52 protein-coding genes (1 of these 52 only partly in view) are annotated in these 57671 nt (G+C 34.3%); 25 read left to right on the forward strand and 27 right to left on the reverse strand.

Annotated features, from left to right (window positions below):
• From ACQUQZ_RS06575 to ACQUQZ_RS06590, 4 genes are all read right to left on the reverse strand, one after another.
• The gene (locus tag ACQUQZ_RS06575) at positions 1-867 is read right to left on the reverse strand and encodes an alpha/beta hydrolase (protein ID WP_435354013.1); all 867 of its coding nucleotides are present in this window, start codon (positions 865-867) and stop codon (positions 1-3) included.
• 38 nt (positions 868-905) lie between these two features.
• Positions 906-1937, reverse strand: a complete 1032-nt coding sequence (locus ACQUQZ_RS06580) for an alpha/beta hydrolase (RefSeq protein WP_435354015.1) — start codon at positions 1935-1937, stop codon at positions 906-908.
• Between the two features lie 67 nt (positions 1938-2004).
• Complete coding sequence (locus tag ACQUQZ_RS06585; protein WP_435354016.1) at positions 2005-3525, reverse strand: carboxylesterase/lipase family protein; 1521 nt, start codon at positions 3523-3525, stop codon at positions 2005-2007.
• 88 nt (positions 3526-3613) lie between these two features.
• Positions 3614-5245, reverse strand: coding sequence for a carboxylesterase/lipase family protein (locus ACQUQZ_RS06590; RefSeq protein WP_435354017.1), 1632 nt, complete (start codon positions 5243-5245; stop codon positions 3614-3616).
• A 130-nt stretch (positions 5246-5375) separates the two neighbouring features.
• Between ACQUQZ_RS06590 and ACQUQZ_RS06595 the strand changes: the two genes are divergently transcribed.
• From ACQUQZ_RS06595 to dcm, 3 genes are read left to right on the forward strand one after another with little or no spacing between them, the layout of a single operon-like run.
• Positions 5376-5690, forward strand: coding sequence for a helix-turn-helix domain-containing protein (locus tag ACQUQZ_RS06595; protein ID WP_435354018.1), 315 nt, complete (start codon positions 5376-5378; stop codon positions 5688-5690).
• Positions 5687-7654, forward strand: coding sequence for an Eco57I restriction-modification methylase domain-containing protein (locus ACQUQZ_RS06600; protein WP_435354019.1), 1968 nt, complete (start codon positions 5687-5689; stop codon positions 7652-7654). The genes ACQUQZ_RS06595 and ACQUQZ_RS06600 overlap by 4 nt, the downstream gene beginning before the upstream one ends.
• A 2-nt stretch (positions 7655-7656) precedes the next feature.
• On the forward strand, positions 7657-8838 hold the full coding sequence (dcm, locus tag ACQUQZ_RS06605) for a DNA (cytosine-5-)-methyltransferase (RefSeq protein ID WP_435354020.1): 1182 nt from the start codon (positions 7657-7659) through the stop codon (positions 8836-8838).
• On the opposite strand, the gene ACQUQZ_RS06610 is transcribed toward dcm, so the two are convergent.
• Entirely contained in the window at positions 8818-10203 is a 1386-nt protein-coding gene (locus ACQUQZ_RS06610; protein WP_435354022.1) for a hypothetical protein, read from the reverse strand. The genes dcm and ACQUQZ_RS06610 overlap by 21 nt on opposite strands.
• Before the next feature lie 22 nt (positions 10204-10225).
• Positions 10226-10450, reverse strand: coding sequence for a helix-turn-helix domain-containing protein (locus ACQUQZ_RS06615; protein ID WP_435354023.1), 225 nt, complete (start codon positions 10448-10450; stop codon positions 10226-10228).
• A 113-nt stretch (positions 10451-10563) separates the two neighbouring features.
• Here ACQUQZ_RS06615 and ACQUQZ_RS06620 point away from each other — a divergent pair, with 113 nt between their 5' ends.
• The gene (locus tag ACQUQZ_RS06620) at positions 10564-11256 is read left to right on the forward strand and encodes an NUDIX hydrolase (protein ID WP_435354025.1); all 693 of its coding nucleotides are present in this window, start codon (positions 10564-10566) and stop codon (positions 11254-11256) included.
• 87 nt (positions 11257-11343) lie between these two features.
• Here the strand turns inward: ACQUQZ_RS06620 and rodA are convergent, their stop codons facing one another.
• Together rodA and ACQUQZ_RS06630 are read right to left on the reverse strand one after the other, a co-directional pair.
• Complete coding sequence (gene rodA, locus ACQUQZ_RS06625; RefSeq protein WP_435354027.1) at positions 11344-12621, reverse strand: rod shape-determining protein RodA; 1278 nt, start codon at positions 12619-12621, stop codon at positions 11344-11346.
• Position 12622: 1 nt separating this feature from the next.
• Positions 12623-14554, reverse strand: a complete 1932-nt coding sequence (locus tag ACQUQZ_RS06630) for a penicillin-binding transpeptidase domain-containing protein (RefSeq protein WP_435354029.1) — start codon at positions 14552-14554, stop codon at positions 12623-12625.
• A 356-nt stretch (positions 14555-14910) separates the two neighbouring features.
• Here ACQUQZ_RS06630 and tsaE point away from each other — a divergent pair, with 356 nt between their 5' ends.
• The 3 genes from tsaE (at position 14911) to ACQUQZ_RS06645 (ending at position 17081) form a co-directional block, all read left to right on the forward strand.
• Positions 14911-15321, forward strand: coding sequence for a tRNA (adenosine(37)-N6)-threonylcarbamoyltransferase complex ATPase subunit type 1 TsaE (gene tsaE / locus ACQUQZ_RS06635; protein ID WP_435354031.1), 411 nt, complete (start codon positions 14911-14913; stop codon positions 15319-15321).
• Positions 15322-15373: 52 nt separating this feature from the next.
• Positions 15374-16591 (forward strand): alanine dehydrogenase, encoded by a 1218-nt coding sequence (locus ACQUQZ_RS06640; RefSeq protein WP_435354032.1) that lies wholly within the window; start codon positions 15374-15376, stop codon positions 16589-16591.
• Between the two features lie 85 nt (positions 16592-16676).
• On the forward strand, positions 16677-17081 hold the full coding sequence (locus ACQUQZ_RS06645) for a hypothetical protein (protein ID WP_435354034.1): 405 nt from the start codon (positions 16677-16679) through the stop codon (positions 17079-17081).
• Positions 17082-17175: 94 nt separating this feature from the next.
• Here the strand turns inward: ACQUQZ_RS06645 and ACQUQZ_RS06650 are convergent, their stop codons facing one another.
• The 4 genes from ACQUQZ_RS06650 to ispF form a co-directional block, all read right to left on the reverse strand.
• A complete protein-coding gene (locus tag ACQUQZ_RS06650; RefSeq protein WP_435354036.1) occupies positions 17176-18786 on the reverse strand; it encodes an amidohydrolase in 1611 nt (536 codons plus the stop codon).
• A 102-nt stretch (positions 18787-18888) separates the two neighbouring features.
• On the reverse strand, positions 18889-20031 hold the full coding sequence (locus ACQUQZ_RS06655; protein WP_435354038.1) for an amidohydrolase family protein: 1143 nt from the start codon (positions 20029-20031) through the stop codon (positions 18889-18891).
• Positions 20032-20255: 224 nt separating this feature from the next.
• A complete protein-coding gene (locus ACQUQZ_RS06660) occupies positions 20256-21071 on the reverse strand; it encodes a sialate O-acetylesterase (RefSeq protein WP_435354040.1) in 816 nt (271 codons plus the stop codon).
• 38 nt (positions 21072-21109) lie between these two features.
• Entirely contained in the window at positions 21110-21589 is a 480-nt protein-coding gene (gene ispF / locus ACQUQZ_RS06665; RefSeq protein ID WP_435354042.1) for a 2-C-methyl-D-erythritol 2,4-cyclodiphosphate synthase, read from the reverse strand.
• Between the two features lie 157 nt (positions 21590-21746).
• Between ispF and ACQUQZ_RS06670 the strand changes: the two genes are divergently transcribed.
• Complete coding sequence (locus tag ACQUQZ_RS06670; protein WP_435354044.1) at positions 21747-23018, forward strand: M16 family metallopeptidase; 1272 nt, start codon at positions 21747-21749, stop codon at positions 23016-23018.
• Between the two features lie 80 nt (positions 23019-23098).
• Here ACQUQZ_RS06670 and ACQUQZ_RS06675 read toward each other — a convergent pair whose 3' ends face one another.
• Complete coding sequence (locus ACQUQZ_RS06675; RefSeq protein WP_435354046.1) at positions 23099-24982, reverse strand: M1 family metallopeptidase; 1884 nt, start codon at positions 24980-24982, stop codon at positions 23099-23101.
• A 146-nt stretch (positions 24983-25128) separates the two neighbouring features.
• Here ACQUQZ_RS06675 and ACQUQZ_RS06680 point away from each other — a divergent pair, with 146 nt between their 5' ends.
• The 4 genes from ACQUQZ_RS06680 to ACQUQZ_RS06695 all read left to right on the forward strand — a co-directional run bounded on the left by ACQUQZ_RS06680 (position 25129) and on the right by ACQUQZ_RS06695 (position 31847).
• Positions 25129-25752 (forward strand): polysaccharide deacetylase family protein, encoded by a 624-nt coding sequence (locus tag ACQUQZ_RS06680; RefSeq protein WP_435354048.1) that lies wholly within the window; start codon positions 25129-25131, stop codon positions 25750-25752.
• Between the two features lie 75 nt (positions 25753-25827).
• Positions 25828-27981 carry a DPP IV N-terminal domain-containing protein gene (locus ACQUQZ_RS06685; RefSeq protein WP_435354050.1) on the forward strand — a complete coding sequence of 718 codons (2154 nt, stop codon included), beginning with the start codon at positions 25828-25830 and terminating at the stop codon, positions 27979-27981.
• 96 nt (positions 27982-28077) lie between these two features.
• Entirely contained in the window at positions 28078-31089 is a 3012-nt protein-coding gene (locus tag ACQUQZ_RS06690) for a two-component regulator propeller domain-containing protein (protein WP_435354052.1), read from the forward strand.
• Complete coding sequence (locus tag ACQUQZ_RS06695) at positions 31086-31847, forward strand: LytR/AlgR family response regulator transcription factor (protein WP_435354054.1); 762 nt, start codon at positions 31086-31088, stop codon at positions 31845-31847. Before ACQUQZ_RS06690 ends, ACQUQZ_RS06695 begins: the two co-directional genes overlap by 4 nt.
• Positions 31848-32085: 238 nt before the next feature.
• On the opposite strand, the gene ACQUQZ_RS06700 is transcribed toward ACQUQZ_RS06695, so the two are convergent.
• Positions 32086-33747, reverse strand: coding sequence for an AMP-binding protein (locus tag ACQUQZ_RS06700; RefSeq protein ID WP_435354056.1), 1662 nt, complete (start codon positions 33745-33747; stop codon positions 32086-32088).
• A gap of 240 nt (positions 33748-33987) precedes the next feature.
• Between ACQUQZ_RS06700 and ACQUQZ_RS06705 the strand changes: the two genes are divergently transcribed.
• From ACQUQZ_RS06705 to ACQUQZ_RS06715, 3 genes are all read left to right on the forward strand, one after another.
• Entirely contained in the window at positions 33988-34935 is a 948-nt protein-coding gene (locus tag ACQUQZ_RS06705) for an alpha/beta fold hydrolase (RefSeq protein ID WP_435354058.1), read from the forward strand.
• Positions 34936-35080: 145 nt separating this feature from the next.
• Complete coding sequence (locus tag ACQUQZ_RS06710) at positions 35081-37717, forward strand: VPS10 domain-containing protein (protein WP_435354059.1); 2637 nt, start codon at positions 35081-35083, stop codon at positions 37715-37717.
• A 131-nt stretch (positions 37718-37848) separates the two neighbouring features.
• Positions 37849-38034: a hypothetical protein gene (locus ACQUQZ_RS06715; RefSeq protein WP_435354061.1), complete on the forward strand. Its 186-nt coding sequence runs from the start codon at positions 37849-37851 to the stop codon at positions 38032-38034.
• Here ACQUQZ_RS06715 and ACQUQZ_RS06720 read toward each other — a convergent pair.
• The 3 genes from ACQUQZ_RS06720 to ACQUQZ_RS06730 form a co-directional block, all read right to left on the reverse strand.
• Positions 38006-38716: a lysoplasmalogenase family protein gene (locus ACQUQZ_RS06720; protein WP_435354062.1), complete on the reverse strand. Its 711-nt coding sequence runs from the start codon at positions 38714-38716 to the stop codon at positions 38006-38008. The two genes, ACQUQZ_RS06715 and ACQUQZ_RS06720, sit on opposite strands and share 29 nt — an antisense overlap.
• 123 nt (positions 38717-38839) lie before the next feature.
• Positions 38840-39328: a YcxB family protein gene (locus tag ACQUQZ_RS06725; RefSeq protein ID WP_435354063.1), complete on the reverse strand. Its 489-nt coding sequence runs from the start codon at positions 39326-39328 to the stop codon at positions 38840-38842.
• A 274-nt stretch (positions 39329-39602) separates the two neighbouring features.
• Positions 39603-40031, reverse strand: coding sequence for a DUF4783 domain-containing protein (locus ACQUQZ_RS06730; RefSeq protein ID WP_435354065.1), 429 nt, complete (start codon positions 40029-40031; stop codon positions 39603-39605).
• 379 nt (positions 40032-40410) lie between these two features.
• On the opposite strand from ACQUQZ_RS06730, the gene ACQUQZ_RS06735 reads away from it, so the two are divergent.
• A complete protein-coding gene (locus ACQUQZ_RS06735; RefSeq protein ID WP_435354066.1) occupies positions 40411-40911 on the forward strand; it encodes a phosphoribosyltransferase family protein in 501 nt (166 codons plus the stop codon).
• 49 nt (positions 40912-40960) lie between these two features.
• Positions 40961-41560 (forward strand): gliding motility lipoprotein GldD, encoded by a 600-nt coding sequence (gene gldD, locus ACQUQZ_RS06740; RefSeq protein WP_435354068.1) that lies wholly within the window; start codon positions 40961-40963, stop codon positions 41558-41560.
• Between the two features lie 3 nt (positions 41561-41563).
• On the opposite strand, the gene ACQUQZ_RS06745 is transcribed toward gldD, so the two are convergent.
• The 5 genes from ACQUQZ_RS06745 to ACQUQZ_RS06765 form a co-directional block, all read right to left on the reverse strand.
• Complete coding sequence (locus ACQUQZ_RS06745) at positions 41564-42112, reverse strand: YceI family protein (RefSeq protein WP_435354070.1); 549 nt, start codon at positions 42110-42112, stop codon at positions 41564-41566.
• 45 nt (positions 42113-42157) lie between these two features.
• Complete coding sequence (locus tag ACQUQZ_RS06750) at positions 42158-42793, reverse strand: hypothetical protein (protein WP_435354071.1); 636 nt, start codon at positions 42791-42793, stop codon at positions 42158-42160.
• Between the two features lie 177 nt (positions 42794-42970).
• Positions 42971-43480, reverse strand: a complete 510-nt coding sequence (locus ACQUQZ_RS06755; protein ID WP_435354072.1) for a ubiquinol-cytochrome c reductase iron-sulfur subunit — start codon at positions 43478-43480, stop codon at positions 42971-42973.
• A gap of 93 nt (positions 43481-43573) precedes the next feature.
• Positions 43574-44686 carry a tetratricopeptide repeat protein gene (locus tag ACQUQZ_RS06760; protein ID WP_435354073.1) on the reverse strand — a complete coding sequence of 371 codons (1113 nt, stop codon included), beginning with the start codon at positions 44684-44686 and terminating at the stop codon, positions 43574-43576.
• A 103-nt stretch (positions 44687-44789) separates the two neighbouring features.
• The gene (locus ACQUQZ_RS06765) at positions 44790-45416 is read right to left on the reverse strand and encodes a hypothetical protein (protein WP_435354074.1); all 627 of its coding nucleotides are present in this window, start codon (positions 45414-45416) and stop codon (positions 44790-44792) included.
• A gap of 235 nt (positions 45417-45651) precedes the next feature.
• Here ACQUQZ_RS06765 and ACQUQZ_RS06770 point away from each other — a divergent pair, with 235 nt between their 5' ends.
• From ACQUQZ_RS06770 to ACQUQZ_RS06785, 4 genes are all read left to right on the forward strand, one after another.
• Positions 45652-46125 (forward strand): hypothetical protein, encoded by a 474-nt coding sequence (locus tag ACQUQZ_RS06770; RefSeq protein WP_435354075.1) that lies wholly within the window; start codon positions 45652-45654, stop codon positions 46123-46125.
• A 41-nt stretch (positions 46126-46166) separates the two neighbouring features.
• Positions 46167-47414, forward strand: coding sequence for a peptidase T (pepT, locus tag ACQUQZ_RS06775; protein ID WP_435354076.1), 1248 nt, complete (start codon positions 46167-46169; stop codon positions 47412-47414).
• 67 nt (positions 47415-47481) lie between these two features.
• Positions 47482-48147 (forward strand): YggS family pyridoxal phosphate-dependent enzyme, encoded by a 666-nt coding sequence (locus ACQUQZ_RS06780; protein ID WP_435354077.1) that lies wholly within the window; start codon positions 47482-47484, stop codon positions 48145-48147.
• Between the two features lie 258 nt (positions 48148-48405).
• The gene (locus tag ACQUQZ_RS06785; RefSeq protein WP_435354078.1) at positions 48406-48660 is read left to right on the forward strand and encodes a hypothetical protein; all 255 of its coding nucleotides are present in this window, start codon (positions 48406-48408) and stop codon (positions 48658-48660) included.
• Between the two features lie 131 nt (positions 48661-48791).
• On the opposite strand, the gene ygiD is transcribed toward ACQUQZ_RS06785, so the two are convergent.
• Complete coding sequence (gene ygiD, locus ACQUQZ_RS06790; protein ID WP_435354080.1) at positions 48792-49673, reverse strand: 4,5-DOPA dioxygenase extradiol; 882 nt, start codon at positions 49671-49673, stop codon at positions 48792-48794.
• A gap of 87 nt (positions 49674-49760) precedes the next feature.
• Positions 49761-50642 (reverse strand): pirin family protein, encoded by an 882-nt coding sequence (locus ACQUQZ_RS06795; protein WP_435354081.1) that lies wholly within the window; start codon positions 50640-50642, stop codon positions 49761-49763.
• 143 nt (positions 50643-50785) lie between these two features.
• On the opposite strand from ACQUQZ_RS06795, the gene ACQUQZ_RS06800 reads away from it, so the two are divergent.
• The gene (locus ACQUQZ_RS06800) at positions 50786-52087 is read left to right on the forward strand and encodes a DUF3472 domain-containing protein (protein WP_435354082.1); all 1302 of its coding nucleotides are present in this window, start codon (positions 50786-50788) and stop codon (positions 52085-52087) included.
• Between the two features lie 77 nt (positions 52088-52164).
• Entirely contained in the window at positions 52165-52536 is a 372-nt protein-coding gene (locus ACQUQZ_RS06805) for a DUF423 domain-containing protein (RefSeq protein WP_435354083.1), read from the forward strand.
• A gap of 151 nt (positions 52537-52687) precedes the next feature.
• Here ACQUQZ_RS06805 and ACQUQZ_RS06810 read toward each other — a convergent pair whose 3' ends face one another.
• Positions 52688-53710 (reverse strand): hypothetical protein, encoded by a 1023-nt coding sequence (locus ACQUQZ_RS06810; RefSeq protein ID WP_435354084.1) that lies wholly within the window; start codon positions 53708-53710, stop codon positions 52688-52690.
• A 252-nt stretch (positions 53711-53962) separates the two neighbouring features.
• On the opposite strand from ACQUQZ_RS06810, the gene ACQUQZ_RS06815 reads away from it, so the two are divergent.
• Positions 53963-54916: a hypothetical protein gene (locus ACQUQZ_RS06815; protein ID WP_435354086.1), complete on the forward strand. Its 954-nt coding sequence runs from the start codon at positions 53963-53965 to the stop codon at positions 54914-54916.
• Between the two features lie 87 nt (positions 54917-55003).
• Here the strand turns inward: ACQUQZ_RS06815 and ACQUQZ_RS06820 are convergent, their stop codons facing one another.
• Entirely contained in the window at positions 55004-56464 is a 1461-nt protein-coding gene (locus ACQUQZ_RS06820; protein WP_435354087.1) for a S41 family peptidase, read from the reverse strand.
• An 84-nt stretch (positions 56465-56548) separates the two neighbouring features.
• Positions 56549-57415 carry a bestrophin family protein gene (locus ACQUQZ_RS06825; RefSeq protein ID WP_435354088.1) on the reverse strand — a complete coding sequence of 289 codons (867 nt, stop codon included), beginning with the start codon at positions 57413-57415 and terminating at the stop codon, positions 56549-56551.
• Between the two features lie 168 nt (positions 57416-57583).
• Between ACQUQZ_RS06825 and arsN2 the strand changes: the two genes are divergently transcribed.
• Positions 57584-57671: the beginning of an arsenic resistance N-acetyltransferase ArsN2 gene (arsN2, locus tag ACQUQZ_RS06830; protein WP_435354089.1), read on the forward strand. 350 nt of this gene lie beyond the right edge of the window; only the first 88 of its 438 coding nucleotides appear in the window; it begins with the start codon at positions 57584-57586; its stop codon lies off the right edge, out of view.

Genomic DNA, 57671 nt, shown 5'->3' on the forward strand with positions numbered 1-57671 from the left:
TTATTCCACTGTTACTCCATTTTTTTTCAAAATATTATGAAAGAAAAGTACATGATAGGGTAGGGAGTTTTCCCAATATGGCCACGTATGAGCTCCTGGATGCTCAGTGTAATCATGTGCAACGCCCGCATAAAGCAATCGACTATGCAATTCTCGGTTGGCTTCAATCAGGAAATCATCAACACCACAATCAATAATGATTGGCATGGCATTTTTCTTAATTAAATCAACCATATTGACAATTGAATTTTTTAGAAAAACTTCATTGGATACATCAGAAGTGCCTAAAAGCTTTTCAAAACGCTCTTTGAGGGATTTCGAGAAATCGGCATTGACCTTAAATTTTGTATAATTCATATCCATTGCTCCGCTCATTGTTCCTGCTGCACCAAATAAATCAGGATGGCGAGTAGAAAGATACATCGCTCCGTGTCCGCCCATCGAAAGTCCAGTAATTACTCTGCCTTTATTGCTTTTTACTGTCCTGTAAGTAGCATCAATTTTCTGAATTACTTCTTTTGTAATGTAAGTTTCAAACTTATTGTTTGGATCGAATGGACTATCCAAATACCAACCAAAAGTTTCACCTTCAGGCATTACGATGATTAAATTGTATTTGTCAGCAAGGTTTTTTACAAGATTTTTGTCTGGTGTTTGTGTAAGCCAGTCACGGAAATGCCCACCACCACCATGAAGCAAGTATAAAACAGGGTAAGATGCTTGATTTTTGGCGTAAGAAGCAGGCAGAACAACTGCTGCTTTATAAGCTTTGTTCATTATTGCACTTGGAACATCGAGGCTATCAACCGTTGATGCTTTTGCAGAAAAAGTAAAAATAATGAGGGCTAAAAAGATGAAATTACGCATGATATAAAAAGGTTAAGATTTGTTATCAGAGAGGATGTTTAAAATTTTAAATAATCATTAAAAAATGGCAACAAATCATTTAAAACACGGCCATCGTTTGTCCATATTTTATTACCATGGTCACCGATGTATTCTTCTGCAAAATGATTGATACCAAGATTTTCTAAACGCTGACTGAGCATACCTATTTGTACAGGAAAACGTGGAGAATCATTTCGTCCCCAATCTAATTTGATGGCTGTCATTTTGCGGAGATTATCAGCATACTTGTCAACCATATAAACAGGCATATTTGCTTCCCATTTTTCTAAGATTGTTTGATTGACAATCATTTTATCACCTTCATAGCTAAACGGAAAATCGCAGAAAAACGGTGGTTTATTAGGATTTGGAGACCAAGCACGACCCACAGCAACCAAAACTTTTGGATAATAAGTCTTTTTCAAGTCTTCTTGGGTTTTTACATTTTGAACTTCTTTAAAAGAATTGCTATTAGGACCAAATTCTTTTACCATTGCCAATAAACCTGGACTCAAAGCATAAATACTGCTAAAAACCTCAGGATGTAACATGCCGATTTTGAAAGCTCCATAACCACCCATCGAATGTCCCGCAATACCTCTGCTTTCACGAGTAGCAAGTGTTCGGTAGTTTTTATCTATATATTCTACCAATTCTTTCGACTCAAATTCGTCCCAATTGCCTGTCAATGTTGAATTTGAGTAAAAACTTCCTTCAAAAAGTGTATAATGATCTGCTTGAACGAAGATAAATGGGCGAATTTTTTGCTTGCTGATTCCCGCATCTAAAATGTTCTTCATATTCTCAAAAATATTATCCTTTCCCATGAAACCATGTAGATAATAAATGACAGGATAACGCTGATCGGTAGCATCATAATTGGGTGGAAGATACACCGAAACTTTGCGATTTGGATTTTCGCCACCTGTATTTTGTAGAGCTTTTGAGTTGATGACAAAACTTTCTACTTTTCCTGTTTGGGCGAAAGTAAAACACCATAATCCACAAAAAAGAATGACTAAACTAAGTACTTTTAGGTATTTTTTCACTTATTTAATTTTGTTTTGAAATGTAAAATGAATAATATGAAAAACTTTGTAAATATTTGATTATGAATTATTTACTAAAATATTTCTCCCAAAATGCCATTTGTTTGGTAGTTGGCAATGGCTTTGATTCTATCACTTTATCAATAATGATTACTTGTTCATTATTAATGCTATAAGTTTCCCATTTTGGTAAACCATTGCCATTAGGATTGCCAGTTTTTGCAAAATTTACCCAATAAGAAGACATGGTATCAGCGATTTTATAATCAATCGCTTCCCAAGGACGCTTCACTGTATGTAAGTTATTATAGGCATAAGGTACTTCACCTGTATGAAATGCTCCAAACTGAGTTTCGGGTGTATATGCAGGAAGTTTGCGGTTGAAATTATAAATAAAAGTCTTAGATTTTCCTGTTTTTGTTTGGATTTTAGCCCATGTATAATCTTGAATACCAAAGGTTTCGTCCCGTCCTAATGCCATTTGAGATTGAGTAGCTTGTTCTTCTGTTTCAGCAGGATAAACTTTGAAGAAATCATTAGCTGTACTTTCAAATCGTTTTTTCATTTGCTCTTTGAAAGTTTCGGCTTTTACTGGCGGGCCAGCCACTCGGTCATCTTCATTCCAACCTACAATCGTTGGAATATCATTTTGTTTACCTTTTGAGAAAATTTCTATAATACTTTCGGGCATTACGTAACCATCTACAATTGGAGAAGCAAGTCCACCTTGTGATTTTTGAATTTCTTCGGCTGATTTTGCTCTCAATTCTGCTAAACTATTGCAATTAAGCGATTTAGCGTATTTTACACCCATTTCTTCTGCTCCTTTCATATCTACATTTGGTCGAAGTGGGTTTCTGTGAAAGCTTCCACCACTTTCAGCAATAGCTCGATGGATCAAGCCTTTGGTAAGCGGAGATGCTACCAAATAATTCACACCAAAAGCACCTGCTGATTGCCCCGCAATCGTGACATTGCTGGCATCTCCACCAAATGCTTCGATATTTTTCTGAATCCATTTTAATGCCGCAATCATATCCATTAAAGCATAGTTTCCTGAAGCACTTTTACCCGATTCTTTTGAAAGTTCTGGGTGTGCCAAGAAGCCAAAAACACCAACACGGTAATTGATGCTTACGAAAATAACTCCTTTTTTTGCGATGGCTTCTCCATCATATATGGGGCAAGCCGCACCACCGCTTCTAAAACCCCCGCCGTAGATATAGACCAATACAGGGCGTTTTTCTTTACTTGATTTTGCACCTGACCAAACATTTAAATACAAACAATCTTCCGAAATAGGCTCTTTTGGAATCAAAAATTCTTCTGACCAGCACATAAATGGAGCTGGACTCGCTTGCATCGGGCTTGCACTGTAATTGATACATTTCTTTACCCCTTCCCAAGATTTTACGGGCTGGGGTGCTTTCCAACGCAGTTCACCAACGGGTGGTGCGGCAAATGGAATTCCCTTGAAAATTCTTAAACCTTGATTTTCGTAGCCTTCAACTTTTCCGCTCTCTGTTTTTATGATTGTTTGAGCGAATGAAGAAAATGTTAGAAGAATAAAAAAAAGTATTTTTCTCATTTGATTAGGGGAGGGGAGTTCTAATATTAGCAAGGTTTTAAACCTTGCCAACATTAGAAGTTTGAACACTATTATTAGTTTGAATACATCATTTATTCTTATAAGCCTTATCCAAAAACTCATAGCGAGCATCGTTTGCAGCTTTTTCAGTACGAGATTCTACATCAATAATCATCACAGGAGGAGTGGCGTCTCCACTTTTAGCAACTATCCACTCAGGTAATTTAGAACCATTCGGATTGCCAGTTTTAATAAAATTCGCAAAGTAATTAGACATTGTTTCAGATACTTTATAATCGTCGGCTGTCCAAGCATAATCTTTTATTAAGTGAAGATTACCCATACAATACTCAATTTCACAAGCGTGCGGAGCACCAACAGCCTTTGGTCTTGGAGCATTTGCATCGGCTTTTACAGTTCCACCTGCCAAGCCAGAACCCAAAGTTTTATCAACCAATTCAGGGCGAAGTTTACTATATAAATAACGATAAACAGGCTGTGAAGAATTATTACGATGTAAATCAAACCATTTCCAAGTTGAATAAGATATAAATCTATCAGAAGCCAAAGCAGTTGCCGATAATTCAACTTCTTTTTCGTTGGCATGAGGATACAATTTTAAAACCTCATCTGCATTATCAGGATATTCCTTTTTTACTCTTGTGATAAAGTTTTCGGTAGTATTAGGCATTCCAAACATAAATGCTCCTGCAGGAATTTCAGCAGAGTTCCAACCCAACAATAGAGGCACTTGTGCTTGTTCTTTGGCAGCAAAAATTTGAGGAATAGTTTTTGGAAGAAAATAATTGTCAATTACAATCGAAAATCCAAACATTTTTGATTCATCAAAAATCTCATAAATATCTCTTGCCGATAAAGCACGAAGTTGTTTGATGCTTGAAACACCTGCTTTTTTTACAAATTCAGTGCCTGTTTTTTCAGCTTCTACCAAAGTAACAGGAGCCATTGTTGGTGTAATTCCTGCACCACTTTCACCAATCGCACCAGCAATCAAATTTCTACCCAAAGGTGATGACATTTGCATACTTACACCAATCGAACCGGCCGACTCACCAGCGATTGTTACTTTTTTAGGATCACCGCCAAATGCGGCAATATTTTTATTTACCCATTTCATAGCTGCCACTTGATCGAGCATACCATAATTTCCAGAGGCTTTATAGGGAGCTTCTGCACTCAACTCTGGGTGGGCTAAAAAGCCAAAAACATTTAAACGATAGTTACAAGTAATCACAACGATGCCTTTTTTTGCCATCGTTTCGCCATCATAACGTGGTTCTGAAGCATCACCTGCTGAGTTACCACCACCATAAAAGTAGAGTAACACAGGTAAATCTTTGGTATTTCGCTTAGCAGGAGTCCAAACATTGAGGTAAAGACAATCTTCACTCAAACCAGATGAGCGAGAGTCCATATCGCCAAAAATAATTTTTTGCATGGGTCTGGCACTAAATTTCTTGGTTTCTTTTACACCTTTCCAATTTTCAAGGGCTTGTGGAGCTTTCCAACGCAAATCTCCAACGGGTGGTTTGGCAAAAGGAATACCAAAATATTTCTGAATACCTGTTTTGGTGTCATAATTACCCTCGATTACACCATTTTCGATAGTTGTTTGTACCGCAAAGGTATTGATACTTTGTGCATTAACTGAAAAATTAGCAAGCACGATTAGAGAGAAAAGATAGATGATTTTTTTCATTTTTTTAGATTAAATTACTTATTGTCGCAAATTACGACAATAGTAGCAATTTTTTTTTTTTGAAAAAAGATTTGTAGTTAAAATTAATAAGATATATTTTTGACAAAAAATGTCTTGACTTTTTATGCCTATGAAAAATTTAGATACAATTGGAACTCAAATTAGGCAATTGAGAGAAGAAAATGAAATGCCTCTAAGAAAACTTGCTGCATTACTTGATATTGACCAATCAACTTTAAGTAAGATTGAGAGAGATGAACGTAAACCAAATGCTCAAATAATTGAGCAGATAGCAAAAATATTTATGAAAGATAAAGAAATGCTACTTGTCGCTTTTTACAGTGATATTGTTGCTTATGAAATACAAGAGGAAAACTTATTTTCTGAAATACTACAAGTAGCAGAGGCTAAAATTCAGTATCAACGAAACAAAAAAATGAAATGAAAAATTATATCAATTATTTTCTGGTAAAAGAAGAGCAATTGATAGCTCTTAAAATTAACAAAGATTTTCTTTCACAGACGAATGAAATTTCTCCTGTTTCACAAGATGAAGTTAATTTGATAAATGCTAATTTACTTTTAACTGATGACAGAAATGTTGCATACAAAGTTCACAAACAACTAATTAATTCTTTAATAAGTTTATTTATCAATGCAAAGTTTAGCAACTATTTAGAAGAGTTAAAATTGATTTTTTACTTTGAAAATATACTAAGTCTTGAAAATATTCTTGAAAAAAATATTGATGAAATCCCAGATTTGATAGAAGAACTACATATTACATTTTTAAATTCAGAATTTATACTTGGAAATGGTAAACTTATAAGAAAAAAATCAAAGCATCATTTAAAAGAAACTGGAGCGGTTTATACACTCAAGCAAGTAACTAATGAAATAGTAGATAATACAATCAAAAATGCAATTCAAGAAAATACAATTGTAGATACAATTACTTGCCTTGATTTCGCTTGTGGCACAGGTCGATTTTATTTTGAAGCTTTCCAAATTCTTAAAGATAAATACGGTTTATCTCTTCAAAATATAGTCTGTAATAATTTGTTTGCGGTTGATGTTGATGATACTGCACTTAATGTTCTGAGGTGTAAAATAATTTCAAAATTTCAAAATCTTAATACCCAAATCATTAATACTTTATCAACTAATATTTTAAATAGAAATGCCTTAATACCAAAGGCAACTTTCTTTGATGTAAATGAAAAAAGTATAGACCTTGCCAATGATTTTAATAAGGTATTTGAAAATGGCGGGTTTGATGCTGTCTTTTCAAATCCACCTTATTACTTATTAAAAGTGAATAAAAAAGAAGATGAACAAAAGTTAAACGGATACTATATAAATCTTCAAAGTAAAATTCAGAATGAAATTAGTTTTTTCAGGACATCAGGAATATATCAATACTCTATTGAAGGAATGTTGAATTATTACCAACTTTCAATCGAAATGATAATTCGTTTGACAAAACCAAAAGGACAGATAGGAATTATTTGCCCATCTTCTTTATTTGCTGATTTAACTTCGTCAAAACTTCGTAAACACTTGTTAGGTTCGCATAAACTTCATTTTATAAGATATTATTCAGAAGCATCAAAATTATTCGAGAACGTTTCTCAATCAACTGTTATATTTTATTTAGAGAAAAATTCTAAAACTGATAAAATAGGAATTGAGATTGCTGACAATACATTTGAGATTGATTTTACATCGATAAAATCAATTTTTCCTTCCAATTTTGAAATTCCATTGATTGATAAAATCGGTTGGTCAATCCTCACAAAAATTTCAAAACAAAAAAAAATAAAGGAATATTCTTTTATCAGGAATAAAAGAGGAGAATTAGATTTAACGCTTTTCAAATCTTTTATTACTACAAATAATACTGGATGGAGATTAGTTAGAGGTAATATGGTTTCTTATAATTGTGTGATTGACAAAAATGGAGAATATGTTGAAATTGAAGGCTTCCTCAATAAAAAATCTGAGGATTTTAGGGTTCATGATTACAATAAAGAAAGATTAATTTGCCCACAGATTTCAAATGTTGATTTGCTGAAAAGATTGAAATTTGTTTTTTCAGAAAAAACAGACATTCTGGGGAATTCCTGCAACTATATAGTATCGTCAAGAAAACAATCCGATTTAAAGAAACTCTATTATATCTTGAATAGTGATTTATTGAACTGGCGTTTCAAAATCACAAGTAGCAATAATCATATCAACAATTATGAATTGGACGAGTTGCCAATTATTGACTTGGATAGTATTAGTTTAAGTGAATTCTCTGACGATGAAATCAAAAACAATGAAATTATTTGTTACCTATATGGCTTAACAAAGACGGAAACCAATTACTTATTAAGTACAAATAAAAAATCAGAAACTATTTGAATATGAGTAAGAAACTGTATAACCACATTGCCCCTGGATTAAGTAAATTAGAATGGGAAATGGTGAAACATATTCCTGCAGGTGGTAATTGGCAGAACATTCCTGATACAATTCCTTCTCAAAGACTTGAACAAATTAGGCGTTCAGGAGGAAGAACAACATACTACGGTCGTTTAGAATTTAACAAACCAAGTTATACAATTACGACTTATTTTAATCGCTTGGGTAATGGTTGCAATTTACATCCATCACAAGACAGAATCATTTCTACACGAGAAGGAGCAAGATTGCAATCATTCAAAGATAATTTTGTGTTTTATGGCAGTAAGACCTCACAATACAAACAGATAGGCAACGCAGTGCCAACATTACTTGCTCGAGCAATTGCTGAAACACTAAAAGACCATTTAGAAAATCTAACGTTTGTTGATTTATTTGCAGGTGCGGGTGGAATGTCCGAGGGGTTTTTATCGGAAGGTTTTAGGTTAATCGCAGCTAATGAAATTGAGAAAAATTATTTTGAAACTTATAAGCAAAATCATTCAGAATATGACAAGGGTGACAATTTAATTTTAGGCGATATTACTTTGACTGAGATAAAGGCTCAAATTATTAATGTTTCAAAAAAACAAAATAAAATTGGCGTTGTGATTGGTGGCCCGCCTTGTCAAGGCTTTTCAAATGCAGGCTGGAGAAATCCTGATGATAAAAGAAATCAATTATTCAAAGAATTTGTACATGTTGTGAATGAAGTTCGACCTGAAATATTTGTAATGGAAAATGTTCCAGGCATTTTAACAATGAGAAAAGGCGAAGCAATAAAAGAAATCATTACTTCATTCGAAGAAATCGGCTATTATGTAAATACTCCGTTTAAATTGAGTGCCGAAAATTTCGGAGTTCCCCAAAAAAGAAAAAGAGTTGTTATTGTTGGTTCACAGAAAAAAGAAAAAATCAATCCTCCTAAAAAATTATTTTCTGCCACAGATGAAAATCTACCCAAACCTATTACGGTGAAACAAGCTATAGGTGGATTACCATTTTTAGAAACGGGTTCAGGCGAATTTGAAATGACTTGTAACTACAAGGCTACTTCTGCTTACGAAAAACTAATGCTTGGAGAAATTGATTTTGTGACATTCTACCAAACTTGTTTACAAAAACTACCAGTTGTTTGCAGCTAAATCAGCTAATTTCTTGAACACGTTTTCTAATTGAGTTTTTGCTTCTTTGTTCTTTTTATATTTTAGTAATTCAAGTAGTTTTTCGAGTTCAGCATCAACTTCTTTATGAGTCCAAAGGTTTGTTTTCCTATTTTCAATCGTCTTATACTCCTGTAATTTATCAAAAGCAACTCTGTAGTAACGATTTATATTGTTCTGCTGATTTCTACCGATAAGTTTCTTTGAGTTAACTTTTTTGTATTGTCCTGTTTCTGGATTGAAACCTTCAAATTTATAATCAAAGAAAGAATATTCAGGATTTAGAAATTGCTCAAGAAAAACACCATAACCTTTCTCATCTATGATTGATAAAACTATAAGAACGTGATGTAAATTCTTTCTCATTAAATCACTAAGTTTCACAGCATCTTTATCATTTTTGACGTTGCTTTTAAGTTTGTCCCAAATAAATTTAGTATGCCATGAAACGACTTGTTCGATTTTTTCATCAGCTAACAGAACTTCAACATCATTTAAACTCATGCGATTATTTTTCGCAGAGTTTTCCGCTTTGGTAAGTGGATGGAACTTTGGACGATGACAAAAACCAAGTGAAATTGGCCCAATATGGTCGGCACTTATTCCATTTTTTCGAAATAATGACATTAAACGGTCAGCCATTTTCCAATCACCATCAGCCCAATTTTCATAAACTCTTCTATCCTGACCATAGCGTTGAAGATTTGCTTTGTGTCTTCCCTTATCGCTTTCATGACGACAACAAGCACCATCTGAATGATAGCCGTCAAATCTATCAGGAGAATTGCTCATTGCTCCCGGTGATAGCAATCCTTTCGCAAAATTATCAACAAAATAGTTTTGTAAATAATTTTTGAGATTTTCTTTAGTTAATTTTTCAGTTGATTTTATTTTGAAAATACGTTTTACCTTTTCAATATCATCAGCAGAGTTCACAAGTTCATTCACTATTTGAAAAATATCTTTATTGAATGGGGCTACGGTAATTCCGAATTCCTTTTTTATTCCTGCAATTGTTCTTTTATTAGGATATACATATTCAAGACTTAATTCCTTACCGCATATTTGACATATGTGTTTTTTAGTAGGATGGATTTTCAAAGCAACTTTTGCGTAACAGCCAGCTTCAAGTTTTATCCCGTAATTTTTGCATTGTGCATCCCACCAAATTCTTCTTTGTTGACCATTCTCGGATTTACCAGTAATTACCCATTTTACTTTTTTATCATCTCCTCTTTCATAAAATAGACCTTTATAATTTTCATGTCCTACAATGAATTCGGTATACTTTAGAAAATTAGGGTGCCATTGCCTTTTATTATCGGCAGTTTCTATTAATTCTTTCATTTTTTGCTTATTTAATTTGGGTTTACTCATCAAATAGAACTGAAAATTTAATTTTGAGAGCTTTTGCTATCTTCTCAATAACAGTAATTGATACATTCCTTTCGCCTTTTTCAATGCTTGGAATATATGTTCTGTCAAGGTTTGCCATAAGAGCAAGTGCTTCTTGCGACAATCCCTTTTCAAGTCGGAATTTTTTGACTTGTTTGCCAAATTTTTTCTTTATATCCATATCGACAAAGATCAACATAAGTAGACTGTTGAACAACGGACTATTGTCTACATATTAAAAAATCTATTTATTTTTTTTCTAATTTATTTGTACTTTTACAAAAAATAATAATATTAATTTTGCTATCAAAAGTGCTTTTACGTCACATTGCCTACGATTCGGTAATATTTGGGTTTTCGGGAGATAAGCTAAAAATCTTGATTATGAAGTACCATAATACAGGATTATTTGCACTACCAGGAGGATTTGTTAGAATGGATGAAAATCTGAATGATGCTGTTAGAAGAGGTTTAAAAGAACGTACGGGTTTAGACAATATTTATTTGGAACAATTCTATACTTTTGGCGATGTGGCTCGATATAAACCTGAAATAATGAAAACCATTATGACAGCCAATAACCAGCCCCAAGAAGAGCTTTCTTGGCTTTTAGATAGATTTATTTCAGTTGCCTATTATGCTTTAATCAATTACAATGATGTTGTACCCAAGCCAGATGCACTCTCAGATTCTTGTGATTGGTATTCAATGGATGAATTGCCAAATTTGATGCTTGACCATGCCGAGATTGTTGCAAAAGCCTTGCAAACACTTCGAGATAATTTAGAACGAAAATTAGTTGGAATGAATCTTTTGCCAACATTATTCACAATGAATGAATTGCAAAAAGTGTATGAGGCTATTTTGGGGGAAAAGCTTCATAGAGGAACTTTTCAGCGGAAAATATTGAATTTAGGAATTTTACAAAGACACGAAAAACAGTATTCTGGGGCAGCTCATAAAGCTCCTTTTCTTTACAGTTTTGATTCAATAAAGATTGATTGATAATTGAATAAGTCGGGTCTTCGGCTTCGCACAGACACCGATAACCAGTGAGAATTGAGCGAAGCCGATGATACCCTGAAGTCGAAACTAAACTTTATAACTTCTATGTGCGTCTAATTTCAAAAAGATAAATAAGAGCACTGTGAAAGACCAAAGAGATGAACCTCCATAACTTAAAAATGGAAGTGGAATACCAATAACTGGCATCAAGCCAATGGTCATTCCTATGTTTACCAACAAATGGAAAAACAAAATGGACGCTACGCAATAACCATAAATTCTGGAAAATTTACTTCGTTGTTTTTCTGCCAAATTGATAATTCTGTTTAATAGGGCTGCAAAAATTAAGATTACTATCAAACTTCCCATAAAGCCCCATTCTTCACCAACGGTACAAAATATAAAGTCAGTCGATTGCTCAGGGACAAAGTCAAATTTGGTTTGTGTACCTTGTAAATACCCTTTTCCTATTATCCCCCCCGAACTGATGGCAATTCTTGACTGAGTTTGATTCCAACCTGCACCCAAAGGATCTGAATCAGGATTAACCAATATTTGAATACGTTTTTGCTGATGAGGTTTTAAAACACTTGTTGTGAAAAAACCAACGCCAAAGACAAAAGCAGATGAAATAATAAACACTGCACCAAGCCTCACAAGGTTTTGTTTGGTACGTTCATAACGTTTTAAGAAAACTTGCCAAAAAAGTCCACAAGCTACGGCAAGTCCAATCACAACATAATATTTATTGAAAAATAGTACCAGTACAAACAAAATTACCAAAGCGATTCCTAAAGCTGGGTAAATTCCCGGTAAACCTTCTCTGTAAAAAACAGCAATAAAAGCCGCAAATGTAAGTGCTGAACCTGTTTCTTTTTGCATAATGATGATGATAGGAGGGATGAAGACCATCAAACCAGCAACAATTGCATCTCGGAATTTAGTAATACTTACATTTTGAGTACTCAAATAGCGTGAAAGTGCTAAAGCAGTAAAAATCTTTGAAAATTCGGCAGGTTGAAGCGAAAACCCTCCCCCCAACTTTATCCAAGACCTTGAACCCTTAATTTCTGTTGCAAGAAATATAGTAGCAATTAAGAGTAGTATAATGAACCCATAGAAAATATAGGCAAATGAATCATAGATTTTATAATCAACGAACAAAATGATAAGAATCAGGACAAACGAAGAACATATAAAAAGTAATTGTTTTCCAGCATTATGTGAGGTTGAAAAAATCGTAATTGGATTTTCTGGATTATAAATAGCCGCATAAACGTTAAGCCATCCAAAAATAACCAACGCAGCGTAGAGCCAAACGGTTGTCCAGTCAATGCCTTCTCTAATATCAATATCACGTGCCATACTATTTTGTTGATTTTTGGTTTATTTCTTTGGGTTTTACAAATGCGGTTTTTGAAGCTTTTGAAGCATCATTTTGTGTTTTATTTTCCTCTTTTGATGGATGAATAGGGCTAGAAGGTTTATTTATTGGAGCTACAAATGAAGTTTTAACTTTATTTGATGAACCCGCAGCCATTGCTTCTACCGTCTTGATACTCAAATTCATCATTCGCTCTTTTAATGCAATGCGTTCAATTTTGCGTTTGAGGTATTTTTCAATCATTAAAGTGGCAATAGGAGCAGCCACCGAACCACCAAAACCAGCATTTTGTACCATCACGGCAATGGCAATCTTAGGGTTGTATCGAGGTGCAAAAGCAATAAAAATTGAATTATCTCTTCCTTTTTTATTTTGTGATGTTCCAGTTTTACCACAAATAGCAATGCCTTCAACAATTCCAGCTCCACCAGCTACGGTGCCACGCTCAACTGCATCTTGCATTCCACCTATGATTGCCTCATAGTTTTTAGGGTCAATTTCAGTTTTATGGACTTGTTTTAGTTGAGGATCAACTCCTCTTCCATTTTGGCCAAAACCTTTCAGTAAGTGAGGCGTAACCCAATAGCCTCGATTGGCAATGGTTGCTGCTAAATTGGCCATTTTAAGCATATTAATTGAAACCTCACCTTCACCTATACTCAATGAATAGATATTTGAAAACTTCCATTGTAAAGAACCATATCGTTTGTCATAATATTTGACATTTGGTAATAAGCCTGATGATTCAGAAGGTAAATCAATTCCTAATTTTTGTCCATAACCAAATTTTTCTATCATATCATGCCACTTTGAAAGCATAATTGGAGCGGCCTTAAAAGGATTTGTCTCATCTGTAAATGACATAGTTTTACGGAAAACGTGGTAAAAATATGGATTACAAGAAAAACGAACCGCATTGTGAAGATCATTAGGTGAGCCTGGGTGATTATGACATTTTACTGGAGCTCCGCCTAAAGGAAAAGCCGTGGAAGGGGTAATAGAACCTAATTGCAAGGCAACCAATGCTTGTGCCAATTTGAAAGTAGAACCTGGTCTAAAAAAACCAGTTGCTACACGATCATTTAGAGGCTTATCAGGATTTCGATAAAGTTCTTTAAAATATTTACTGAATTGTTTTCCTGAAAGAATATTTGGATCATAATATGGATAAGAACCAATAGCCAAAATTTCACCTGTTGAAGGTTCAATGGCTACTGCACAACCGGTCTTTCCTTGAAAAAGGCTATCAGCTAATTGTTGAACATCCACATCAACCGTTGAAATAAGGTTTTTTCCAATAACAGCCAATGTGTCATATTCTCCATTGGCATAAGAGCCCTTGTCTTCGCCATGTACATTCATCATCGTGAACTTTACGCCCCGTCTGCCCCGAAGTTCTGATTCATATTGTTTTTCTAACCCCGTAATACCAATATAATCACCACTTCGATAGTATTCTACTTCCTGTTCTTCGTAAGCTTTTTTACTAATTTCTCCAATATATCCTAAAGCATTTGCCATTGTATGAGCAGGATAAGTCCTAAAAAAAGAAAGCTCAAAAGTGAATCCCGGAAAACTAACCATTGCGTCGGCTACTCGGGCATAATCTTCTTTAGATAACTGGCGTAAAAATATAGTTGCTCTATTACGAGAATACGTTTTCGCAATAGTCATGGTGCTATCAAAATAGCTTTTTGAAATATTAAACAACCTACAAAACATTGTGGTATCCATGGGCTTAACCTTGTGGGGAGTGACATACATGTCATATACATCCACATTTGCTACTAATAGTTTTCCATTTCGGTCGTAGATTTGCCCACGAAGTGGAATCTGTACTTCTTTTTTAAGAGCTCCAGTAGAGCCAAGTACATGATATTGGTCATCAATAACTTGAAGGTACAGCAATCTCATCAAGTAAATACCACACACTAAAAAGAAAAAACTCAAAATAATTTGTTTTCTGTCTTGGAACATTACAATGGCTTATAAATGGAGGTTATTAGTATTATTATTTGTTTACTTTTTCTGTTGGCGGATTCTTCTTCTAATTTTTGTTGTTAGAAAAAGATATTTGACCTATTTAAACAAAGGATAGGTGATTTTTTTCTTTCTATCAACAAAGTTCTCGAAAAATCAACAGAAATTTGCATATATTGCTTAAGAAAATTTCTTTTTTTTGAGAAAAGTAAATTTAGGTATTTAAGATTAAAATTATTTTAAGTATTTATACGATTTTTGTAAGATAATCAAAGTAGAATTTGACAGGAATGATTTATAGAATTGAAGACTTACCTATCGTTGCTAAAGAAGTGATTGCTTTAGCCAAAAGTAAAACAATTTGGATTTTTGAAGGTGAAATGGGCGTCGGAAAAACAACTTTGATTAAAGCAATTTGTAAAGAATTGGGTGTCAAAACCTCAGTGCAAAGTCCAACATTTTCGATTGTCAATGAATACTTGACAGATAGTGGAAAAACAATTTTTCATTTTGATTTTTATCGCCTAAAAAATGAAACTGAGGCTCTTGATTTTGGTATCGAAGAGTATTTTGATTCAGGAAATATTTGTCTATTAGAATGGGCTGAAAAAATTGAATCGCTTTTACCCGAAGATTGTTTTTTGATTAGAATAGCGTTGAATGTTGATAATGAACTCGCTCGTAATCTAAATGTATCTTGATTAAAACTAACCTAAAAACTAAATTTGCTTTGAATAAAAGCCCAAAGACAGTATGACAGGACAATCTATTTCTGAATTAGCAAGACAATCAGCTCTTTACCCGCAAGAATCTCCAGAAATGCTTAAAAAAGGCAGAAAGAGCCTATTTATTGGCCTCCCACGTGAAGTTTCTTTGCAAGAAAATCGCATTGCCTTAACTCCAGAAGCGGTTGCATTATTAGTAAGAAATGGACATGAAATTTTGATTGAAAAAGGTGCTGGTGAAGGAGCAAAATTTTCTGATAATGATTATAGTGAGGCTGGTGCAAAAATAGTTTATAGCCCTAAAGAGGTTTTTGAAGCAGATATAATTTTGAAAATTGAGCCTTTGGTTGAGAATGAAATGGAAAATTTGAAAACAGGGCAGACTGTTATCTCAACCTTGAATATTCCTAATCTTGGCCGTCCTTATTTTGAACAGCTAAATGATAAACGTGTTACTGGTATTGGCTTTGAACTCATTCAAGATAAGGTTGGAAACTTCCCAATTATCAGAACAATGAGCGAAATTGCGGGGAGTACCGTGATGCTTATAGCAGCAGAATATCTGAGTAGTGTGCATGATGGCAGAGGCATGATTTTGGGGGGGATTACTGGGGTACCTCCTACAAAAATTGTGATTATAGGAGCAGGGACAGTTGGGGAATATGCCGCCCGAACAGCTCTTGGACTTGGGGCAGAAATCAAAGTTTTTGACCAACATATTTATCGACTTCAGCGTTTAAAATATGCAGTTGGACAACATATTTATACTTCGATTATTGATTCTGAAACATTGATGGATGCTCTTAAAAGAGCAGATGTTGTCATAGGAGCTATGCGTGCGGAAGATGGCGTTTCGCCGATGTTGGTGACTGAAGAAATGGTATCAAAAATGAATGCTAATGCAATCATTATTGATGTTTCGATTGATCAAGGTGGTTGTTTTGAAACATCAGAAATGACTACGCACAAGCATCCAACTTTTCAAAAATATGGCATTACTCATTATTGCGTACCAAATATTGCTTCACGAGTGGCTCACACAGCAAGCATCGCATTAAGCAATGTCTTTACACCTTTTTTACTTAAAACAGGCAATGTTGGTGGAATAGAAGAAATGATTTTTGCTAAACAATGGTTTACTAAAGGAGTTTATTGTTTCAAAGGGAGTTTAACCAATTTGGCGATTGCCCAGCGTTTCAATCTCAGATATAAAGATTTAGGACTTTTGGCTGCGGCAAGAATGTAATTTCAATTATCAATTAACAATATTTTTTTATAAGTTTTGAGTAAAATAACTCGAAACTCATAATTCAAAACTCAGAATTAATCAAATGACTTCACATTCAAACGAAAATACGATTTTAGATGATGTAAATTCACCAGAACTTGACCAAAAAATCATGAGCCAAATTGCAGGTGATTTTATTGTCGTCTCTGACCATCTGAAAGAAGCATCTTATCAAATCAGGAAACGTGGTTTTTCTGAAAATCCGATTTTTATTGTCGCCCGTACACAAGTTGAAGTAGGGCAAATGCTCTTTACACGACTTGATTTTAATACGCAATTCGATTATAAAGCATCTTATTTGGATGAATTTGTACAAAGAAAACTTATTGGGGAAGAGTCGATTGAGCTTTTCAAAGAAAACTACAAAAATGCTGATGAATATTGTTGTTTGTTTGTAATCGAAGCCGAATTTGCAGGATTTGTATTTATCCCTTTTCCAGAAGATTGAGTAGATTATTAGCAATCGGATTTTATCAAATATTCTCAAAACAAACATGGCACATCTTTAAGATGTGCCATGTTTAGCTGAATTTTTTATTATTTTATTTTTCTCTCACCGTTGGATATTTTATCCCTAATTGCTCTAAATAAGTTTTATATTTAGTAGAATCATAATAATATTTACTCATTTCTGGGCGAAATTTTTCCATGATTTCTTTGTTTAGCTGAATTGCTGGTTTGTCATCTTTTGAAATCAAAGGAGTATATTTAATTTCTTTTGTTTGCTCTTTGTTATAATATTCCCAAGCATTTTTGATGATTTCAGGTTTTAAAAGCATATCTAAAAGTGTTAAAGCTTCTGCTTTAGCTCCTGCGGTACAACCTTTGTGAGCAATGGGAGTAGCCATAGTAATGGCATTAGCCCAATGATGTCCTGGCATACCTGGCATATTTGATGGGTAACGTAAAACGACAGTTGGCAATGACCAAGAAATATCAGCAATATCATCTGAGCCACCTTGACGAACAATATTTGGCGAATAAACAGGCTCGCTCATGGTATCTAATTTCATAGCCAAACCATCTATTTTTGCAGCTTTTAACTCTTTTTGAGCAGCTTTTGCTAATGTTTGATCATCTTCCGACCATTGTGGTAAACCAACTCTCTTGATATTATTATACATGGCATCAGCAATTGGCTTATTGAAATGTCCCGGCCAAGCACTTCCTAAAATTTCATAAGTAAATTTTGTATCAGTCATCATGGCTGCTCCTTCAGCGATTTTAATGCCGCTTTCAAATAGCTTCCGAATTCTTGGATAAGTACGATCACGGAAATAATACCAAACTGTTGCTTTTGATGGTACGACATTGGGTTGGTCACCACCATCCGAAATGACATAATGTGAGCGTTGGGTAGTTTCTAAGTGTTCACGTTTAAAATTCCAACCAATATCCATCAATTCGACAGCATCTAAGGCACTTCTTCCACGCCAAGGTGCTCCTGCGGCGTGAGCAGCCTCACCTTCAAAATGAAACTTTACCGAAACCAATCCGTTATTTCCTGCATCTCCCCAAGAAACGCCTAAATTATCCCCAACATGGGTAAAAATACAAGCATCCACATCTTTGAAGTAGCCATCCCGTACATAAATTGCTTTTGCACCAACTTGTTCTTCTGCAACCCCGGGCCAGAGCATCAATGTTCCTGCAATTTTCTCTCGCTCCATGATTTCTTTTAGAGCTAAAACGGCAGTAATATTCAAGGCTTGTCCTGAATTATGACCTTCACCATGTCCAGGAGCCCCTTCTACGATTGGGTCTTTATAAGCAACACCTGGTTTTTGAGAAGCTTTTGGAATACAGTCGATATCGCTACCAATGGCAATGACTGGTTTTCCCGAACCCCATTTGGCAATCCAAGCAGTAGGCATTCCTGCCACACCTCGTTCAACGGTGAAACCATTTTTTTCGAGTAAATTAGTGATGTATTTGGAGGTTTCGAATTCTTGAAAACCTAATTCACCAAAGCTGAAAATTTGGTCATTTACCTCTTGGGTGAATTTTTGTCGGTCATCAATTTTTTTGATGACTTCTTGTTTCAATAATTCAAGTTTGTCAGGAATTGGAGCAGCAACAACTTTTTTCTTCTGTGAAAAAGCTAAGTTGCTGACAATCACCATTGTAGTGATGAAGATGCAAGTTTTTTTCATTTTTTTGATTTAAGTTTAGGTATTATAAAAGCCCACAGTCAATGGATGATAGTCAACAGTATAAAAACTATCGACTATCGTCGGTGGTCTGTGGACTATTTTTTACTTAGGAAATTTACTCTTATCAAGCCCAGGAATAATTTTTAAGGCATTTTTGTAGTAAACTTTTTTCAAAACCTCGTCCGAAAGACCCATGCCATACATTCGCCAGTAAGCATGGTATTTTTTATGGTAAGGGAAATACTCATCTTCACTTTCCAAAACTCTAAAATATGTTTGGTATTCATCAGGAACCCAAGAATCTTTACCAAATAAAATACGGTCTTGGCGTTTTTCAAAAAACTTCTTAGCCATGCGTGGTTGGCGACCTAATTCAGCAATAACTGCCCCAATTTCAGCATACATATTTGGGAATACTTCCATTAAACTATCAAGTTTGGCTAAATTATTAGGGTACCAACCCATGTGAGCGTTGATGAATGTAGTTTTGGGGTGTTTCCTGAAAACATTATGCTGTTGTTCAATGAGTTGTTCCCAAGTAAAATCTTTACCTGCTGCTGCTTCACGCTTGCGACCTGGGTGTGTTTTTAACTCAAGCCATCGCTCATTTTGAGCATTGAGAGGATCCCAAAAAGAAGCTGGGTCGGCGGTGTGAATCAAAACAGGTATGCCTAATTCGCCAGCTTTTGCCCAAATTGGGTCAATTCTTGCATCATCCACGGCTACCAATTTTCCATTATCTTTTACACTAAAACCAAGACTTTTGTAAATTTTCAAACCTTTTGCACCACGGAGTTTTACATCATCTTCGAGTGTTTTTACAGCTTTTGCCGTCCAATCTGGTTCATTTATTTTCGAGAAATCAATGTTTGTAAAAATTGCAAAACGAGTAGGATAATTAGCTTTTACGGCATCGATCATACTTACCAAACCTGCGGTACTTTTGGCTTCATCTTGGTTAAAACCACGACCACTTAAATTACACATCAAACCCATATTCATTTTATCCATGTCAGTAATGAGCTTGGTTAAATCGGACTTATTGCTCATTTCCCATTGGTGATTATGGACATCAATGAATGGGAACTTAGCTTTTGTAATAGGTTTTCCAGGAACAACAAGGGTGGATTTTGGCTCGTATTCCTCAAATGTGACTGCTCCAGCATTATCACCAATCTTGATTTGTTGGGCTTGTAAATGATTGGCAGTCAGTAATATTCCGACCGCAAGTGCAATTTTCTTCATTAATAATGGTAGGTTTAAAATCTTTCATGCAATTTAATGAAAAACGAATAATTTCAAATAACGAAGATTTATATTTCGACAATAACTATGAAATTGGAGATGAAAAGGGCGAGAAAAATCTTAAAGTTAAGATTAAAAACTAAACGTGGCACACCTCAAAGGTGTGCCACGTTTTATGCCGAATGTGGTAAGCAATATAAAGAAATGATAATTAAAGTTATATTCTATTTTTTCAAATATTCATTGGCAAAACGTTCGCCCATTTTTCGTTGACCTTCAGAATCAAAATGAATATCATCGCCTTTGTGTTTTAAGTCTTGTGTAGATATTAAGGCTGAATTTTTATCATTTTTTACATAATCTCTCAAGGTAGCGTTGAGTAATTGCCAATTTTTATTATTCTTTGAATAAGAACCTAATTCGCCTAGAAGGATAGGTAGATTTTTGTTTTGTGTAATATTTCTAAAGATTTTAAATAATTCTGTGAGTCTTGATGCGTGCAAACTGATGCTTTTTTCGGTGCTACTATTACTTTCTCCTTGATGCCAAAGTATGGCTTTTATTGTACCATATTGTGAACCAATTTTTGCTTTTTCTTTAAAATTTGAGAGTAATTGTACTTTTCGATAGGTAGAATCACCCAACCATTGTTCAATGGCACTACCACCGACTGCCGTAGGAATGAGTAAAACTGTTATTTTTTTAGGGATTTTCTGTAAGAGAACTTTTCCAAAAGATATACCACAATCTAAACCTGTTAAGTTTGGCTCATAAAAATGTAAGGGTTCTTTTGCCAAAATCAACTCTCCTTTGGCATTGATGGTGAGTAACCTTTCATTTGGAATGGTGTCTTGTGGTTCCACTTGCCCACGCCCTGCCATGTTCGACTGCCCTGCCATGATAAATACCCAAGTATCTTTCTTTTTAGGTAATTTTGTTACTTTTTCAGTTTTCTTCGGGAAATATTCAATTCTTTTATCGATTTCTTGCGAATAAGCCAATATACTGCAAAGAGTTAACAATAAGACGATGAATTTCATTGGAAGATATTTTTTGGAAAGTATAAAAGGATAGTAGGTTAATCTTTATAAATCAAAGCAATCGCATGAGCGTCTAAGCCTTCTTTTCGACCAACAAATCCCATTTCTTCGGTAGTTGTAGCTTTGATAGAAATGCAATTGGCAGGCAAACCTGTAACACTCGAAATTGCTTCAATCATTTCGGGAATATATTTGCCTATTTTGGGTTCTTGCAAACAAACGGTAGAATCGATATTTCCGATTTTATAGCCTTCTTTTTCGAGCATTTCGACTACAATTTTCAACAAAATTTTGCTATCAATCCCTTTCCAACGAGGGTCGGTATTTTTGAAATGTTTGCCAATGTCACCCATTGCTGCTGCACCTAAAAGTGCATCACACATCGCATGAAGCAATACATCAGCATCCGAATGACCCACCGAACCAACTGTATGCGGAATTTTTACACCACCTAACCATAAATCATAGCCTTCTCCTAATTGATGTACATCGTAGCCTTGTCCTATTCTGATATTCATAGATTAAATTTCTTTTGGGCAAAAGTAAGGATAAACTTTTGCTTTCGGAAAGATGTTTTAACTTTGTAGCTCATAAAGACAGTTCGATTGATATGAGCTAACCATTTATAATTCATAATTTTAAATTAATAATTGTGCTTTTGCACTTTGCGTTCTGATGATTAACTACCAACACTTTACTTTAAAAAACGGCTTAGAAGTGTATGTACACGAAGACCACACAACACCAATGGCGGCTGTCAATATTCTTTATAATGTTGGTTCACGTGATGAAGAAGAAAATAAAACAGGTTTTGCTCACCTTTTTGAACATTTGATGTTTGGAGGTTCAAAAAATATTCCAGCTTATGACGAGCCTCTCCAAAAAGTAGGGGGTGAAAATAATGCCTTCACTTCGCCTGATATTACCAACTATTATATTACGCTTCCTGCCGAAAATATTGAAACAGCTTTTTGGCTCGAATCTGATCGCATGATGAGCCTTTCGTTCGACCCAAAAGTATTGGAAGTGCAACGTAAAGTAGTTATTGAAGAATTCAAGCAACGCTATTTGAATCAACCTTATGGCGATGTTTGGTTGAAACTTCGCCCTTTGATTTATGAGCAACATCCATATCGTTGGGCAACCATTGGTAAGGAAATTAGTCATATCGAAGAAGCTACAATGGATGATGTGAAACATTTTTTCTATAAATATTACTTGCCTAATAATGCCATTTTGGTTGTTGCTGGCGATGTAACAGTTGAACAAATTAAAGACCTTTGCTCTAAATGGTTTGAGCCAATTCCTGCGGGTGAAAAATATGTTAGAAACCTTCCAAAAGAAAAGCTTCAAACCGCACCAAAATTCTTAGAAACTTCTGCTAAAGTTCCTTTAAATGCGATTTATAAAGCCTATCATATGCCAGGGCGATTTGATGATAATTTTTATGACGCTGATTTGTTAAGTGACATATTAGGTCGTGGAAAATCTTCAAGACTTTATAGCAAATTAGTCAAAGAAAAACATTTGTTCAACAATGTTTCGGGTTATGTCACCGCTTCACTCGACCCAGGATTATTAATGATTCAAGGAAATTTGAACGAAGGTGTTTCGCTCGAAGAGGCTGATGCTGCTATCGAAGAAATTGTAGCAGATTTGGTCAATAATACTTTAGAAGAAAGCGAATTACAGAAAGTAAAGAATCAGTCAGAGTCAACAATGGCTTTTGCCGAAGTTGAATTACTCAATCGTGCCATGAATCTGGCTTTTGCTGCAAATGCAGGAAATGCTGATTGGTGTAACCAAGATGCCGAAAAGATTGCAGCGGTTACACCAGAAAGCCTGCAAGCAATGGCAAAACAAATTTTAAGAAAAGAGAATTGCTCAACAATGTACTATAAGAGTTCTGAGCGGTCCGCCGCAGCGGTTCTGAGTTTAGAGTTCTGAGTTTTTTTGCTTTATCCAAAATGCTGATAATTTGCATATAATACAGTAAAAACTCAGCATTCAACACTCTAAACTCAGAACTAAATAATGTTTTCCAGCCAAAACATTATTTTTAAGGCATATTTAATGAAAGGCAAAGGCGATTGTTTCAGCGTTTGACTGTTGTTAATGATGTTCAAATCAAGTAAAATTTTGTTTTTGGGGTCAATTTGTACCGATTCAATTGCTCTATCAAATTTATAGGTTTTAGATTTTTCTTTGCCATTCCATTGAAGCACTTGTTCTTTCCCATCGACAAATTTCACTAAAATTTCGGTCGGCAAAATCATATCGCCTAATTGAGTTGTTGTAAATTCACTTTTTTTCTCATCATTCTGGATTTTGGTAACTGCGAAATCGCAAACTGGAGCTTTGTAAAGCACCTGTTCAAAATACCAATTCATGTTTGTTCCAAATTTATTCCCTAAGCGTTTGGGCGTAATTTCATTGACAATATTGATAAAATCCTGCACACAAGGATGCTTGAAACGCCAGCGAATAAAGTACGTTTGCATGATTTCATCCATTACCGTTCTGCCAAGCATATTTTCTAATGTTTTTAGCCAAGTAGCAGTTTTTGTATAAGTCAAAACGCCATAAGTTCCTTTAGGATATTTCCAAGAATACTTAAAACTCTCTGAAATTTTTGGATTTTGCATACCTACATAGCTCATTCTTGAAGATTCCATATCACCCATTTTAAAGCCAAGAATACTTAATTGCGAACCTTTTCCATAAGTCTCGTCCATGATTCTTCCTTCATAATATTGATTAAAGCCTTCATCTAAAAATGATTCCTCAAACTCATTTGATGCCAGCATTCCTTGAAAATATTGATGCCCAAATTCATGAATCGTTACTACTTCAGGTAGCCTCATACCTTTTGGCATTCCCCAGATTGTTTCTCCGCAAGTAATGAAAGTAGGATATTCCATGCCTGACGAACCCGAACCAGCCAGAGGTGGGTCAACCAAAGTCAACACTTTATGTGGATATTTGCCTAAGTTTTTATCGAAATATTCTAAAGCAGCAATGGCCGATTGAAAATATCTTTCGGTTGCACCAGCGTGTTCGGGTTGCATCACTGCTTTGATTTTCACATTTTTCCATTGGCGTTCACTGACCTCAAATTTAGGTGAAACCGTCCATGCAAAATCATGGACATCACTGGCAAAGTAATTGACAGTTTTGGTATTATTTTGATTGGTTTTTTCATTTTGGAAAATGCCCGTAGCGGCCAAAATATAGTTTTTCGGAACAGTCATGCTGACATGATAATTGCCAAAATCAGCATAAAACTCACTGTCGGCGTGAAATTGATGGCAATTCCAAGCACCTTTTGTAGCATAACGCATTCCAGCGGGTTCATAAACTCCAATTTTAGGGAACCACTGTCCTACCAAAAAATAATCATCTACAAAACCTGTGCGGGCAAATATTTTAGGCAATTTTGCCTTGAAATTGATGTTGAGTGTAATGCTTTCATTAGGTTTGAGCACTTTTTTTAAAGGCACACGAATGACAGTTTTATCTTTATCATTAAGGTCATCAGGTTGTATAAATTGGATTTTATCGGTTAAATTTTCACCACCACGCACTTGCATCGAAAGAATTGTGATTGATCCCCAATTTACTTTAGCATTTTTGTCAATCTTATTTCCTCGTAATTGCCCACCTGATTCTTTCATAAAAGTCGAATTTTCATCTTTGAAAGCATTCAAATACAAATGAAACTGAAGTTCAGCAATTTCATCAGTTGAGGTATTTTTCCAAGTAAGTGTTTCTTTCCCATCAAGTGTTTTCTTTCTTGCATCCAATTTTACCGCAATATCATAATTGGCAACGTGATTGCTTAAAGGCGGTTTTTGGGCATTTATTTGGAAAAAGGAAAATATTAGCAGGAAAAACTGTATATATTTTTTCATTTTATGGGCTTAAATTTTATTATTTTGTAACACAATTCTCAGAATTGTGCTAAATGGTTTGAAACAATTTGGGAAATTGTTTTACAATTTCCTGCAATTTATGAATTCATTCTAAAATTTATGACCTTTGCCTAAAACAAAAAACGATGTTTGTTCATAAAACCAATTTCTTGATGCGGGCTTTGTACCCCAATTTTATTTGGCGAAAATCCACGCAAGAAAAAATTATTTACCTAACTTTTGATGATGGCCCAATTCCAGATGTCACGGAATTTGTGCTTGAAACTTTAGCTACTTATCATGCCAAAGCTACTTTTTTTTGTATTGGCAATAACATTCAGAAACACCCTGATATTTTTCAAAAAGTAATTAATGGTGGACATAGCATTGGAAATCATACATTTAATCACCTTCGAGGTTGGGCAACTGATGATGATATTTATTTTGAAAATATTGCACAATGCAAGGATGAGATATTGAATAGGGGAGTAGTAACGAATCTTTTTCGCCCACCTTACGGGAGAATCAAACGAAGTCAAGCCAGTAAAGTTTCTGCTGATTATCAGATTATTATGTGGGATGTTCTCAGTGGGGATTTTTCGCAAAAACTCTCTCCTAAAACTGTTTTAGAAAAAACTTTGAAGTATACCGAGGCAGGCTCGATTGTACTTTTCCATGATAGTATAAAAGCAAATGAAAACATGTCTTTTGCACTGCCAAGATTTTTAGAGCATTTTTCAGAGAAAGGATTTAGGTTTGAGCATTTATAAAAAGCATTTGTTTCGTCCGAAAACCGAACAATATTTTTAAATTTACATCAAAATTTAATCACCAAACTAAAACTAATGAAACGGACCCTACTATTTTTATGCTTGACAAATGTTGTTGTTTTTGCCCAAAAAAAAGATTTTGACGAAAAAGAATTAAAGTCAGGTAAAGCTCCAAAGAATTTTACACAACCATTACCAACTTTTGGCCGTTGGATTGATGATGAAAAAATTGTTATTACCCAAAAAGCATCGCCTGATGCCGAAATGAAACCTGTGGTTTTGGAATTGGTAAGCGGTAAAACTACTGAAGCAACACCTGAAATTATCAATCCAAAAAATGCTCCAACCAAATCTGTTATCAGCAAAAATGGCGACCTTTTCTTGAAAAATGGAAGTGCTGAAACACAACTAACCAACGATAAAGGCGAAGAGAAAAACGCTACATTTTCGCCTGATAGTGCTTACATAGTTTATACAAAAGACAATAATCTTTACACTTATAGTTTTAAAACTAAGAAAGAAATCCAACTCACAAGTGATGGCACAAAGACCATTTTAAATGGCTATGCCACTTGGGTTTATTGGGAAGAAATTTTTGGACGCCCTACTCGTTTTCGTGCTTTTTGGTGGAGTCCTGATAGTAAATCATTAGCTTATATGCGTTTTGATGAATCAAAAACGCCGATGTTTCCATTATATAGTAGCGAAGGACAACATGGCTTTATCGAAGAAACTCGTTATCCGAAAAGTGGCGACCCAAACCCAGAAGCGAAGTTAGGTTTTGTTTTGCCAAGTGGTGGTGCAACAACTTGGGTTGATTTCAATATGAAAGAAGAACATTATTTAGGTTGGCCATCATGGTTGCCCGATGGAAGTGGATTGATGGTACAATGGGTGAATCGTGGCAATGATACTTTGAAAATGTATAATGTTTCGCCTAAAAATGGCAGTAAAAAGGAAGTTTATACCGAAACTCAAAAGTCTTGGATTGGTATTGACGAAGCTGAAGAACGCTTAACAATCATGGATGGGGGCAAAGAAATGATGATTATTAGCGACAAAACTGGTTGGAAACAGTTGTATTTGTATGGCATTGATGGCACATTCAAAAATAATATTACTGATGGTAAATTTACTGTAAAATCAGTTGAAGGTATCGATCAAAAAAACCGTATTGTTTACTTCTATGCACGTGGTATCGAAAATACGGCTCGCTTTGACCTTTACCGAGTAGGTTTTGACGGAAAAGGAATGAAACGCCTAACTTTTGGAGAATTTAACCATAAGCAAATCCAAACTTCGCCTAATCTAAAATATTTCATCACAACTTATTCAAACCTCAATACTCCACCTCAAATGGCAGTTATTGACAATAATGGAAATATTATTCGTGAATTAGGCTCAGCCAAAGGTACAGAAATGGATAATTATAATTTGGCGAAAACTGAACTTTTACGCGTAAAAAGTGACGATGGAAAGTTTGATTTACCAATGACAATCGTTTATCCACAAAATATGGTATCGGGTAAAAAATACCCAGTTTTGATTAGTATTTACGGTGGACCAGATGCAGGAACGGTCTATGATCAATGGGGGTGGAGTACACGTAGCCAGTGGTATGCCAAAGAGGGTATGATTCAAGTATCGCTCGACCACCGTGCTAGTGGTCATTTTGGAAAAGAGGGTGTAGCTTACATGCACCGAAACTTGGGCTATTGGGAAATGGTGGATTATAAAACACTAGTCAAATCATTGATAGACAAGGGGATAGCCGACCCAACTAAAATTTGTATCACAGGTTTTAGTTATGGTGGTTATATGAGTTGCTACGCATTGACTTACGGAAGTGACGTATTTACGCATGGAATGGCGGGTGGAAGTGTAACCGACTGGAGCCTATATGATAGTGCATATACTGAAAGATACATGGATACGCCAGCCGAAAACCCAGAAGGTTATAGAAATGGAAGTGTAATGACACATGTAGATAAATACAAAGGAATGTTGCAAATTGTGCACGGTACAATGGACGATAATGTACATTTACAAAACAGTATTCAGTTGATCAGTAAATTAGAAGATGCTAAGAAAAACTTTGAATTTATGCTTTATCCAAATGGCCGACACGGATGGGGTGGAGCAAAAGGTCAGCATTTTGATAATCTAAAAACACAGTTTATCTATAAATATTTACTCGAAAAGCCTGTTCCCGAAGGGCTTTTAAAATAATGAAGTGGGTATTTTAAAAATTTTAATTTTCGATAGCATTGATTTTTGTCAATGCTATCGTCTTTGTTTTTTGCTGAGGCTAAATGAAATTGATTAATGCAAAAGTATTTATTCATCGTTATTTACTTATTATTTGGTTGGTCATTAATGGCTCAAACACCTTTTTTGAGACGATATACTGTAGATGATGGTTTGCCAAGTTCAAATATTTACCGTGCTTTTCAAGATTCAGAGGGGTTTATTTGGATTTGTACTGATAGAGGGCTCTCTCGTTTTGATGGCTATCGTTTTGAAAATTTCACAACAAAAAATGGACTACCTTATAATGATATATGGGACATAGTAGAAGACAAGAATAAACGCCTTTGGCTGGCAAGTTATGCTTTTGCAATTAGTTATTATGATATGAAAAAACAAAGTTTTGAAGTTACATATACTTCAAAATTACCTGCATACTCTAATCAGAAAATTGCGGGTTATTTTTTTAACAGTAAAGATAACGTTTCTGTATTTACCAATCCTATCCTCAAATTTAATCCCCTGAGTAAAAAGATTAATCCTACAACTTTACCAATAATAGATTTTTATGCCACAATAAAAAAGGGTTCTAATTACATCGAACCATTTTCCCTGCCTGATGTATTTCCTTACAATTATCGCTACATGGTGGGTCGGAAGCCCTACTTTCCATCGGAGGTAATAAAAAGTAAAATGCCAATTATTAACATTATTTTCATCAATGAAAAGCAAACATTTTATTCAAATAAAACCGAACTGCATTTTTTAAGTAACAATACTGATATAGGGGTAAATATCAATACATTAAGTAAATTTCCTAATAGCGAAGTTGTAAGAATAGATAGATTTGGAGAAGAATCTCTTTTGGTTTTTGCAACAAATGAAGTTTTTATGGTGGATAAAAACCTTCAAAGACTCCATCAATTCGATTATTTAAATGATTATAAAATTAATTCTGTCTTTTTTGATAAAGAATCAAATTTATGGCTGTGTACCAAAGACAAAGGACTGCTTTTATTGACAAAAGAAGCACAGAACTCTTTTGTTATATCAAATTTAGATAATTATGCCATTAAGTGCATGGCTTACGATAAGACGAACTTACTATGGCTTGGTACAAATACAGGAGATATTTATACGATTTTACAGAATAAGGCTACTAAGGTAAATCTTAATAATATATCTAAAGTGCCTGTTAGAAATATTGCAACTTCAAGTAATAACGAAATTATGGTCATTTGGGAATCAGGTGATTTGGGTATATTTCCTGCCAACATAGCTTATAACACACACACATTATACCCTAAAATTTTTAAATTTAAAGTAGATGAGGACAGAAAAAAAACCTTTTTTCAGTTAGAAAATAACCGCAAATATCACGAGAATCATGGACTAATCATTAAATCAATTCCTAGCAAAAGAATTATTGAAAACAATGGAAGTTTATTGATAGGCTTATCGTACGGTATGAGAAAAGTAGTTGTCAATAAAAATGTGTTAACGCTTGAAACGATGCTTTATAATGTGAGAAGCTTGGCGATGGTTGGAGATACAGAAAATTTATGGATTGGTTCGAGTAATGGACTTTGGTTGGCGAAGAAAGAAAATTTTAATAGTAAAATTGGAAAAAAAATCAAAGCTATCAATGCAACTATCAATGACTTAGTAATGGACGATAAAGGATATGTTTGGGCGGGTACTGATGGTTATGGAGTAATACGATACAAAAACGATAAAGTGTTAAATATCAACGAATTAGCAGGTAAAATCGTTAATTCTCTTTTCTTTGAAAAAATAAAAAAACGTATTTGGGCAGCTACTAACGAAGGTGTTTATGCCATTACAGATAATGGGAATGATAATTATGATGTCAATAAAATTTCACTAACACAAGGCTTGCCTACACTTGAAGTACACACTGTTTTTGCTAAGGAAGATAAACTTTATGCAGGAACTAACAATAGTTTGGCAGTAATTGATCTAAAAACTTTTTTTGAGAAAGAGAATAAAAAGAAAGAAAAAGCATCATTGGTAATCAAATCAATTAAAATTAATGGGAAAGATACAACTCGATTACAAAATTATGATTTGAGCTATACTAAAAATTCAATTGAAATTGATTTTGTTGAACTTTCATTCAAAAGCGATAAAAATATTCAATATGAGTATAAATTGGCTACTGAAGATGCCAACAATCCGTGGCAAACAACCAACGAAACTCGCTTATCTTTTGCGTTCTTATCTCCGGGGAAATATGAGTTTTTTTTGAAAGCTTTTGATATTGAAGGAAATGAAACTTCATTGGAAATACCAATTAGGTTTGTCATCAATCCACCATATTGGCAAACTTGGTGGTTTAGAGTATTCTTGACTTTATCAACAATAGGCATTGTTGGTTATATTTTTATAATTTATCGAAAAAGGTCTGAAAAAGATTTGGAAATTTCAAAGAAATTCGCCGAATTGGAGCTTCAAGCACTTCAATCGCAAATGAATCCACATTTTGTATTCAATGCTTTGAGTTCGATTCAAAGTTTTATACTCAATAAAGAAACAAATGCTGCCAATGAATATCTGACTAATTTTTCAAAATTGATTCGTTTATTTCTTGAATCTTCCCGAAATCGTTATATTTCTATCTTTGATGAAAAAATTCTATTAGAAAATTATATCCAACTCGAACAAGCTCGATTTAAAAATAAATTTAGTTACGAAATTAGAGAAAATAATTTTATTGAGCCAACCTTCGAAATTCCTTCGATGTTGATACAACCATTTGTAGAAAATGCAATCAATCATGGATTGGTTTACAAAGAAACAAAAGGATATTTATTGGTGAGTTTTGAAAAAATTGACGATACACTTATTTGTATTGTTGAAGACGATGGAATTGGTAGATTAAAAGCCAAAGAAATTCGCACAAAATCATTGAAAGCTTATAAATCAAGAGCAACAGAAATAATTGATGAAAGACTAAAAACACTAAAAATAGTTGATGGTACTGAAGTTGAGGTAAATATTATCGACATCTACCACCCAAATACTGGCATTTCAGGTACAAAAGTGGAAATTAAGATTCTAATAAAATGATGAAACCTATCCTTACTGCTGTCATCGTTGATGATGAATATAATGCTATTGAAGCACTTGATAAATCGCTGTCTCAATATTGCCCACAAGTCAATATTGTTGGCAAAGCCCAATCGGTCGATGAGGCATATCAACTAATATTACAACTACAACCAAACCTTGTATTTTTAGATATTCAGATGTCAACGGGTTCTGGTTTTGATTTACTTGCTCGTTTTTCCCAGCCTGAATTTAAGGTTATTTTTGTTACGGCTTTCGATTTTTATGCACTCAATGCCATTAAGTTTTCGGCTTTAGATTATCTTTTGAAGCCTGTTGCCTCCACTGATTTGAAAGAAGCTGTGGCAAAGGCTATTTTTCAAATCAAAGAGAAACAGCTAACCGATGATTTGAAAAACTTGATTCGTAACCTTCAAAATCCAAGAAGTCGAAAAAATAAAATCAATATTTCTACACAAAAAGGAATAGAATTGGTTGAAATAGACGACTTGATTAGATGTGAGGCTGTCAACGGTTTTACAATTATGCACTTGAATACAAAAAATGAAATAGTATCGTCTAAAGATTTGAAATTTTATCAAGAGATTTTAGAAGAATATGATTTCTTTCGTGTGCATGATACGCACTTGGTGAGTTATCATCATATCATTCGAGTTCAGAATATTGATGGAGGAATCTTGTTGATGTCGGATGATTCACAAGTCCCAATCGCTCGGCGACGTAAACCAGAATTTAATGAATGGCTTAAAAAATACTAATACCATCTATGACATATTTGCTACCGAATAAGCATTTTTTACTACCACATCTGACTTCTGACTTGCAAGGCTTGTGATTAATTGGAATATTTGAATACTTTTTGAGACCGACAAGCCAATTACAACTTTTGCACAACAATTACAACTTTTGCAAATATTCAGCTACAGAGTTGAATCCACTTAAATGTTAGGGTACTACATTTTTTATGTAGTACCTTTTTTCATTTAATTGAACCACCTATTCCCATACAATAACCTCTTGTTTATTATACCAAGATTCTAATTTTGGAGCGAATTCTTTTTCGATAACACCTCGTTTTATTTTCAGCGTTGGAGTCATTTTGTTATTATCTACCGTCCAAGGCTCTTTTAAAACAATGATTCTTTGTACTCGCTCATAAGATTTCAAGCGAGGATTTAATTCCTGCATGGTAGTTTCTAAACTTTCTCTAACTACTTGTTTATCAGTTGCTTTTCCTAAATCTGATAAGACAATTAAAGCAATTGGTTGGGGTAAATGATTGCCAACTACACAGATTTGCTCAATAAAATTATTATCGGCAAAACCAAATTCAATTTGTGCTGGAGCAACATACTCGCCTTTTGAGGTTTTATACATTTCTTTTACTCGACCCGTGATTTTTAGGTAGTTTTCTAAGTCCAGCTCGCCCACATCGCCCGTATGAATCCAATTATCAGCATCTATTGTTTCGGCTGTTAAAGCAGGTTCTTTATAATATCCCACCATATTCCACTTTGAGCGAGTTAATATCTCACCATTTTCTGGAGCTATTTTTACTTCCATACCAGGGTATAATTTGCCTACATAACCATCTTTGATGGCATCACTTGGCATCATGCACACAGCCCCTAAGTTTTCGGTCATGCCATATGCCTCCTGAATAATAATGCCTAATTTCCTGAACCATTTAATCAATGTTGCTGGCATTGGGGCTGCTCCTGTCAAAATTACCACGGCTTTGTCTAAGCCTAAGCCTTTTTTGATTTTACTCTTGACAAGACCACTTAAAAATGGGATTTTTAAAAATAAATTCAACTTCTTTTCAGGCATTTTTGCTAAAATACCTAATTGGAATTTCGTCCAAATGCGTGGTACAGCCAAAAAATGTGTCGGTTGTGCATCAGCTAAATTCTTGGCAAAACTATCTAAAGTTTCGGCAAAATAGATTGTTCCACCGATGGTTACGACGGCTGCCTCAATGATATTACGTTCGGCAATATGACAAAGCGGTAAATAAGAAAAAAAACGGGGGTTAGGATAATCCAGCTTGGCAATATTACGGGTTTGATAAATACCATTCGACATAGCACTGTATTGCAACATGACACCTTTGGGGTTTCCAGTAGTACCAGATGTATAAATAATCGTAAACAAATCATCCAAATTAGGCATATAATTTGTCGTTAGAGGGGCATAATTTGCCAGAATTGTCTCCCACTGCTCATGTGCTGGATCGGGGTTATAAGTAGGGAAAGAAATACATATTGTACTTTCAGGAATGCCTGATTTCATACCTTGCCAATCATCTAATTTTCCAACAAAAAGAACTTTACAACCACTATGTACAAGTACCTGATTGATTTGTTCATTGGTGAGTGTGGCATAAAATGGACATGAAACATGTCCCGCCATCATAATGGCGAAATCAGCAATGAGCCATTCGGCACAATTTTTTGAAACCAAACCTATGTTACTTTTGGGAGGAAGATTCAATGATTGTAAATAAGCTGCCAAACTTCGTACTTGTCTTCCTGCTTCTTTCCATGTAAAATCTCGGAAAGTATCTCCAAAAGGTTGGCGTAAGTAAATTTTATCAGGTGTTGTTTTTTCCCAATGGTAAAAATACTCCAAAAGGGATTTATCGGGTGAAATGCTCATAAGTATTAACAGGTTTTATAGTATTTAATGTTGGGTTGATAATATTGTTGACAAATTTGCACAAAAGAATGAAAAAATTAAATATTTTTAAGGAAATAAATCGTTTAAACATTAATAATTATCGAATCATGCTGGAAAAATAGGTATTTTTAAGAGAAGTACTGGGTAGAATTATAATTTTGAGATTTGCCTAAATTATAAAGTGTTTGTGCTATTTTTGAAAAACAAAAATTTTGTAAAATGAAAAACTTTTGGAAAATCACCAAGTTTGTCTTGCTCTTTATTGTAGTATTAATTGTTGGAGTATCAGTTATTTATTGGGAAAATGATATTCCTTTAGAGGTGTTGATTAAGAAATATGCCAATTTAGAGTCAAAATTTGTTCAAATTGACGGAATGTCGGTACATTATAGAGACGAAGGCAACCAAAACGATACAATTCCCGTAATTCTTATACACGGCACTGGAGCAAGTTTGCATACTTGGGAAGGTTGGGTTCGTGAGCTTAAAACAGAACATCGAATAATAAGATTAGATTTACCTGCTTACGGGTTGACAGGCCCGAATCCAACGGGTGATTATTCGCAAGATTATTATGCAGAATTTATTAATCATTTTTTGAACGAGCTGCACATAAAACAGTGTATTTTAGGAGGAAATTCATTGGGCGGAGCAATTACGTGGGTTTATGCGTTGAAATATCCCGAAAAAGTAAAAAAGATGATTTTGGTTGATGCGGGGGGGTATCCGATGCTCTCAAAGTCAGTACCAATTGCCTTTCAAATGGCAAGAATACCAGTCATCAAAACACTTTTCAAATACATAACGCCACGCTCAATTATTGAAAAAAGCGTACAAAATGTTTATGCTCAGAAAGAGAAAGTTACGCCTGAATTGGTTGATAGATACTTTGAGTTATCGCTTCGTGCAGGAAATCGAGGAGCTTTTTTAGATAGAATTAGTCAGAATATTACAAATAATAACTATCTAAAAATCAAAACTTTACAAATGCCAACACTCATTATTTGGGGCGATAAAGACTTATTGATTCCGTTGGATGTTGCTGAAAAATTTCACCATGATTTGTCAAATGATACATTGGTGGTTTTTAAAAACTTAGGCCATACGCCAATGGAAGAAGATGCACATAATACTGTAGCAGTAGTAAAAGACTTCTTGAAAAAGTAATTTGTTGAAAGATGAAGGTTGAGAAGAAATTATTCAGTAAATTTCTTTTTTAGATAAAATAAAGATTACTAATATTTACCAAATTTATAATATGATGAGTGGACGTTTTGCTATCGTCTGTTGACCTTTGTCCATCGACTATTCTATGAAAAAACTACTATTTTTTTTGACATTACTATATAATACGTGTGTTTTTGCTCAATTTTCGACCGAACCAATTCCGAGTTTAGATAATTCTGAAAGTTTATTTGACCATGACCAACAATTCAAGGCGTGGCTTGCTCGACAACCTAAAGGTACAAAAGGGTGGAAGTGGATGGCTCGCTATGAAAATGATTTGTTGCGGAGAATAGATGCTGAAGGTTCAATGCCAAGTAGCGAAGTATTATTAAAAAATACAAGCAATATTGAAAAACTTCGTAAAGCTTCAGCTAATGCTCGTGTGAAAGCCCCTGAGTGGTCACCGGCTGGCCCTTATGGCGATAGTAATTTGTTTGGAATTGGACGAGTCAATTGTATTGCTTTTCACCCAAAAGATAGTCTCACTTTTTATTTAGGCTTTGGTCAAGGTGGTATTTGGAAAACAACCAATGGAGGTAATTCTTATGTGCCTTTAGGTGATAATTTGCCAATTTTGCGAATTAGTGGTATTACTCTTGACCCTAATAACCCCGAAATTATTTATGCTTCATTAGCAGATTTTGCCTACATTGGCTATGACCTCTATACTGCTGATCGTAAACGCAATACTTATTATGGAATTGGTGTTTGGAAAAGTACTGATGGAGGAAAAACTTGGAAACAAACGGGTCTAAAAAATCAACTTTCTGAGGGTATTAATTCTATTACACGGACGGTTTGGGTAAACCCAAAAAACTCAAAAGAAGTAATTGTTGTTGGCACAAAGGGGATTTTTAAGTCATTTGATGGAGGAGATACTTGGTCAGTAAGGGTTTTAGATAAGATGAGTTCAGCTTTGGTACAGCACCCTACCAACTCAGATATTTTGTTTGCATCGGCAGTTTATGTAGCAACCACAAAGCAAGGTGAGGCCGGCCTTTGGAAATCAGAAGATGCGGGTAATACTTGGAAATTGACAGCATCAGGAATTAATGCGAAGACTGTTCAACGTGTCGAAGTAGCGATTTCCCCGACGAATCCTAATATTATTTATGCTGTTACTTGTGATGTTAATAATGGATTTGAGGGGTTTTATAGAAGTGTTGATACGGGAGAAACTTGGCAAAAATCAGCGTTTAAGGGCAATTTACTATCGACTGCTTATAATGCTTCGGGAGGGCAGGGCTTCTATGATTTGTGCATTTTAGTTCATCCAATTGAGCCTCAGACTGTTTATGTAGGCGGTTTGATTTTGAATGAAACCAAGGATGGGGGCAATACTTGGAAACAAGCCACGGGATATAATACAATACACCCAGACCAGCACGCTTTTGGTTATAATCCATTGAATAAAACCATTTATTTGTGTAATGATGGTGGCGTTTTTGCAACCAAAGAAATTATTGCCAGTGTAAATCAAAACCTTTCTTGGAAATTTGTAGCAAAAGGGATTAATGCAACCTCATGTTATCGTTTGGGCTTGTCTGATGATGGAAAAAGGGTCATTACTGGAGCTCAAGATAATAATATGTTTATGACAGAATTAGGTAAATCTTGGACGAGCGAGTTTGGAGGCGATGGGATGGAAGGGGCATTGGTTAATAATTATGTTTATGGCTCGTCACAATATGGTTATATTAGTTTTTTTGATCAAAATGATGTAAGAAAGATAGAAAAACAAATTTTTCCACCAGCTGCGAATAATGATTCAGGCGAATGGACAACACCTTTTGTGATTAACCAAGAAAAGAACCAGGTGATTATCGCTGGGGGTAATGTGTTTAAAGGAACTATCGGACAAGATCGAAGTTCGTTTGCTCCAATATCAAATTTCAAGATTTTTGGTACAACTAAATATCCCCAAGTATCAAGTGCTTTGGCAGTGCCTAAATCTAATTCAGACATTATTTATATTGCTAAAAAAAATACACCACTCTCTAAATTGCCTGCTGATTTATGGTTAACTACAAATAATGGTGAACTTTGGGAAAACATCACCAATAATATTTATAAAGATTCATACATCACCTATCTGACAGTTGACAACGAATTTCCTGACCGAGTATGGGCAACACTCAGCAATTTTGTGGAGGGAGAAAAAGTATATTATTCGAGCAATGGAGGTAAGAACTGGGAGAATATTAGTTATAATTTGCCAAATATTCCAGCCAATTGTATAGTTTATCAATCGGATGATAACTCGGATGTCTTATACGTAGGGATGGACATAGGTGTGTACTATTTGGTGATAGGTACGCAAGAATGGAAACCTTTGATGGGTAATTTGCCCAATGTTATTGTACATGAATTGGAAATCAATCAAGCTACAAAAAAACTCTATGCAGCAACTTTTGGGAGAGGGATTTGGGTAAGTGATTTATTATCTGATGTGAACCCTCAAAGTAATGAGTTTTATAATATGAAAATTAGCCTTTATCCAAATTCGAATAATGGTACTTTTACTATCAAGGCTGATTATAATGATATAGAATCAATTCAAATTATTGACATCATGGGTAGGTTGCAACATGAAGAAACTCTTCAGACTAAGGCTTTGAAATTTGGAAAGAAATTTAATGTAATTGGCTTACAGTCAGGGCTTTACTTTGTAAAACTTACAAGCGGTAATTTAGTAAAAGTAGTAAAAATGGTAGTAGAATAATAGAATTTATGATTGTTGATTGACAAATGACGAATTCTTTTTTTGAAATTTTTTATTCATAAATAGAATTTGGCATTGATATTGTGAAGTCAATCTATATAAATCAATAAAAATCAAAAAACTACCATTTTATGCAAGATTCAATCCTAATTCCAACTGAGTATATTCAGCAAGTACTTGAAAAAACTTCAGGCGTTCGTCCAAATCTTAAAGATGAGTTATCTTATTTGAGAATGTCGCTTTCGTATTTAAGAGAAGGCATGAATGTAGATCAAGCCATTGATTTAGCTACGATGGATTATCTGATGTCAATGTAGAATTATTTATATTTTTTAGAATACTTTCCAAAATAAAATACTGGGAACTGGAATAGAAAATAAAGTAAATAAGAACCATGTAGGGAAATTGAGCAACTAATAAACTGATTGTTAGCCATACATTTGAAAAAATTAACAATACAGCTCCCAATATCCCTACTTGGTAAGCCTTTTTCTCAATTGGTCGGTAATAGGCCATCCAACAAAGAATTAACATCTGTGTTGAATAAATAAAACTTATTACCAGCAATTTGTCAGGGATATAAGGTGTAAAAACAAAAAGTAGTCCAAGGATAAACAAGATACTCACAGCCATTAGCTTCCATTCTCGAAAAGCTGAAAAATAGGGGGGTAAGCTGCTACCTTCATTTCGAAAAATATTGATATATGTAAATTGAGAAAGATAAAACCCCATTGTATTAATAAAATAGAGTAGTTCTTCATTTTCATAGAGTTGCAGCAAAATACCTCCCACACAAGTAAACAAAAGAGCTTCAATTAAAAGCCAATCGTTTGTGACAAATTTTGATTTTCTATTAGTGATATAATACAAAACCAAAATGAGATTTGTAATTGATTCAATCCCCCCAATCTTCTGTATAAAAATAGTCTCCGTATAAAAGTTAGCAAAAATAATGGCTGGAATAGCACAACAATAAACAATATACCAGAGTTTTTTCATTTAAAATAAATTCTACTTTATGTTTTCCATAGAAATAGAGTTTTCGCTACAACTATTATTTACGCTGACATAAACAAATTTAAATGTAATACTTCCCTGTCGTTTCTTTGAATAAAAATATATTTATAAAAGCTCTTTACGTTTTAAGATAGATTCAAATAATTTCAAATCATGCTCACTATTAAATACGTTGAATGGGAAACGTAAAAATTGCCCTTTACCAATAATAAGTAAAAAAGAATCAGCTACCTTTTCTGCCGATTGTATGCTGTCCCATTTCATTACACCACCTTCTTTTTGATTGATTTTTACCAAAATTCTGCTACTATCAATCTCGTACATAAATTTATCAAACATTTGTTTGTTTTGCTCCATTTGTGAGGCCGCATAGAATTGTGCATACCAAAATAAAAGATAAAGCCCAGCTCCAATGACCGATACTACAGGAATCCACCAGTTTTTGTAGCTTCCCGTGAAGTGCAGAACAAGCCCTAATAAAAATACTCCTGCTGGAATCAACAACCATTTCCATCCACTCTTCAAATGACGTTTGAAAGAAATGCTTACATACTCTTTTTTGTCTAATGCAAATTTTTTAGTTTTAACTATCATTTTGTTTTTTTATCATTAAAATGCTCAATCGGTGAGTTTCTGTTACCAATTGACTAATCATTACGCAATCTAAACACAAAAATAGAAAAAGGCTCTGAGAATGTCAGAGCCTTTTTTATAAATTTCGATTTTTGATGATTGAAATGATATATGTTTGAGTACAATTGTTAAAATCTTATGTGTCAAATCATTGATTAGTAGAGTTTTAGCATATTTTTTATAAATACTCTTTTAAATAAAAAAACTTAATATTTTTTAATCATTATTTTTCTTTTCAACCTTCTCTGAACTGAATCGTATCAATTACATATTTGTTGGCATCAGCACGTTTAACCAAAATATACACTAAAAAATCTTTGTTTCTACTTCGATACGTGCCTACACTATATCTGAGGTCGGCATTCGATGCTCCTTGATAAACATATTGAAAAGCCAAAGGTGGATTTTTTTGAAAAAATATTTTAAAAATCTGTTCAGCTTGTTGAGAAGAAATTTTTTGAAAGTCAATTTTTTCTGAATCTATGACTAATTCTATTTGTTGATTGAGACAACTTGCCAACATTCGAGGATTCCCCCCTCTAAATGACATTCTGATTCGGTCTGCAAGCTCATTATCTTCTCCAATGCTTTTAGTGTTAGGTTTTGTGGCACTCGTAAGAAATATAAAAACGATTGCAGACATTAAGTATTTGATGGCCTTCATAATGTTTAAGTTTTGAGTATCTTTGTCCGATCTATGGTTCGTGATAGTCATTTACACAAACTATGCCAAAAAATTATTAAATGGATATGTTTTTTGTTGATAACTTTATACGATTTGTATGAAAACTTTTTACATTTAATAATGCTTACTGAAGCTGATAAAGCGTTATTTTTACAGCCTAATGGAATAGTATTATTGGTAAAAAAACGTACTGATTGCTTATTAGCAAAAGTAATTTGGAGATGGTTTATCGTAGTGTTTTTGAAGAGAAATAAAGTTAAATTGATAATCAATAAAATATATTTATAGTTTTCGAATCGCTATGTCAAACCTCCTCTATTTCGTCAAATTGTCAAATTAATTAAATTACTGTGTATTTATGTCAAATCAATTATTAAATCGCAATGAAACTCTTCAAAAAATACGTCGCATTGCTTATCAAATTTATGAGCAAAACTTTGACGAATCTTTTCTTATTGTTGCGGGTATCAATGGAGAAGGGTATCATTTTGCTGAAATATTAGTCAATGAATTGAGGCAAATATCTGATTTAGAGATTTTTATTGCTAAACTAAGCTTTGATAAACAATCAGTTGAACAACCTGATATAAAGATTGAAAGTGATGTAGATACTTTTCGCAACCGAAATGTCGTTTTATGTGATGATGTCTTAAATACTGGTAAGACATTGGCATTTAGTTTGCGTCCTTTTTTAAGTATTCCTTTAAAAAAATTGCAAGTGGCCGTAGTAGTGGATAGAAATCATCCTCGTTACCCTATTGCAGCCGATTATGTTGGATATTCGCTTTCAACTACCCTCAATGAACACATTCAAGTAGTATTAGGTGACAACGAAAAAATAGGGGTTTATTTGTATTAGTAGAGACGTATTGCATACGTCTTTTTCGAGATAAAAATGAATTAAAAATATGTCTAAAGTATTGATAGTAAAGATTTTGTGTGTTTTTGTCTCAACATTTATGTTGTATAGCTGCAGTAAAACTACTGAAGAATATTCACCAAAACCACGTGGATTTAATCGCATAGATTTACCTACTCCAGCCTATCAAAAGCTTGGCGATGAACATCCTTATACTTTTGAGTACTCAAAATATGCCATTGTTCAGCGTGATACCTTTCGTAATGCCGAGCCACATTGGATAGTTTTATATTATCCAAAACTCAATTCACGTATTCAATTTACCTATAAACCTGTCAATAACGATCCTGCTCGTTTACAGAATATGATGGCAGATGCAGCAAAGTTAGCCTTTCATCATGATAAAAAAGCCTATTCAATTACTGATAAACTTTTGCAAACAAAAGATGGGAAAAGAGCTGTCATTTTTGAATTAGAAGGTGAAGTGCCAAGCCCTTACCAATTTTTTGTAACTGATAGTACTAAACATTATTTGCGAGGAGCAGTTTACTTAATGACTGCCACTGAAAATGATTCTCTTCGCCCAATTATTGATTATATGAAAGTCGATTGTCGCCATATTTTAGAGACTTTAAAATGGAAGAAGTAATTTTTATAATGCAAAAATTACTTGGAACTTTAAGTTCATCTTGTCATTTGTTTTAAGACCCAAAAGAGAAGGACGTTCAACATTAAAATCAGTTAATGATACATCAAATTTACCTTCAATAACTAATTTGTTTACAAAATCTTCTCTTGTCGCAATGATGGTCACTGGTTTAGTGATACCATGAAAAGTGAGGTTTCCTTCAACAGTCAATATATCAGCAGCAACTTTTATTTGTTTACTCACAAATGTTACTTTCGGGAATTTCAATGCCTCCATTACTTCTAAAGCATGAGAATCTCGGTTGGCATTTCCACTATTAAATGTATCTAATTTTAAGGCAACGGCTACTTGTTCAATCGCTTTTGTTTTATCATTCAGTACAACCACCGCATTCACATCCTTACAAACTCCATCCCAAGAGTGCATTGGATGACTCATGGAGTAAGTGACAGAGGATGCCGCTTTATCTGCTAATAGTTTTCGACCATCAATCTTGGTCGAAAAAGCAAATAAAGGGAATATCAGTAAAAAAAAATTCTTAAGTGTTTTCATGTCGATAATGTGTCAAGTTGTTGATAATCAATGTTTTGTGGATGGCTAAAATTCAAATTTTAATACAACCATTGAGCCTAAATAAGTGGCAAAGCTCGTATAAGCGGCTGCTCTATGATAAGGTTTGAGTGTATAATCTTTTTTAATTTTAGGACCTAAAACACTCGTCGTAATCATACCTGTAAGGTGAATATAAGAGAGATATCTATGGACTTTTATATTACTAATTCCTTTTCTATTGACTAAGGCAGGTGGGGCCGTAAACGCCATAAGTGCTGTAGTGGCATAGCCAATTTGAACGCCTAAACCTGTAGCTTTATGAGCTGATCTCAACTTATCACTATAGGTATCAGGATTATAAAGTCTGGCCCCAAGCAAACCCTGAGCAATCATTCCAGCAGCAGTAAGGAAGCCCATTGCTTGATGAACTTTAAACATATTTCTACGGATTTTCAATTCTTTTTCCCGATTTGCGGTAGTAAGTTTTGGTGCAATACCTATACTTCTGTAAATCCCTTTTTCCCCCCAAAAGAGCCTTTGGCTTAATAACATTTTATCAGGTAATAACTTTGTTTGTTGTGGGGTATTTTCTAAATCTAATAAGAGACTATCGGCTTGAGTATTTTGTGCATAGGTTATAAAAGTAGATAGGCAGCAGATAAGTAAATATATTTTTTTCATGCAATAAAATATTTAAGATTTAATCAAATTGAGATAAAAGAGTGCATTTTATAATATAAAGGAAGCCGATAAGATCAGCCCCCTTTTATTATAGAAACACATACCTCTTACGAGATTAATCAATATATACGAAAAATTGACTACTTGGTTTTAAAAATCTGGCGAATTCTTTAAAAATTAACCTGTTATTTTTAAAGAATTTCCACTATTTAGGCTTTCAACTTTATATGCTTGTAAAGCTTTAACGGCTGGGTCTTTTTGAACTTTTCCTGTTGAGGTAAATTCAGAACCATGATTTGGACATTTAAAATCGCCAGTTCCGCCTCTAAAATCAATTGTAGAACCTTGATGGGTACATATTTTTGATAAAGCCACGATAGTTCCTTTAGCATTGGCGATAATAATATCTGCTACATAAGTAAACTCACCTTCTGTTTTTAATTTTTTAAAATCTTTGTGAGTCAAATCAATTGTAAAGTCGATTGTGCCTGTTGTTGAGCCTGTAATACCTGTATCTACATTACCTGCGGGAGTTGTTGGCGTGGTGGGAGTTGTTGGTGTAGGATCATCACTGGCAGATGTGCAGGCTGTCATACTTGTACCAAGACAATAAAACGACATCAATGCTGCACTACTCATGCCTAATTGTCTTAGAAATTGGCCTCTGCTTAATTGTATTTCTTCCATAGTAAGATTTAATTTATGGGTTTAAACTTTTCCTTCTATGGTAATTACGAGTATTACTAAATCATGGTTGCGTTTCGGTAGAAAATAAATAGTTTATTTATCTAAATAGTTTTTTGCCTCATTTTTAGTTGAATTATATTCAGCATAATCTAAACATTTATTATAAAGTTCATTGGCACGTAGCGTGTTGCCTGCTCGGTGAGCGATGCGAGCCAATCCAGCATAAGCCATGGCATAATAATCGGAAGTGTATCGGTCTGAAGGTTGGATTTTTAAGACAATATTATATATATCTAACGCTTGCTTATCATTTTTTTTGCCTTTTTCGGCAATTTGCCCTTCAAATAAATTAGCTGCTAAAATATATTCTCTTTCATTGGTCTTTTTAAGTATTTGAATCAATAGGGTTGCCTCTTCATATTTTCCATTCATTACCAATGTTTCGGTATGTCGCATGGTATAAAGTAAGTTATTTGGATATTTATCATGCAACCAAGTAGAATAAATCAGGGCTTTTGGGTAATTAGACTCATATTTTAGATTTACTCCTGTGAGATAATAAGCAGCTTCTATTCGAGAGAATACTGATTTTTGAATGGCTTGTTCCAGTTGTAATAAGCCTAATTTTTTATTCCCATCTTCAAGAAAAATCATGATTGGTTTAACAATAGGATGAGTTTCAGGATATTGGATTCTATAAAAATTATATAATCCAGACGTAAAGAGAAACTCGGGATTTTTTTCCACCCATTTTCTACCATCTTTCAAATAACTATATGCTTTCCGTGCTTCATTAGCTGCTTTTATTTGCTCTTTTTTGTCGTTTAGCACCAGAGCTATGTAGCCATGCGAAGCAACCAAGAAAAAAGTGCCTTCAGCTTTGCGAGATGGGTCATTAAGCAAAGGCTCTGCTAATGTCTGACACCTTTCAAGTAGTAAGATATATTGATTTAATATTTTTTGATTTTTTTCAATCGGCAAATTTTGCCATTGCATCTGCAAAGCACTTAATAAAGGAGAAACAGGGTGCTTGGGATATTTAGCCTTAACTTTCTGAAAAAAAACATCAGCCTCTTTAAATTCAAAGTTGTAAAGTTTATCCAACCCCTTGATAATCAATTGCTTAGATTCATTATCATTCAATAGTTGAGCAAAAGTTATAGGAGATATGAAAAGAAATAGAAGTATAAAAAATAACCGTTTCATGTATTTTCAAAGTATATGTAGTTTACTAACGAAAAATATGCAAAAAAGCCTCCCCAGAGGAAGGCTTTTTTTTGCTTCGTAACTTATATTGTGTAGTTTACGATTAATACTTGTGTTCTTGTAAGTAAGTCAATACTGCATCACGGCTTCTAAGATTAACACCTTCTGCTTGCAAGTTTACTAAATTTGATTTCTCAATTACTACATAAGAGAAAACAAGGTCAGTTTGAGGTGCATAACTTTTACTACCACCGATAGCTGCGGTTTGAGAAACATAATACAAGTTTAGTTTTCCAGTTTCGATACCAAAATTTACTTGTTCAGTCGAACCGTCAGTTTCTTTGATCACTACACGTGGTAGGGCAATAAATTGTGTACCTACTTTAACATAAGCAAAAACAAAAGTAGTTGCTTTGATGTTTGCGTCAGTTACCACAAAAGTACCAGTTTTGCCAGTCGAACCTGTTCCAAGACCAGGAGCATCAATTGTTTTCCAATCACTTGCTTTTACTGTTACTTCGCTACCTTTTACATTAGCGTTACCGTCTTTACCATTTGTGCCGTTTGTACCATTTGTACCGTCTTTACCATTTGTACCGTTTGTACCTGCTGCACCTTGTGCACCAGTTGCACCAGCTGGTCCAACAGGCCCTTGATCTCCTTTACACGACCACAAAGCAACCGATAATGTTAGTGTTACCACTGAAAGAACTCTATAAAATTTGTTCATGATTTGATGGGTTTTGATTTTTTGGCTTCAGTTACGTAGCAATATTATTGAAATTTGTTCAACTTTGCAAACGCTAATATCGCTTTATTTATTTTACGGCAAAAATTTTTTCAAGAAAAATTAACCCCTCATATTAGCAATGAGTTTTTTTTGCTAAAAACAAGTTGAAATTATTAAATTTAGTGCCGTCGTATATATATTATCAAATTATCAAATCTGTTTATCTTACTTAAATATGCAAAATTTAGATTGTCTCAACCAAGTTGCCGAATTTCATCGTACTTTCAAACATCCAATTTTAGATACTCCTCAAATTCCTTCTAAGCAACGAAGTGATTTACGGGTATTGCTTATTGCCGAAGAATTAAAAGAATTACAAGAAGCAATTGATAATAATGATATAGTTGAAGTTGCCGATGCCTTGGCCGATATACAATATGTTTTGGCAGGTGCAATTTTAGAATTTGGTTTAGGTGAAAAGTTTAGAGAGCTTTTTGATGAAGTTCAACGATCAAATATGAGCAAAGCTTGCGAGAGTGTTGAAGAAGCCGAAGCTACCATTAATTATTATGCCTCTGAAAAAGGAACGGAAGCATATTACAAAGAAATTGAAGGTAAGTTTTTGGTTTATCGAAAAGGTGATGATAAAACACTCAAAAATATCAATTATTCACCCGCTGATTTGAAGAGCATCATAAACCCTTCTTGAAATTGTGATTTTTGTTATTAGATAAAATTGTAATGAATATTATGAGTAAAACTTTAGGAGCTGCAAGTGGAAGATTTCTTCGCTATGTGCAAATTGATACCCAATCCGACCCCAACTCGAAATCAAATCCATCTACTGAAAAGCAGAAGGATTTGAGCAGAGTTTTGGTTCAAGAATTATTAGATATGGGTATCAAAGATGCCCACTTAGACGAATGGGGTTATGTTTACGCTACGATTCCCAGTAATTCTATGAAAAAAGTGTCAACTATTTGTTTTTGTTCGCACGTTGATACTTCACCCGATTGTAGTGGGGCAGGGGTAAAACCACTGGTGCATTTCAATTGGGATGGCTCTGATATTATTTTGCCTGAGGATACCTCTCAAATTATTAAAGTTTCGGAACATCCTGATTTAAAAAATCAAATTGGGAATGATATTATTACGGCCAGTGGAACGACCCTTTTAGGGGCGGATAATAAAGCTGGAGTAGCTGAAATTATGGCAGCGGCTTATTATTTAATGCAAAACCCTACTGTAAAACATGGAACAATCAAAATACTTTTCACGCCAGATGAAGAAGTTGGAAGAGGAACGGAAAAAGTTGATTTGAACAAGCTTGGTGCTGATTTTGCTTATACGATGGATGGAGAAAGTCTTGGTACACTTGAAGACGAAACGTTTTCGGCCGATGCAGTAAGTTTAACGATTCATGGAGTAAGCACACACCCAGGTTTTGCGAAAGGGAAACTCGAAAATGCGATGAAAATTGCGGGTGATATTTTGTCAGCCTTGCCAAAAGATAGTCTTTCACCCGAAACTACTGAAAATATGGAAGGATTTATTCATCCGACCCAAATTTCAGGTATTCAAGAATCGGTCAAACTTGATTTTATTATCAGAGATTTTACTGTTGTTGGTCTTCACGAAAAAGAAAATTTCTTGCAAAAAATTGTTAATCAGGTGCTTATAAATTACCCAAACTCAAGCGTAGATTTCAAAGTATTTGAGCAATACCGCAATATGAAAGAAGTTTTGGTCAATTACCCTCAAGTGGTTGATTATGCTTTGGAAGCTATCAAAAGAGCTGGTTTAAAACCTGAAAGACGAAGCATTCGTGGTGGAACTGACGGCTCTCGTTTGTCATTTATGGGTTTACCTTGCCCTAATATTTTTGCAGGCGAGCATGCTTTTCACTCAAAATTAGAGTGGGTTTCGGTGCAAGATATGGAAAAAGCAACCGAAGTAATCATCAATTTGGTGCAGATTTGGGAAGAAAATGCACACTAAATTAGGAGTCAATAGTTTTTAGTCGGTAGTCCACAGAATAATTTAAACATACCTATTCAATAGAAAAATGTCAATTGTAGAAAATATTCAATACATTGAAAACCAAGTAGTTAGCAAAGGCGTAACGCTGATTGCTGTTTCAAAAACTAAACCTGTTGAAATGCTCATGGAAGCATACAATGCAGGTTTTAAGCGTTTTGGTGAAAATTATGTGCAGGAATTAGTCGAAAAGTATGAATCAATGCCAAAAGACATTGAATGGCATTTTATTGGGCATTTGCAGTCGAATAAAGTAAAGTATATTGCTCCATTTGTGAGTTTGATTCACTCAGTTGATAGCCTAAAATTATTGCAAGAAATCAATAAACAAGCTGCCAAAAATAGTCGAATGATTGACTGTTTGTTACAAATTTATATTGCCGAAGAAGACACCAAAAGTGGGATGACCGAAGAAGAATGTTTAGCAATTCTTCAACCTGAAACTTTAAAAAGCCTACCAAACATAAGAATTGTAGGTCTTATGGGCATGACAACGCTAACCGACGATGAAACCCAAATCAAAAAAGAGTTTAGAAAATTGAAAGATTTTAGTAAAAAACTCAGAACTCAGAACTCAGAACTCAGAATTCTATCCATGGGCATGAGTGGTGATTATGAAATTGCTATTGAAGAGGGTAGTACTATGATAAGAGTAGGTAGCAAGATTTTTGGTGGTCGAATTTATCAAAAATAATAGAACCGCAGAGGTGGCCCGTACTGATTCTTATGATTTTTAAGATAAAATATGATTATTTACAAGTATATCAAAGAAGCACAATTATCATAGGAATCAACGGTCTATATTTGTAGGCTATAAAAGCTTGTTTTTCTCGAAGGCAATAGGGAATATTGTACTTAGAAAAATCTAAGAATTTAATTCGAATAGAAAACTTTGAGTTAATTACCACTACAAAAAAGATACAAATCTTGACATTAAAAACAACTTATAAAAATGTTCGATAATAAAGATTACTCTAAAATGACACTTGAAGAATTACTGTCAGAAGAGAAAAAAATGAAATCACAAAAAATCCCAACGGCTGTGTTTATTGGTCTGCTAATTGGCATTGCAATTTATTCTGCAACACATCAGGGTTTTATTCTTCCTGTCATTTTGTTTATTATTGCTTTTCTGATTGGTTCCAGAAATTCAAAAACCATGAAGAACATTCAAGCGGAGATAAACCGCAGAAATACGGTTGGTTAATTAGCATTTGCAATGTTTCCGTTCCTTAAGAGTCTCCTGAAAGGGACTCTTAGGGAATCGGACTTCTACAAACTAAAGAATTTAATACAAAAAAAGGCTGAATGTGAGAAAACCATTTTTAAATTTAAGTATCACCCCGCCTGAAAACATCTCATACTTAGGCTTCCCATTTCGAGACCTTTGTAAGTATATTTGATTTCTTCTTTTGGGTTAATCAACCCTACGCTATAAACCATCGGTAAATAATGGTCAATTGAAGGATGAGCCATTGAGCCAATATTTCCAAAAGTCTTGAAATCAGCTAAATCAGCAAATTTACCTTGATTGAGCTTGCTTTCTACAATTGTATCAAATTCTACTGCCCAATCATAAGGCTTTGGGTTGGTTTCTCCCCATTTTACTTGTCTGAGATTATGCACAATATTACCACTTGAAAGTATCAAAACCCCTTTGTTTCTAAGGTTTTGCAATTCCTTTGCCAATTCAAAATGATATTGTGCTGGTTTTGAATAATCAATGCTCATCTGAAAAGTAGGAATATCGGCCGCAGGATAAATATGGCGAAGCACAGTCCATGCACCGTGATCGAGTCCCATTTGGTGTTCTTCCAAAATTCCAATTGATTTTACTTCACTAATTACTTCTTTGGCAAACTCAGGCGAGCCTTTTGGCTCGTATTTGACTTTGTATAATTCTTCAGGAAAACCACCAAAATCATAAATCGTTTTTGGAAAAGGATTAACTGAAACATACGTTTTATTCATTGTCAGCCAATGGGCTGAAATCACTAAAATCGCTTTTGGACGTTCGATATTTTTGCCTAAAAGAGCCAAACTATCGGTAAAAGCATTGTCGGCAAGAGCATTCATCGGACTTCCGTGTCCGATGAAAACAACAGGCATTTTCTCCGATTTTGGAAAATTGTCTGATATATTTTTTAATTCGTTTAAGTTCATGTTTGATATTGTAAAAGGTAAAATACCCAATGTTTTCAAAAAATCTTTTCTTTTCATTTTATGAGCGATTAGCTGTTAGCTAAAAAAAGGTTTTTATAATAAAAAATAAAGCTAATAGCAAATCGCTAACAGCTAATACCTGTATTACTCTTCCAAAACTCCAAATTTTCCTTTCGCCAAATCATCATAGGCTTGTAAGATTTCGGCTTTAGTATTCATCAAAAACGGACCATAAGGGAAAATCGGTTCGTTGATTGGTTCACCGCTCAAAAGTAATAAAATCGCATCTTCAATCGCATCGATTTTTATATTTGTTCCATCATTTCTAAACAAAATAAAATTATCAGTAGGGGCAGTTTCTCCATCGTTTGCTTTTGCACTTCCTTCAATAACCAATATACCAGTATTGTGTTTTTCGGGCAAAGAAATGTCAATAGAAACACCTTTTTTGATTTTTATATTGTACATGTTCATGGGTGTAAACGTTGATGCTGCCCCTTTAATTCCTTTATATTCGCCTGCAATTACTTCTACAACTCCTTGATTATCAGGTAAGTAATGTTTTCCTAACTGATTGTTTTCTATTCCCTGATATTTGGGCGTTGTCATCTTGTCTTTGGCTGGTAAATTTACCCAAAGTTGCACCATTTGAAACAAGCCACCAGCTTTACTAAATTCTTTTTCGTGGTATTCTTTGTGCAAAACGCCACTTCCTGCTGTCATCCACTGAATATCACCTTCGCCAATCACACCATGATTTCCTGAGCTATCGTGGTGAGCAACCTTGCCATTGTAGGCAATCGTCACTGTTTCAAAACCTCGATGAGGATGTACACCCACACCTCTTGGCTCTTCTTTTGGTGAAAATTCTACTTTAGAATTATAGTCAAGCATGAAAAATGGACTCATGCGTTGTAAGCCCAAATTATAACCACTTGGGAAAAAATTATGTACCCTGAAACCATCACCAACCATGTGAGCAGGCGGAGGAGTTAATATTTGCTGAACTGATTTTATATTTTCCATTTTGTGTCTGAATTTTAATATATACAATTACATTATATGTAAATACAACTATATTTTTCTGAATAGAGTTCCACGAGAATTATTTTTTATTTAACTTCACAAAACATTTTGAAAATCGTTTCAAATCAGCCTATTTCAAGCCAATGAAAATCAAAATTATTACTTTATTTTTTCTGTATCTAATTGCACAATGTAAGACAAACGAATCTTTGGCGATGTTTATGGAAGGACATGATTTGAACATACAAATGATTCCAATTGGTGGAAATTCATGGACAATTAATGGTGGAGAAATTACTGATAAAGGCTTAGTAGATTGGACAAATAAGCAGACAATTTGTCGAACGTATTTTAAATTGGCTCAGAAAGGAACACTTAAATTATCGTTATTTTTGAATACTAAAGGTGGAAAAAGTAAACTTAATGTGAGTATTTTAGGTAAAACATTTGAAGTTTTGGCAGAAGGGGGGGGCGAAAAGGAATATTTTGTTGGTGAATGGAATATTTCTCAAGCGGGGTATATTTCTGTTGATATTACTGGTATTTCTAAAACAAGCAGCATTTTTGGTATAATTTCTAACTTAGCGGTAAGCGGAAGTGCCATAACATCAGAATTATCTTATGTAAAAAACAATGTGGGAAATTACTTTTATTGGGGCAGAAGAGGCCCATCAGTACATCTGCGTTATGCTTCTGAAGGCGTTGAAAATATAGAATGGTTTTATAATGAAATCACCGTACCTAAAAATAATGATGTCATGGGTTCATATTTTATGGCAAATGGTTTTGGAGAAGGATATTTTGGCATGCAAGTAAATTCGGAAAATGAGCGACGCATATTGTTTTCGGTTTGGAGTCCCTTTACTACTGATAACCCTAAAACGATTCCAGAAGACCAAAAGATACTTTTATTAAAAAAAGGAGCCGATGTTTATACAGGTGAATTTGGCAATGAAGGTTCGGGAGGTCAAAGCTATTTAAAGTATAATTGGAAAGCCAATAATACTTATAAATTTCTACTTCAAGGAAAACCAACTGCCGATAATTATACCATTTATACCGCTTATTTTTTCGCACCCGAAGAAAATCAATGGCGATTAATTGCAAGTTTTAAACGCCCTAAAACATCAACTTATCTAAAAAATTTGTATTCTTTTCTTGAAAACTTTATTCCAGAAACTGGCAATCAAGAACGAATGGGATATTTTGACAATCAATGGGTTTTTAATTCAAAAGTTGGTTGGACTGAGTTGAATCAGGTAACTTTGACTGCTGACAATACGGCGAAAAAATCTTATCGGCTTGACTATGCTGGCGGAGAAAAAGATGGGAGATTTTATCTAAGAAACTGTGGTTTTTTTAATGATAATACTTTACTTAATCAGAAATTTACAAGAAAATTAAAAGCAAAGTCGCCAATGATTGATTTCTCAAAATTACCTTAAAATTATTGTGGTAGAATAAGCAACTAAGCCATTTGTTTTTTATGTAATTTCACAAATAATTTTAAAATTCATCAATAATGAATAAATTTTTTCTGCAAGCTGGTTCGCTATTAGGAGCGATTGGTGTTATGGTCGGTGCATTTGGAGCTCATGCTCTCAAACCGATGCTCGTTGCAAGTGGTAGATTTGAAACCTTTGAAACAGCAGTAAGATACCAATTTTACCATGCTTTGGCCTTAGTTATAGTAGGTATGCTGGCAAAAGAATTTTCTGCCAAAACACTAAATTATAGCAGTTATTGTTTTTTAATTGGAACTTTGATTTTTAGTGGCTCTTTATATCTCATTTGTTTTACAGGAATAACCGCATTCGGAGCGGTAGCACCCATTGGTGGAACATTATTGGTTGTGGCTTGGCTACTGCTTTTTTGGACAGTTTTGAAAAAATAAGGAATTTTTTGAGTGACGAATGAAGATTTACGAATGACGAATATTTGTGCCGAGTGAGTGCTGAACATTTCTTATTCATCATTTAATATTCGTAACTCGTCATTCGTAAATTTTCATTCGTTAATCGTAATTTGTACCTTATCATTCTCAACTAATGTACCAAAACCAATTTCAAACTCAATTCCACTACTTCGCCCATATTTTGGCAATCTAAAAAGAGATTGTTATTATAATGACGAGCCAATTCTTTTCTTAAACTATCAAGGTTTTCGGGTAATGAAAGTGTATCTTTTTTCATGGTTTCTATCAAATCATGGATTCTTCCTTTTTCTTCTCTTAGTCGGTTCGCTATCAAAGTTCGCTCTTCAGCTTGGTATTGTTTCACTGACTCAGGCGTGAGTGATTCCATTCCCATTTCTATGAGAGGATTGTTTTGTTTAAAAAACTGAGGCATATAGACCGATTTACTTGCTTCATAAGATTGCTGGTCGAAATCAATGGCACGTAAACGATAGTGAAAATCTTCAAAATCAGGTGTAATAATAATTACAAAGTTGGCAGAGTGCATATCGCCCAAAAGTCTTACAAAACATCTTTCATTGAATTTGATAAACTCTTTTGCTAAACGTATAGGATTTAAATTGGCATCGTTTAGGTGGTTATTCATAAACTGGTCGGCAGGAATACCAGCGATGTGCTCTTCTACCAGTGTATCTTCGTGTGTACAATAACTGATGACATTGGGTGAAAGTAGGTGTTCCAGTTCGAGGCCATAAATGCGTGAAGCATCTGCTTGTTTGATATAGAAATAATCGTGATTATCGTTTATTCTATTCACAATTCTGATTCTGAAAGGCTTGGTATTGGCGTAAGTACAAGTATCAACCCTATCTACTACCAAATGTTTGATAACTGATGCGTCACCATCGGTCTTAAGGTCGGCATAAATAATTTTAAGAGCTTCATATATTTCATGCAAGTCGCTTTGAGGATACATGACAGTTTCCCAAAGTGTATCTTTTCCTTTCTTATCATAGAGTGGGAAAGCATTGTCATAACGCAGTAAATCACTATATTTAATAGGCAAATCCTTTTCTCGACCATACTTGCTAAGGTACTTACGCAAACGATGTGAAATCTTGAATGGTATTTTCTTTTTTGTGATTAAAGCCATGATAGAGGATTTATGAATTAGGAGTAAAGATTGATGAATTACAAACTATATAAAATAAATTATTCGCAATAAATTATAATTTAAAGAGAATACTGAATACATATAAAACCTAAAATGAACTTCGTGCAAAGTAGTCATTCGTTTAGAAAATTACGAAAAAAATACATAAGTTTTTCTTGTTTTGTGTGAAAACATTCAATAAAAAACTAACTTTGCCGTTAATAAACCTGAACTATTAATACTAAAATTCCTATGGAACAGATGCAAGAAAGAAAAAGTAATACAGCAATGACAGCAGGGCTTGTGCTGGCATGTGCATTAGCAGCCCTTTTCGGCTTCCTATATTTTAATGCTCGCCAAGATATTGATGCAAAAAACGTTGATATTTCATCAAAAACAAAAGAGCTATTGATTACCAATACCAAACTTGACTCTATTTCAGCTCAATTAGATGCTAAAATTGCAGAAGTTGCATCTTTGGGTGGGCAAGTTGCTGATTTGGAAGCATTGAAAGCTCAATTGGAGAAAGATAAGAAAAACTTGGTAAATGCGAAAAACGTAAGTATCAAAGATTACGAGACTAAAATCAAAGGTTATGAAGCTGCTTTAACAGCAAAAGATGTTGAAATTGCGAAGTTGAGAGAGGAAAATGCTCAATTATCCACGGAAGTAAAAACCTTGGGTAATGAAAACTCTACCTTAAAAACTGACGTTTCTACTTTAAAAACAGATAAACAAGCTCTTGCGGATTCGGTTTATGCAACGACGGTTAAAAACAGAGCATTGGCCGAAAAAGTAACGCTTGCGGCGGCTTTGAAAGCAATGAATGTAAATGTAAATGCAATCAATTCTCGTGGTAAAGAGCGTGAAGGTGGTGAATATAAAGCAAAACGTGTAGAAAAAGTAAAAATTTCTTTCAAATTAATGGAAAACCCATTGACTAAAAAAGAAGACAAAGTGATTTACATGCGTATGCTTGACCCACAAGGAAATGTTATTTCTGACATGGCAACTGGCTCTGGTGCATTTATGTTTGGAGGTAAAGAAATGGTTTATACAGCTAAACAATCTGTAGAATACGATAATTCAGGTCAAAATGTCGATTTTATTTATTCTCGTGGTGCAAGCTACTCGAAAGGAAAATATTCAATCGAACTTTATTCTGAAGGATTTAATATCGGTCGTGGTTCTTTTGAGGTGAAGTAACTAAACACAATATAAAAAAGTCCCTTGCAGCTTTGCTGCAAGGGACTTTTTTATGATTTAGATGGTTCAAACTTTGAAGAAAATGGTTTATTTGGGCAATTTTACAAACATATCTTTGCTATTTTCACCAGCTAAATCTGACTCATGAAGTTGAATTGCTTGCGTAGTCAATTGTCTTGCTGAAGCTTGACGTGCATTTGACAAAGCTTGAGCAGGCGTACCTGTAATCACTTCTAATGCTTTCTTTAATAAAGTTTCAGATTCATCACCCCAAGGTTTGTATGGATAAATATTATCGGTAACCAAGTAGTCAGGAGCAAATCCATCTTTTGTTCCGTAGGCTGATTCACCTTTTGAATTTTTAGTTTTCAATACAATAGGTTGCATTCCCCAAGTCCAACGAACGGGGTTGTTTTCATCCTTCAGTGTGATAGAAGCCACATTTTTTCCATAAGTATGTTCCCCAATAATAATTACATCCATATAAGGTCTAAGGCTATTGATGACAAGCTCACTGGCAGAAGCTGTACCATTGGAAGTAAGAACAAACACTCGATTGAGTGTTCCCAAATTATTTGTTTGATTGCTAAATTTGGTTGGATTGGCTACACTCGGATATTTCTTGGTAATATTGGCATTCCATTCATCTTGATGAATGATATTATTTGTACTTAAATTCTTGACAAGTAAAGATGAAAGAATATCTGCAGAAGCCACCGAACCACCGCCATTGGTACGTAGATCTAATACAAATTCATTTACACCTTTTGCCTTTAATTCGCCAAAAACAGTTTTTAATTTAGTGTCATAATCTGCCAAAAACTGCGTATAAACCAAATAACCTATTTTTTTGTCGCCTTTTTCAATCACTTTCCAAAAATGTACAGGGTCGTTTTGCACAACAGCTTTGGTCGCTTGCAGTGTTTTTCCTGATAAAACAAAACTTCCATTCTTTAATTCTCCAAGTCCAAAAGTAGCTGTTTCGACATTTGCCAAAATAGTGGCAAAATTATCTTTGTTGATTTGAGTACCGTTGACAGTCAAAATAATATCACCACGTTTGAGTCCTGCTTTATCCATCGGACTATTTGCAATAACATAAGAAACAAAAAAACCGACATTAGTCTGTGTATTATCTAAAAATACCGAAGTCCTTGTAAATCCGAACGCTGTACTAACGCCCGACAAAGAATTAGTTAAATCTGTAATGTTTTCACGAATCCATGAAAAACGGTCAGTGTTTGGATAATCATTGAGCAATGAATAAAAATAGTATTTCTTTGTGTCGATTTCGGAATCGCTTCCTGTAAGTAGCCTTAAATTAGTACTTGCTTTGGCAGGCATATTATCCGCCCATAAGTACCATTCTTTCAATTGGTCATAAACCCAGCTATTGGCAGCTTTGTTGGCATCTGATGCTCCTGCTGGTTCGTCTGCTGGAATAGTTGTAGTGGCATTTGATGGGTCTAAGGTATCTTTTTTGCAAGATACGAAGCTAATAACCACGAAAAACAACAAAAAGAGTGATTTTATTTGTAAAATTTTCATATGAATTTAGTTTTTTATGTTTAGACGTAAAGACCAAGCGATTGGTTGCGGAAAATGTTTTATTTTAGCAATTTTAATCTGGTTTTATTGTTTTAGAATCTCCTTCAAATTGCCTTTTATATTTTTCACGATGGTATCTAAAGCCAAATCATTGGTGTCTGTTCCAAATGGTTCTTCGATTTCTTCGGCCATTATTTCTATGCCTGCAAACGCATAAAATACTAATGTAACGATAGGAATCGACCAAAATTTGAAATCTAAAACAACCGTAAGCGGCATCGTGAAAACATAGAAAAAAATAATTTTTTTAATAAAAATATTATATGAAATCGGAATAGGCGTATTTTTTATTCGTTCACAAGCTCCAAGATTATCAGCAAAAGAAGCCAATTCATTATTCAATACAATCAATTGTTCGCCATTGATACTTCCATCTTTATGCAGTTTATTAATTTCTCGGTACATGGCTTGCCCAATTCTATTTGGGATATGCTTAATGTCAGCATAATAAGCATCATTGTAAAGAGAAGTTTGCTCTAAAGCATGTGGTCTTCCTCGCAAATGATCTTTGACTGATTGTATATAATTGCCAATCAAAACTCTAAATGTTTCTTTTGCTTCGTGCTGTTCTGGTAAAAAAGCATCAAGTTTCAAGGCTAAATTGCGTGAATTATTGGTAAATGCTCCCCAAATTTTTCGACCTTCCCACCAACGATCATAAGCGGTATTGGTACGAAAAACCAAAAGTAAAGAAAGGACAAATCCAATCAAAGAGTGAATTACTAATGGATTTTTAACTGGATTATAATGAAAAATTTCATTTTCAATAAAAGCAAAAATTGCTGTATAAGCTGCCAAACCAAGCATGGCTGGAAAAAGTTTACGAAAAGTATCAGCTTTGTGGAGATAAAAGATGAACTTCCACCAATTTGAAGGATTATAATGAGTCATAAATGTTTGTGGGGCGATTTTTAAATCGCTTTTTTTTAAGTTTTCGCAACAAATATAAACTTTTTTCAAAAATATTTGGGTGTAATAAAATGAATATCGTAATATTACGATGAATCTAAAGTTTAATACCAGCTTTGTAAACATTATTTAATTTATCAAATAAATACAATGGAAACATTTTTTACTGAAGCCTCTGATAAACAAAGAAAACAAGCAATTTTGCTTTTGGAACAAGCTCAACTGCCTACAAAAGATA

The sequence above is a fragment of the Emticicia sp. SJ17W-69 genome (assembly GCF_051209875.1).
Classification (GTDB): Bacteria; Bacteroidota; Bacteroidia; order Cytophagales; family Spirosomataceae; genus Emticicia.

Bases quoted from the DNA above. Each gene is read 5' to 3' on its own strand.
- ACQUQZ_RS06575 (WP_435354013.1), bottom strand. From the start codon at position 867: ATGCGTAATTTCATCTTTTTAGCCCTCATTATTTTTACTTTTTCTGCA.
- ACQUQZ_RS06585 (WP_435354016.1), bottom strand. From the start codon at position 3,525: ATGAGAAAAATACTTTTTTTTATTCTTCTAACATTTTCTTCATTCGCT.
- ACQUQZ_RS06590 (WP_435354017.1), bottom strand. From the start codon at position 5,245: ATGAAAAAAATCATCTATCTTTTCTCTCTAATCGTGCTTGCTAATTTT.
- ACQUQZ_RS06595 (WP_435354018.1), top strand. From the start codon at position 5,376: ATGAAAAATTTAGATACAATTGGAACTCAAATTAGGCAATTGAGAGAA.
- ACQUQZ_RS06600 (WP_435354019.1), top strand. From the start codon at position 5,687: ATGAAAAATTATATCAATTATTTTCTGGTAAAAGAAGAGCAATTGATA.
- dcm (WP_435354020.1), top strand. From the start codon at position 7,657: ATGAGTAAGAAACTGTATAACCACATTGCCCCTGGATTAAGTAAATTA.
- ACQUQZ_RS06610 (WP_435354022.1), bottom strand. From the start codon at position 10,203: ATGAAAGAATTAATAGAAACTGCCGATAATAAAAGGCAATGGCACCCT.
- ACQUQZ_RS06615 (WP_435354023.1), bottom strand. From the start codon at position 10,450: ATGTTGATCTTTGTCGATATGGATATAAAGAAAAAATTTGGCAAACAA.
- rodA (WP_435354027.1), bottom strand. From the start codon at position 12,621: ATGGCACGTGATATTGATATTAGAGAAGGCATTGACTGGACAACCGTT.
- ACQUQZ_RS06630 (WP_435354029.1), bottom strand. From the start codon at position 14,554: ATGAGATTGCTGTACCTTCAAGTTATTGATGACCAATATCATGTACTT.
- tsaE (WP_435354031.1), top strand. From the start codon at position 14,911: ATGATTTATAGAATTGAAGACTTACCTATCGTTGCTAAAGAAGTGATT.
- ACQUQZ_RS06640 (WP_435354032.1), top strand. From the start codon at position 15,374: ATGACAGGACAATCTATTTCTGAATTAGCAAGACAATCAGCTCTTTAC.
- ACQUQZ_RS06645 (WP_435354034.1), top strand. From the start codon at position 16,677: ATGACTTCACATTCAAACGAAAATACGATTTTAGATGATGTAAATTCA.
- ACQUQZ_RS06650 (WP_435354036.1), bottom strand. From the start codon at position 18,786: ATGAAAAAAACTTGCATCTTCATCACTACAATGGTGATTGTCAGCAAC.
- ACQUQZ_RS06655 (WP_435354038.1), bottom strand. From the start codon at position 20,031: ATGAAGAAAATTGCACTTGCGGTCGGAATATTACTGACTGCCAATCAT.
- ACQUQZ_RS06660 (WP_435354040.1), bottom strand. From the start codon at position 21,071: ATGAAATTCATCGTCTTATTGTTAACTCTTTGCAGTATATTGGCTTAT.
- ispF (WP_435354042.1), bottom strand. From the start codon at position 21,589: ATGAATATCAGAATAGGACAAGGCTACGATGTACATCAATTAGGAGAA.
- ACQUQZ_RS06670 (WP_435354044.1), top strand. From the start codon at position 21,747: ATGATTAACTACCAACACTTTACTTTAAAAAACGGCTTAGAAGTGTAT.
- ACQUQZ_RS06675 (WP_435354046.1), bottom strand. From the start codon at position 24,982: ATGAAAAAATATATACAGTTTTTCCTGCTAATATTTTCCTTTTTCCAA.
- ACQUQZ_RS06680 (WP_435354048.1), top strand. From the start codon at position 25,129: ATGTTTGTTCATAAAACCAATTTCTTGATGCGGGCTTTGTACCCCAAT.
- ACQUQZ_RS06685 (WP_435354050.1), top strand. From the start codon at position 25,828: ATGAAACGGACCCTACTATTTTTATGCTTGACAAATGTTGTTGTTTTT.
- ACQUQZ_RS06690 (WP_435354052.1), top strand. From the start codon at position 28,078: ATGCAAAAGTATTTATTCATCGTTATTTACTTATTATTTGGTTGGTCA.
- ACQUQZ_RS06695 (WP_435354054.1), top strand. From the start codon at position 31,086: ATGATGAAACCTATCCTTACTGCTGTCATCGTTGATGATGAATATAAT.
- ACQUQZ_RS06700 (WP_435354056.1), bottom strand. From the start codon at position 33,747: ATGAGCATTTCACCCGATAAATCCCTTTTGGAGTATTTTTACCATTGG.
- ACQUQZ_RS06705 (WP_435354058.1), top strand. From the start codon at position 33,988: ATGAAAAACTTTTGGAAAATCACCAAGTTTGTCTTGCTCTTTATTGTA.
- ACQUQZ_RS06710 (WP_435354059.1), top strand. From the start codon at position 35,081: ATGAAAAAACTACTATTTTTTTTGACATTACTATATAATACGTGTGTT.
- ACQUQZ_RS06715 (WP_435354061.1), top strand. From the start codon at position 37,849: ATGCAAGATTCAATCCTAATTCCAACTGAGTATATTCAGCAAGTACTT.
- ACQUQZ_RS06720 (WP_435354062.1), bottom strand. From the start codon at position 38,716: ATGAAAAAACTCTGGTATATTGTTTATTGTTGTGCTATTCCAGCCATT.
- ACQUQZ_RS06725 (WP_435354063.1), bottom strand. From the start codon at position 39,328: ATGATAGTTAAAACTAAAAAATTTGCATTAGACAAAAAAGAGTATGTA.
- ACQUQZ_RS06730 (WP_435354065.1), bottom strand. From the start codon at position 40,031: ATGAAGGCCATCAAATACTTAATGTCTGCAATCGTTTTTATATTTCTT.
- ACQUQZ_RS06735 (WP_435354066.1), top strand. From the start codon at position 40,411: ATGTCAAATCAATTATTAAATCGCAATGAAACTCTTCAAAAAATACGT.
- gldD (WP_435354068.1), top strand. From the start codon at position 40,961: ATGTCTAAAGTATTGATAGTAAAGATTTTGTGTGTTTTTGTCTCAACA.
- ACQUQZ_RS06745 (WP_435354070.1), bottom strand. From the start codon at position 42,112: ATGAAAACACTTAAGAATTTTTTTTTACTGATATTCCCTTTATTTGCT.
- ACQUQZ_RS06750 (WP_435354071.1), bottom strand. From the start codon at position 42,793: ATGAAAAAAATATATTTACTTATCTGCTGCCTATCTACTTTTATAACC.
- ACQUQZ_RS06755 (WP_435354072.1), bottom strand. From the start codon at position 43,480: ATGGAAGAAATACAATTAAGCAGAGGCCAATTTCTAAGACAATTAGGC.
- ACQUQZ_RS06760 (WP_435354073.1), bottom strand. From the start codon at position 44,686: ATGAAACGGTTATTTTTTATACTTCTATTTCTTTTCATATCTCCTATA.
- ACQUQZ_RS06765 (WP_435354074.1), bottom strand. From the start codon at position 45,416: ATGAACAAATTTTATAGAGTTCTTTCAGTGGTAACACTAACATTATCG.
- ACQUQZ_RS06770 (WP_435354075.1), top strand. From the start codon at position 45,652: ATGCAAAATTTAGATTGTCTCAACCAAGTTGCCGAATTTCATCGTACT.
- pepT (WP_435354076.1), top strand. From the start codon at position 46,167: ATGAGTAAAACTTTAGGAGCTGCAAGTGGAAGATTTCTTCGCTATGTG.
- ACQUQZ_RS06780 (WP_435354077.1), top strand. From the start codon at position 47,482: ATGTCAATTGTAGAAAATATTCAATACATTGAAAACCAAGTAGTTAGC.
- ACQUQZ_RS06785 (WP_435354078.1), top strand. From the start codon at position 48,406: ATGTTCGATAATAAAGATTACTCTAAAATGACACTTGAAGAATTACTG.
- ygiD (WP_435354080.1), bottom strand. From the start codon at position 49,673: ATGAAAAGAAAAGATTTTTTGAAAACATTGGGTATTTTACCTTTTACA.
- ACQUQZ_RS06795 (WP_435354081.1), bottom strand. From the start codon at position 50,642: ATGGAAAATATAAAATCAGTTCAGCAAATATTAACTCCTCCGCCTGCT.
- ACQUQZ_RS06800 (WP_435354082.1), top strand. From the start codon at position 50,786: ATGAAAATCAAAATTATTACTTTATTTTTTCTGTATCTAATTGCACAA.
- ACQUQZ_RS06805 (WP_435354083.1), top strand. From the start codon at position 52,165: ATGAATAAATTTTTTCTGCAAGCTGGTTCGCTATTAGGAGCGATTGGT.
- ACQUQZ_RS06810 (WP_435354084.1), bottom strand. From the start codon at position 53,710: ATGGCTTTAATCACAAAAAAGAAAATACCATTCAAGATTTCACATCGT.
- ACQUQZ_RS06815 (WP_435354086.1), top strand. From the start codon at position 53,963: ATGGAACAGATGCAAGAAAGAAAAAGTAATACAGCAATGACAGCAGGG.
- ACQUQZ_RS06820 (WP_435354087.1), bottom strand. From the start codon at position 56,464: ATGAAAATTTTACAAATAAAATCACTCTTTTTGTTGTTTTTCGTGGTT.
- ACQUQZ_RS06825 (WP_435354088.1), bottom strand. From the start codon at position 57,415: ATGACTCATTATAATCCTTCAAATTGGTGGAAGTTCATCTTTTATCTC.